We start from the raw sequence: 43,153 nt of genomic DNA on the forward strand, positions 1-43,153 counted from the left end.
GACGAACGCCGGCCCGAGCAGGTACCAGCTCGTTTTGAGCGAGGCCTGCGTGCTTTGCGCCAACGTATCGACCCTCGTCCACCACGCCTTCCTGGCGGACCTCGGCGATGCTGACCTCGCGCTTGCCGAATTCCGCCGCCACCGCGGACAGCACGCCCGGCTTGTCGGCGACGTTCATGCTGACGTAGTAGCGGGTCGAGATGAATCCCATTGGTGCGATGGGCAGTTGGGCGTAGCGGGACTCCCTCGGCCCTCGGCTGCCCAGCACCCGGTTGCGGGCGGCCATCACCAGGTCGCCAGTCACCGCCGATGCGGTGGGCGCGCCGCCGGCCCCCTGGCCGTAAAACATCAGCCGGCCCGAGGCCGCGGCCTCGACGACCACCGCGTTGAACGCCCCGCTGACCGTCGCCAGCGGATGGGACAACGGCACCAGCGCCGGATAGACGCGGGCCGAAACCCGTTGCTGGCCATCGTCTCCCGTGATGCGCTCGCAGATGGACAGCAGCTTGATGGTGCAGCCCAGGGCGCGCGCGGAGGCGAAGTCGGCGGGGGTGACCTTGGTGATGCCTTCGCGGTAGACGTCGTCGGCGTGCACCCGGGTGTGGAAGGCGATGGACGCCAGGATCGCGGCCTTGGCCGCGGCGTCGTAGCCCTCGACGTCGGCGGTGGGATCGGCCTCGGCGTAGCCCAGGACGCTGGCGTCGGCCAGGGCGCTGTCGTAGTCGGCGCCGGTGCTGTCCATCGCGGACAGGATGTAGTTGGTGGTGCCGTTGACGATGCCGGCCACCCGCAGCACCGTGTCCCCGGCCAGCGACTGGGTGAGCGGGCGGATGACCGGGATGGCGCCCGCGACCGCCGCCTCGAAATACAGGTCCACGTGGGCATTTTCGGCCGCCTGGGCCAGCTCCCCGGTGGACGTGGACAGCAGGGCCTTGTTGGCCGTGACGACGGACTTGCCGTGCTCGAGCGCGGACAGGATCGCCTTGCGGGCCGGCTCGACCGGTCCCATCAACTCGACGACGATGTCGACGTCCTCTCGTGAAACGAGCTCGTCGATGTCGTTGGTGAGCAGGTCGATCGGGACGCCGCGGTCGTCGGCCACGCGGCGCACGCCGATGCCGCGCAGCACCAACGGGGCGCCGACGCGAGCGGCCAGGTCATCGGCGCTGTCCTCGATGATGCGGACGACTTCACTGCCGACGTTGCCAAACCCGAGTACTGCTACGCCGACGGGCTTTTCGTCACCGGACACGGGTCACCTCACTTCCAGACTCAGCAGGTCGTCGACCGTCTCGCGGCGCAGGATCAGGCGGGCGCGACCGGCGCGCACGGCGATCACGGCGGGGCGGCCGATCATGTTGTATCGGCTCGACAGCGAATAACAGTAGGCGCCGGTGGCGGCGACCCCGAGCAGGTCGCCGGGCCGCAGGTCGCCCGGCACCCAGGTGTCGCGAACGACGATGTCGCCTGTTTCGCAGTGTTTTCCGACGATGCGGGCCAGCTCCGCGGGGGCGTCGCTGATCCGCGACACCAAGCGGGCGTCGTACTGCGCGTCATACAGCGCGGTGCGGATGTTGTCGCTCATGCCGCCGTCGACGCTGACGTAACGCCGGTGGGCCATGGTGCTGACGTCGACGTCCTTGACGGTGCCCACCTCATACAGCGTGACGGTGCCCGGTCCGGCGATTGCGCGACCGGGTTCGACCACCAGGTCGGGGGTGGGCAGCCCGACCGCCGCCGACTCGTTGCGCACGATGGCACCCAGCTTGTCGGCCAGCTCGGCCACCGGCGGCGGATCGTCGGACGCCAGGTACGAGATGCCCAGGCCGCCACCCAGATCGACGGTGGAGAGCTGGGCCGTCTTTTCGGCGCCGAACTCGGCGACGATGTCGTGCAGCAGGCCGATGACGCGGTGCGCGGCGATTTCGAAGCCGGCGACGTCGAAGATCTGCGAGCCGATGTGGCTGTGCAGCCCGACCAGCCGCAGGTGATCGGTGGCGAAGACCCGGCGGACCGCCGCCAGCGCCGCGCCGCTGGCCACCGACAGGCCGAACTTCTGGTCCTCGTGTGCGGTGGAGATGAACTCGTGGGTGTGCGCCTCGACGCCGACGGTGAGGCGCACCAGCACGTCCTGGACGATGCCGGCCTCGCCGGCGATGGCGTCGAGGCGCTCGATCTCGATCATCGAGTCCAGGACGACGTGGCCCACCCCGGCCTTCACGGCGGCGGTCAGCTCGGCGACGGATTTGTTGTTGCCGTGGAAGGTGATTCGCTCGGGAGGGAAGTCGGCGTGCAGCGCTACGGCCAGTTCCCCACCGGTGCAGACGTCGAGGGAAAGGCCTTCTTCGTTGATCCAGCGCGCGATTTCGGTGCACAGGAACGCCTTGGCGGCGTAGTGCACGTTGTGGCCGCCGCCGAAGGCGGAGGCCATGTCTTGGCAGCGGGAGCGGAAGTCGTCCTCGTCGATGACGAACAGCGGGGTCCCGTACTCCTGCGCGAGCTCGGTCACCGGGACTCCCCCGATGACCGCCGCCCCCGCTTCGTCGCGGGTTGTGCTGCGCGGCCAGACGTTCGGCGCCAGCCGCAGCAGCTCCTCGGGGGATTGCGGGCGCAACGGGCTGTCGGTGTGCCGGGTTTCGTCGGCGTGCCGGGGGCCGGCGGGATGGACGTTCACATTCGCTCCGGGGCGGTGACGCCGAGGATCGTCAGACCGTTGGCGATGACCTGGCGGGTGGCCTGGCACAGCGCCAGGCGCGCGGTGTGCAGGTCGGTGGGCTGCTCGTCGCCCTGCGGCAATACCCGGCACGAGTCGTAGAACCGGTGGTAGTCGCCGGCGAGGTCTTCTAGGTAGCGGCACACCCGGTGCGGTTCACGAAGGGACGCCGCGGTTTCCAGCACCCGGGGGAATTCGCCGATGGTGCGAAGCAGCGTGCCCTCCTTGTCGTGCGTGAGAAGTTCGAGGTGTCCGGTGTCGGGGATCAGGCCGAGCTCGGCGGCGTTGCGGGCCAGCGCGGAAAGCCTCGCGTGCGCGTATTGCACGTAGTAGACCGGGTTTTCGCTGGACGCCGAGGACCACAGCGCCAGGTCGATGTCGATGGCGGTGTCCACCGACGAGCGGATCAGGCTGTAGCGCGCCGCGTCGACGCCGATGGCGTCGACCAGGTCGTCGAGCGTGAGCACGGTTCCGGCGCGCTTGCTCATCCGAACCGGCTGGCCGTCGCGTACCAGGTTGACCATCTGGCCGATGAGCACCTCGACGGTGGCCGGGTCCTCGCCGAAAGCGGCGGCCACGGCCTTGAGCCGGGCGATGTAACCGTGGTGGTCGGCGCCGAGCATGTAGATGCACAGGTCGAAGCCGCGTTGCCGCTTGTCCAGGTAGTAGGCGATGTCGGCGGCGATGTAGGCCGGCTTGCCGTCGCTCTTGATCACGACGCGGTCCTTGTCGTCGCCAAAGGCGCTGGTGCGCAACCAGGTTGCGCCGTCCTTCTCGTAGACGTTGCCCGTCCCCCGCAGCCGGGCGAGGGCCTGGTCGACCCGCCCGCTGGTGTGCATCGAGTCTTCGTGGGTGTAGACGTCGAAGTCGGTGCCGAACTCGTGCAGCGACTCCTTGATGTGGGTGAACATCAGGTCGACGCCGATCGCGCGGAAGGTTTCGTGCATCTCGGCGTCGGGCAGGCTCAGCGCGTCAGGCGCCTTCTGCAGCACCTGCGCGGCGATGTCGTTGATGTAGGCGCCCGCGTAGCCGTCTTCTGGGGTCGGTTCGCCTTTGGCCGCGGCGATCAACGAGCTGGCGAACCGGTCGATCTGGGCGCCGTGGTCGTTGAAATAGTATTCGCGCACCACGTCGGCGCCCTGCGTGGCCAGCAGCCGGCCGAGCGCGTCGCCGACGGCGGCCCAGCGGGTGCCCCCGATGTGGATCGGTCCGGTCGGATTGGCCGAGACGAACTCCAGGTTGACCTTGTGCCCCGCCATGTCCTCCGACTGACCGAACTCGTCGCCGGCGTCGATCACGTTGTTGACGACCACGGCCTGCGCCGACGCCTCAAGGCGCATGTTGATGAAGCCGGGTCCGGCCACTTCCGCTTCGGCGATGCCGTCGGCGTTGGCCAGCTTTTCGGCGAGCCATCCGGCCAGCTCGCACGGGTTGGCGCCGACCTTCTTGCCCAGCTGCAGTGCCAAGTTGCTGGCGTAGTCGCCGTGCTCGGGGTTGCGCGGCCGCTCCACGGTGACCGTCGCCGGCAAGGCGGCAGCGTCCAGCCCGCGCTCGGCAAGCACCGCGGCAGCGGTGGCTTTGAGCAGCTCAGCCAGGTCAGCGGGGGTCACGAGCGTCCATCCTATTGGCTCGGGTGCTCTCCCCCCGAATCGTCGCAGTGACGAAGCGGCCACCAGGATGCGCTAGTCTGGCGGGGCCCAGTTGGCGCAACTTCTATATCGTGCGCCCCCGTAGCTCAGGGGATAGAGCGTCTGCCTCCGGAGCAGAAGGCCGCAGGTTCGAATCCTGCCGGGGGCACAGCATATGTATGCAGCTCAGAGGCCGTTTTTGATAGTTGGACGAGGCACGGCGTGCGATTAGCGTGCGATCCGCAACCATCACCTGCCAGCATTCACCGGCACTAAACGGGTGCCCGTGAATGACGACGATCGACAAGCGATCGAGCGATTGCTTACGGAGTCCGACCCCGCGGCGGGTGTCGTGTTTCTACCGGAATCCTTCGATGAGGACGGCAAGGGCATCTACGACGATGCCTTAATACTTCTATCCAAGCTGTTGCGGTCCGAAGGCATCGCCGTCTCGTGGGCGCAAGAAGCGAGTGAGCGTACCTACATTGCCAGAAGATCAGCTGCCGAAGTCATCTGGAACGCTGGTCTTAGTCTCCCTATCGCCGTCGGCGCAGGCCTCGCCGTCGCCAAACTGTCACAGTGGCTGGGGCTGAGCCCTCAGCGCGAGGGTAAGGTCCGGTTTTTCCTTGCCCGCGCGAAGGGGCCCGATGGCATTTCCTGGGAGTGGCAAGAAATCGAGGGCACCGGCGCTGAGGTTGCGGAGCTGATGAAAGGGCTGGCACCACCCGTACCAGACCTACCGACGGCACCTACTTCGAACCCCCCAGCGCTACCCCCTACTGAGCCACCGCTGGTACCACCGTCTTAAGACCGGATGAGCGAACAAGACGCCGTCTGCACGGGAGGACCAGGCGAGCCCGCTGAGGGAGCGGACGCTGGGCCCGCCGACGAGTACCGGAAAGAAATGCTCATGGCACACAGACAGTCGCTCCACCAGCGTGCGAGTGAGCTGCTCCATGCCGCACGCCACACCGTTGCTGCCTCACGGCATGAGGCGGAAAAGCTTGCGCGAGAAGCTTTGACGGAGGCAGCGCACGCATATTGGTACGCGGAAGAAACCGAGGCAGCAGGCCCCGAGCATAAATTTCTGCACCAAATCGGCCGCTGGACGCGTGAAACCTTCGGTTGCGCATTCGACTGGAACGGAACAAGCTACATTAGTTCATGCCCGGTTCTGCTGGCAGATAAGCGATTTGGCGCTTCGCCCACCCTCGTGGCGACCCAAATATTGTGCTCTGTTTGTGATCAAGATCTTTCGGAATGCGCGCACAGCCGTGAACGCTTGTACATCGTGAGGGGCGACCGTACAACGTCTGGTAGCTGTCGCGTTTGCAACACGCGAGACGATTGCGAGCATGACCCGAACAAGCTATACGCCGCTCCTGTGTATCGAATCCGTAAGGGAATGAAGCTGATCGAAGCCAGCTTTGTCGATGTACCCGCCGACCCAACTGCACGCCCGACAGAGCTACGGAAATATACCGATGACCTCATGCGCGCTGTCCGAAGGGCCTTCCCCAACGTTCCGAAGTTTTGCGATCACTGCCGGGAGCCTTATCACGGACTGCCGCGGCCTTTAGACCTTAACGATTCAGAAGCGTTGTTTTGGATTAGTTGAGTCCAGTGCGGGCGGGGTTCTAAGTTACGCTCTGGACATGCATCTTGCCGCCACCGAACTGCCGTCCGGTTTCTGGAGCTACGTTCATAAGGACAATGACGCAGAACACGGCCGAATCCTCCGCCTCTGCGACGCGCTTAAAGATGAATTCGGTTTATTAACGGCCCGCAACCTCGATCTCTTTACCGACCGTAGCGGGATAGCCTGGGGCCATAAATGGCGCGAGACAATCGATAATGCACTAAACGAGACGACCTTCTTTATCGCTGTCGTCACTCCCAGATATATCCTCAGTGAAGAATGCCGTCGGGAGCTGCTGATCTTTAGTCAGAATGTCCGTGCCCAAGGTGTTCCAGAATTGTTGTGTCCAATACTCTATGCGGATGTCGACGGCCTAGATGAGAACTCCGACGATGAGGTGAAAGCCGCAATCGCCAAGGCGCAATATGAACCATTCATCGACCTGCGCCTGGTTGACGAACAAAGCAGCGAGTACCGACAGGCGGTAAACGGCCTAGCTGTGCGGCTCATAGATATCGCAAACGGTATCGCTGCCAAGGAAACGGAGGTTCCTGCGCCTGTGGCTGCGCTCGACGAAAACCGCCCATCTGGTGGTGAAGATGTAGCCGATGAGCCGGGGTTAATCGACGCAGCCACGGCGATGGCGCGCCTATTCCCAGAATGGCAACAAACCGTAGAGCATTTGGTTGGCTTGATTAATGAAACCGGTGAAATTGCTACTGACACTTCGCCGAAGATTACAGCAGCCGGCGCGGATGGACCTATAGCTGTTAGTGAGATATTGCATGAATACGCATCTAAAATGGGGCCTATCGCTAAAGAATTCCGCGACACCGGCACTCTGTATGCGACGCAGTCGGTTACTATGAACGCCAATATACTGCCCATTCTGAACCAGCTTAAAAAGACGCCAGCCAGCGAGCTAATCGACCCGGTGATATACGACTTTCTTGAAAGCATAATTTCACTGGCCGACGCTGGCGAAGAAGCGGAAACTTCAGTCCGGGAATTTCAGCAAAGCGCGCAAAGCATATATGGATTGAGTCGTGTTGTCCGGCCACCGCTCGAATTGTTAAGCGAAGGAGCCCAACGATTCCTAGACGGGCAAGCGCTGCTCGATGAGTGGAAACGCCGAGCCGAAGAAATCCTTGCTGAGCATCCGCGCCGGGACGGGGCCGGCACCTAAAAAACCCCCGGACCCGTACGGCTCAAAATGAGCTGTCCTGGCCGGTGCGCGCCGCCTACAGGGGGAAGGGGTTTTCCCAGCCCGGCCAACAGCTCGACGGGGAGGTCGAAGGAGCCGGGCCCGACGGGGCAGTCAGGCCAGGCGTGCGCGCTTCGGGAAGAGAGCGCGTTGGCAAACTGGCGCGCCGCCTAGCGTCGCGGGCATACGATGCGGTCCAGGGCCACGGCGATGGAGGGATCCCGCGATGTCACTGCCCGCGTTGGTTCTGGTGCACGGAGGCGGGCTCGCCGCCGATTCGTGGGAGCTGACTGTCGAAGAGATTCACCGGTTGGCACCCGAGTTAACCGTGCTTGCCCTCGACATGCCGGGACGACGGGACAAGCCGGGAGACCTGCGGGCAATGGCCATCGCCGACTATGTGGGCTCGCTCGTCGGCGACATCGAGAGCGCCGAGTTGAAGGACATCGTCATCGTCGCTCACTCGATGGGGGCTCTGCCGCTGCCTGGAGTGGTCACCAAGCTTGGAGCGGCGCGGGTACGTGAAATGATCTTCGCCGCCGCGTTCCTCCCGCCGGAAGGTACGTCGATCGTGGAAAGCTCACCGTGGGTGATCAGGACGATCGCCCGGCGCAGAGCAAAGAAAAACGTGCCAACGCCAACGCCAAAGTCCTATGCGCGGTTCGTGTTCTTGAACGGCGTTCCTTCGCATCGCCGCCGATTCATGTCCGGCAAGCTCTATGCAGAGTCACTGCGCATGCTCACAGAGAAGGTGTCTCGACAGGGGATGCCCGACGACATTCCCCGCACCTGGATCCTCACTCGGCGGGATCGTGCCCTCGCGCCGAAACTGCAGCGCAAATACATTGACGCACTTGGTGGTGTGCAGACCCTCATCGAAGTCGACACTTGTCACATGGTTATGGTCAGTGAGCCGGAACGACTGGCCCAGATAATTGTGGAGCGGTGTCGGCTTTACGCCTAAGAGATCGGGCTAGGTGTTTCGTTACGACAGCGCACCAACCACTTTCACGATGGACGCCGCATGCGGGAAGCCATAGCCGACCCGCATGACGCCGCGCACGGCAATGCTGTCGCTGGTGAAGTAGGGCCAAGGGCTGGTCACCAACTCGATGTCTTCGCGGATCACCACGAACACCTTCGAACGGTCGACGGCCCACACGACACCATCGGGGATGACACCTTCCAGCGTCCAATAGAGCGGCGTGCCGTTGATGCTGTACTTCGGTAGACCTGCATTCGGGTCCACGGCAGCGGGATTCAGCGTCAATAGCGGCTCGTTGCTGTTCAGGTCCGTACCGGCGAAGCGCTTCAAGCTGGCCAAGTACTTGACGGTTGCTGCTGACGCCACGAACGCCGTTGCAGTGCTGCCAACTTGATTCATTAGCGACTCCGCTTCGATGAACGCGGTCCAAGTTCGTGAACGCGCCACCAGCGCCGCGCATGCCATGCCACCGGGAACGGTGACCGTCTGGAGACCAGTCACGCCTGCAATACCGGCAGGCCCGTTGACGGTTGCCGCCGCGCCCAAGCAAGATTCACTCTGACTTTCGAACCGCACGTCGTGTCTGTCTTGCATGCATTCGGTAGCCGCCGTCAGTTTGCGGCCTTCAGTTCTGGCGACTCTGGCGTCGAACTTCCGACGGGGCAGCGGCCGCTCACCCCGCGCGGCACTTCAAGTAACTGCAAGGCGCTTCACGCAGCTGACAGGCCCCGCGCAGCCCGCTAATCTCGCTTGCAGTCGCCCCACAGAGTTCCGTGGGCAAATCCCTAGATGGGGCAGCGTCGACAGCGCCAACGGATCACCTGAGCAGCACCAGATGCCAGGCTTCCCCTACGGGCTGTAAATGGTTCCCGCTGTTGTGTCCAACCGCAATGCCGGCGTAGCAATCTCGCAGCGTCATCTGATCTCCATCACAAGGCCGCAGACCGGCTCAACGTGTGTCCCCCCGGCACGCCATCCGCACCTACATCGCGACGGCAGGCTCAGGGCTACAAGATCGGCAGATTGATAAAGTGCGATATCAAAGAGGTACACGCGCTAATCATTACCAACGACAACGCCTGACGCCTGTTCGTCTGGGTGTCAGGCTCAAAGGTGGCGACGAAATGCAGTACGTGCGTCGATGTTGCCCCAAGACCGCCCTGTCGGTGCCGGCGCTGTTCAATGTGCAGCGGTGCGTCAAGAAGTAATTCCCGGCCATGGCCGGAGTTGCCGCAGCGGATGCGGAATGGAAAGGCTCCCGCCGCTGGACTCGACAAAGCACTGAGTGGCTTCGCGCGCTATAAAAAAATGAACATGAGCTAGTCGTCCATCCCGACATCATGCTTGGCGGCTGAGACAAACTTCTTTACTAAGTCTCCGCTATTGAGATTCTCGCCTAGTTCCTGAACCTGGATTTGCACAGTTGACACATCACCTCTTTCGGCGGCGATGAGTAACTTTGCGAAGCGATTATGCAAGTCATTGTGCTTCGTCGCAAGTGCCGCGTGGGCGTCGACAACGCCTTTAGACCGCACCAGCGCAACGGTCGAAGAATAAAGGTTGTTCTTCTTAAAGTCGTCTTCGTAAGGATCGAACTCAGAATGTATAGACTTTACGTCGGCTTGAGGAAACTGAGCAAATGCTTGAGCAAGACGAAACTCGTCATTACTGAGGTTAGTGACTGAATCATTGTAATTGGCATAGGCAGTTAAACGTTGTTGTTTGTTAAACTGAAGCGCCGACTGCTCAGCCGTAGCCTGTATCTGCCTACTCGATGTTTGGTAGGTAATTAAACTGCCAAGCGCGCCGCCCACAAGGGTTGCCGCTATGCCCGTAATGGCCAACCAAAACTCGTTTGAGCGCCGCCGCTTCGACTTTGATGGGCTGCCGTTCGCGAGCGGGTTCGGCGGACTCTGATACGCCGCCACGGGTACCGGCTCGGACGTGGTTGCCGTGTCCGCAGTCCCTTGGTTCTGTTCGGGCTTCGGCTGTGTTTCGTCTGGTTCGCCCATGCGCTGTGACGATACAACTCTAAAGGTGGCGTTGAAGCCTTTCCGACAGTGTGCGACGAACCCCGACCGCTGCCCGTTCTACTCGATTCTGAAGATGCCAGATCAACCGCATCGTTCTGCTCGACGGCAGCTGCCAGCTCGGCACCCGTTGGCGCTTAGATTAGCGGCAACGATAGCGTCCCTACCGTCTTGGCTGTGCTGATTGCGCAGTGCGGCGTCGACGGTCCTATGTCCTAGACATGCCATGTTCTCTGTCAGGGTTGCTACCTGAGCGTTCTGCTGCCGGCAAACCTCCGAAGTGATTTTGTGTTCCAGATGTACTAGATATTCTCATGCCCTCATGCTCCAAATCCGTTGTGCCACTTCATTTTAGCAGCTCAAACGGTGTGTTTTCTCAACAGGCGTCCGCAGGTTCGAATCCTGCCGGAGGCACCGGCTCGACAGCAGGTCAGAGGCTATTTCTCAGCCGCGACGGGAGACCCGACGCTAACATCCCATGTTGGAATCGGTGGGGGCCCGCCAGTGATCAGCCGGCGCCTCAACCGGTGCGCGACTTCGGCACCGCCGCGGAAGACGTTAAACCGGTTGCGGCGGTTGCACCGGCTGGCTGAAATCGAACCGGACATTTCGCGGGTCGGCGGAATCGACCTTCACCGCGACCGTCATGCCTTTGCAAAGACGAGTGTCCCGGCCACCCCACTGCTTCGGGACACGGTCGGTAATCGTCACGTCGTACGGGTCGCGGCCGGCGACTTCCACCCTCAGCGCGGTCCGCGCCACGTAGTACCCGCCGGTGGGCGTCAGCCACCATCTCCCCGACATGACCTCGGGTCGCGCCGACAAAACTCGCGCGGTCCCTCGAAGTACCTGACCTTTGAAGTTGGGTAGCCCTCTGATGTAGGACACGACCATAAACACAATGAAAATCAACCACAGGCCCACGCCCAGCAAAGGCCCGATAATGCCGGCGCTCATCTGCGCACGCTAGCACCGACCTCGCGGTGTTACTACGGCAACGGCATATAAGACGCTGCTTACGATTTCGGCAATTGCGTGCCCGGCAAGCCGAACCTACTCAGGTGGGCGCGAGTAGCGAGCGCAGGCGTTGCCAGCTCGTTGCGAAGCCAGGGTGCAGCCGCAGGTCGGCCACGTCGCGTTCGGCAACCCAGCGCAGCTCGGCGCTTTCAACACACGCCACGGTCGCCAGCAGCTCGTCGGCGTCGGCGATGACGGTGGTATAGGTCCAAGAGGTGCCATCCGGCGCGGCCGTGATCAGAGCCGCCCGCACGGTGATCTGGCCGGGCCGCACCCCGGTCTCTTCGGATGCTTCGCGGATCGCGGCCTGTTCGGCGGTCTCATGGCTATCCCTTGCCCCACCGGGCAGGCCCCACGTCCCGCCATGGTGGCTCCATATCGCGCGGCGCTGCAACAGGACCGCCGGTTCACCGTCGGGCTGTCGCGCGCGCAGCAGCAGACCGGCGGCGCCGTGCCGTCCCCAGTAGCGAATCCCGTTGGCCGACAACACCCATCCGTCGCCATCACCGCGCACGAGCCCAAGGTATGGCCGCAAGCGGCTTACGGCCGGCAGGCGCGCGGGCAAGTTCAGCCGGCTAGCAGAAATTCACCCGTCAGTATGCGGAAATTCACGCGCAATAGCTCGAAAAGCGCTGTCCTGCTGGGGATTCACACCGGCTATGGATGAAAGGGGTGTAACCCCACGACGCCGGCGCAGGTGAACCCGAACTCCACGATGTGTGCGGCGGTGAAATGCTCCCCAACCGCTTGCAGAACCCGTCGCACATCGCGTGGTTGTCGGCGGAAGACCCGTGCGGTTGCAGTGATCGCCGATCCGCACCACGGCATTAAAGCCCGTAGCCGGGGCTGAGATATAAAACTGCGCCCCTCCACGAATTAGGGTCCGCTGCCTTTGCGGTGCTGGTCCGCGGGCCGTCAGTGCTCAAAACTCGCGGTTTAAAAAGCCGCGTGAGTGGGCACACCGCGGAATGATTGCGCGTGAGATCCCCCGTTTTCTCGCTCCTGCGGTAGTCGCGGCGTCGGGCCTCAGCGCTTCCGTCGTTGCCTCTGCAATCCCTTTCGCCTCAGCCGAACCGTGTCCGGACGTCCAGGTGGTCTTCGCCCGCGGCACCGACGACCCCCCTGGACTCGGCCCGACCGGACAGGCATTTGTCGACTCCCTGCGTCCCCGCATTGGCGCAACATCGCTCGACGTATATGCGGTCAACTACCCCGCTACCCATGACTGGACGAGCGCGGGCGAGGCCGGCATCAGCGACGCCGGCGCGCATGTCGTTTCAATGGCGCACGACTGCCCCAACACCAAGATGGTGCTGGGCGGCTATTCCCAGGGCGCGGCCGTGATGGGCTTCGTCACGTCGGCGGCCGTACCGCCTGGGATCGATCCGGCCACCGTGCCCAAGCCGATGGACCCCGAGGTGGCCAACCACGTCTCCTCCGTCGTGCTCTACGCATTGCCGAGCGATCGGGCGATGAGCTTCTTCGGCGCACCGCCGGTCGTCATTGGCCCGCTTTATCAGGCCAAGACCATCAAGGTATGCGCCGTCGAGGACCCGATTTGCGCCGACGGGATGAATTTCGGCGTTCATATGTCGTATCCGAGCAACGGCGCAGTTATCGACCAGGGCGCGGCCTTTGCGGCCGGCCTTCTCGGCAGAGGTTCCGGCGGGCCAACTGGTGCGGGTCCCGGCGCGCCGACGACCATCGCCGGGTCTCCTTCTCCGGTCGGAGTGGCAGTCATTCCCTGACGATGGCGTTGTTGCCCATCAGGATTCACGCCGGCTTCGTGCTGTCGACCTGATCGGAGTCGTATTCGATGACGGGCGGCGAATCGCCATAGACGTCGAGGGTATGGATGAAGCGGTGCAACCCCATGACGCCGGCGCAGGTGAACCCGAGCTCGATGATCTGTGCGGCGGTGAAATGCTCCGCCAAGCGCTTGTAGAACTCGTCGTCCATGGCGTGGTGGTCGGCGGAAAGAAGATCGAGGAACTCGATCGCCATCTGCTCCTGCGGGGTGAGCGCGCCGTGGCCCGGGGCGAGCAGGCACGCGACATCCTCGTCGGTGATCGAGTCGTGCTTGCGCGACTGGCTACAGGGTTCGCACTCGCCGAGCTGGGCGCTGCGGATGCGCAGTAACTCCAGGATCCGGCCGCCGAGCAGGGTGCCGGCACCGAGCTGGTTTCGGGCCATGTTGACCTGCTCGAGCTGCGCGCTGCGATACGCGAAGATCTGCAACGGCACCGGCGTCGCGTAGAGGCCGGCGGCAACGCCCGCCTCCACGATTTCGCGGGAGTGCGAGCTCAGCTCTTCCATCGGGATTGGCGCAATGCGCGGCATCAAATGAGGCTAACTTTTTTGTGCGCCACCTAAAAGGGAGAACTCATGTCCAGACTTGCCGGAAAGGTCGCGATAGTTACCGGCGGCGCGGGCGGAATTGGTGCGGCAACGGCGCACGAATTGGCCCGCGCAGGCGCCGCCGTCGCGGTCGTCGACGTCAACGGGGCGAAGGCCGCAGAGGTCGCCGACGAGATCCGCCGAACGGGGGCGCGGGCGATCGCGCTCGGCGGCGACCTGGCCGAGGAGGACACCGCGCGGCAGGTGGTGCGATCCACGGTGGCGGAGTTCGGCCGAATCGACGTCCTGCACAACAATGCCGCGCTGACTGCCAGCGACTTCCTGTCCCGGGACACCACGGTGAGCGAGATGCCGCTGGACGTGTGGCGGCGGTCCCTGGACGTCAACCTCGGAAGCCAGCTGCTGATGTGCAAACACGCGGTCCCCGAAATGCGCAAGAACGGCGGCGGCTCGATCATCAACATGTCATCGGGGGCAGCACTATCCGGTGACAAGACCCGCCTGGCCTACGGCGTGTCGAAGTCAGGGGTGCACGCCCTGACGATGTACGTGGCGACCAGCGAGGGAAGGCACGGCGTGCGGGCCAACACCATCGTCCCGGGCTTGATCCTCACCGACGCCGTGCGCGCGCACCTGTCCGAGGTCGCCATCGACCGCCTCGGCCGCGCCACCTTGACGCCGTACCTCGGACAACCGAAAGACGTTGCGGATCTAGTCGTTTTCCTTGCTTCGGAGCAGTCCCGCTACATCACCGGCCAGATGATTTCGATCGACGGCGGGATGTCCGCGCACGCCGGCCTGGACACCGGCGCCTAGCCGCTCGTCGGCCCGAGCGCGTACGCACCGGTCTCCGGGTGGTGATACCAGCCGCTCGCGGCGTGCGTGCCGCCGTCGACGTGGATCGTTTGGCCGGTGATGTAGCTCGACATGTCGGACGCGAGAAAGACTGCCGCACCTGCCATTTCGTCGACGTGGCCAGCGCGGCCCATCGGGACGGTGAGGCCGAAGCGCTCCTCGGAACCGGGCGGCGCGATCTGCTTGATGCCCTCGGTCAGGGTGATGTCGGGCGCCAGCGCGTTCACCCGGATGCCATGCGGAGCGAGCTCGAGCGCCGCGGTCTTGGTGTAGTTGATGACGCCGGCCTTGGCCGCCGCGTAGGTCGCGTAACCGGGCGCCGCGCGGACCCCCTCGATCGAGGTGACGCTGATGACGCTGCCCGGCAGCTTCTGCTCGACGAGGACTCGGGCCACCCGCTGGGTGCACAGGTAAACGTGGCGCAGGTTCGACTTATACAGTGCGTCCCAACCGTTTTCGCTGGTGTCGAGGATCCCCGACCAGAAGACCCCGCCGGCGTTGTTGACCAGAATCGTGACCGTCCCGAGGTCGGCGGAGGTCTGCGCCAGCGCGGCATCCACCGCGGCGCTGTCCCGGACGTCGACGGTGATCCCCAGCGCGCCGATCTGCTCGGCGGCCGACGCACACGAATCGGGGTTGCGTTCCCAGATCGCCACCCGCGCGCCGAACGCCTTCAGCCCGGCCGCGATGCCGCGGCCGATGCCCGCGCCGCCGCCGGTGACCACCGCGACGCGGTCGGTCAGAAGAACGCTCGAGGGATCCAGTGCCATGACGCTGAATATAGGACAATGCCTCTTCGAGGTTTACAGTCGTCACTAAATCTGTTCGATATGTAACGCGTCAAGGGGGCCGCCATGCCCAGCACGATCTTCGTCACCGGCGCGACCGGGCAGACCGGCGGCAACGTGTGCCAGCAGTTGATCGAGCGGGGCGACCGCGTCCGCGCCCTGGTTCGCAATCCCGACGAAGCCGCGGCGCTGGCCGACATCGGCGTCGAACTGGTCAAGGGCGACATCAGGGACGCCGACGACGTGCTCGAAGCGGCGAAGGGCGCCGAGGCGGCTATCCACTGCGCGGCACTGCTGGGCGGCGCCAGCCAGGACTTGGAGGACTTCAAGGCCGTCAACATGGCGGGCACCGCGAACGTCCTGGACGCGACCAAAGCCCACGGCATGCGCCGGGTGGTAGCCCTGAGCACCGCCACGTTCCTCGATCTGAGCACCGGCGTCGACTTCGAGGAGGCGCCCGTTCTGCAGCACCCCCCAGGCGACCCCTACACCGTCACCAAGCTCGCCGCCTTTCTCGACGCCCACCGCCGCGCCGCCGCGGGCGACGACGTGCTGACCTGCCACCCCGGCGCGATCTTTGGGCCCGGCCTGGTGGTCGAACGCGCCTTGCACCGCACCAGCTTCAACCGGGTGTTGCTGGCAGGCATGCGTGGAAAGATCAAGCGCTATCTGGCTTTTCCGGTGACCTGGGTGGCGGGAGCCGATGTCGCGAAGGGCTCGATCGCCGCCCTCGACAGGGGGGTGGCCGGTGAGCGGTACCTGTTGGTCGGCCGGCCCGAGGACACGTTCAGCACCGCCGGCGGCATCAACCGCGCCTGCGAGATCGCCGGAATCGACCATCGCGTCGAGGATCTCGACTACCGCACCGATCCCGAGGCGTTGACCGCCGAATTCGGGCCGACGTTGATGGCCATCGCGGAGGCCGCGGCAAAGAGCGAGCGCAAGCCCCGGGCAACCGACAACCTGACCACTCGGCGCCTCGACTACCGGCCTATGTCCTTCGACGACGGGCTGCGGCTGCTGATCTCGTGGCTGCGCAAGCTCGGCAAGCTGTAGGGGCCGCCGTCTTGTCGACCGCCGAATCTCGCCAATCAGGTTCGGATCGCGGGGATTTGAGCGATCGCATCCTCGACGCGGCCCAGCGGCTCGTGTTCCGGACGGGCGCCCGCAAGCTGTCGCTGTCGGACGTGGCGACACTGGCCCGGGTGTCTCGGCCCACCATCTACCGCTACTTCGCATCCAAGGAAGAGCTCATCGATGCGCTGGGTAAGCGCGAGCGCCGGCGATTCGACGCCGCGTTGGACAACGCGATGTCCGGGGTCGTCGGCGTCGCACGACTGGAAGCCGCGGTCGACGTCATCGCGACGTTCGTCGAGGCTCAGCCGCCCCGTTGGCTGCTCGACCTCGAGCCGGGCTTCGCGCACGAGCAGATGGCGCAGGCGTTGCCCATGCTCGCCGAGGGGTTGACGGGGGTGTTGCGGCGCTGCGCTCGCGAGGGCGCCTTCGCAGCAGCGGTGGACCCTCGTGACCTCGCCGGCGCCATCGCGCGAACGGCGTTGAGCCACTACATATTTCCCGACGCAGACCGCGCAGCGGCGCGCCGGGAGATCCGTGCCGCCGCGGGCCTCGTCGGTGGGACGTGACGGCCTGGCTCGCGGCCTACGCCGAGGCGAAGTCAAACTCCCATAGCTGTCATGTGCAAAGCGTCGGGGCGTCGCACACATTACCGGGGCAATAGGTCGAGTGTGCGGCGTTGACCATGGTCCCGACGTCTAATAACGTCACGCCCCTCGCGTCCAAGTGGGCGTGAACGTCGTCGGCAATCTGTTGTGGCGTCCAACCCCAAGTGAGGTCATAGCAGATCAGGTGCGCCTCCCCGATGAGGGCCTCTTCCGTCTTCGGCGGCCACGTGAGGCCGACGGCGCTTAGTTTTGCGAGGTATGCGTCATCGGCGGGAGTGGCGGTCGCAATTGCAGCGCTACTAACCAAGGCAGCGCCAGCCATCATGGGGATGGTAAGTGTGGCCAGCCAGCGATATGAGGGCATTCGATTCCCTTCCGTTCTTCAAGGCGTTAGCAAGGCCGCCAGCAGTGTGCGGGTCCAAGGCAGCGCAACTAGGAACAATAGCCAAAGCTTGGAAAGAAGGCTCCTGGCAATTCAGGGGGCTGACGGGTGCGCGCTCGACAGCGCGTCGAAAGCTGGCTGGCAAAGTGCGTCGTTTTGCGCTGGTTTTGCCGGTGCCAAGACTTAGCCTGGGACCATGGCCGCCGACAGATCCGACACCCAGTTGGAGGCGCACATCCGAGCATTGCTGGGTGCGCTGAACGAGCGTCAGAACCGGGACGAAATAATCCGGGATCGCATGGCCGCACTCGAGCAACCGGGCCAGGACGACGCGGCGGCTCTGCAGCGTTACGTCGATGAACTCACCGCGATCTACGCGGAAAGCCTGGGAGGCTTGTACGACCGGATCGCGGCACACGGCCAAGCCATCGGCAGGCTGACCGACGAAACGGAGATCACCGAACGAGTCAACAAGATGATGGCGCTGGCGGCGGTCGAGAGCCGCGACATCGTCAAATTACTCAACAGCGTTGTGAACGCTGCGAATAGGAAGAACCCACTCACCGTTGCGGCCGTGTTGGTCGCGGGATTTACCACCGGCCTCCGCAGCGTGCCCCGGCAAAGCCAGCTCGACCAGTTGACGCTCGACCTCTCGGCGTATTGCCTCACGAGATTCCCGCCACCCGACTTCGGCTAGGTCAGCTCCGGCTCAGGATGAACGCCTCGATGTGGCGGTTGCCAGCCCGCGTTTCGTACTTCCGCCAGCCGGGGTAGATCTCGAGGCCCTTCGCCCAGATCTCCTCGCGCTCGCTGGGAGTGGCGAGCCGGGCGGTGGCATGCCAGGTATCGCGGCCGACGGCGACCTCGGCTTCCGGGTGGGCCTTGAGGTTGTAATACCAGGCGGGGTGCTTCGGGCTTCCAAAGTTGGATGCGATCAATGCCAGGCCCTCGGGGTGCGGGATCCCGTATAGCGCGACGGTGCGGGGTTCCCCCGATTTGGCGCCCCTGGTGGTGAGCATGACCGCGGGGGCGCCGGAGACAATCTCGGCGAAGCTGATTCTGCCCCCGGTGACCTTGGTCAGGGCTTTGTCTAGATGGTGTGCCGACGGGCGGAGAAGCGCGACGCCCACCTTCGTGGCAGCGACGGTGCGCATCATCCGATGGAACGCGTTGGCATCTTCGAAAGACCGGCCGGGCATGGTGTCATTGTCGCCCAAGCCGAGCGGACTCACGCCCTGATTCGCGGGGCCGCCTCAACCCAACTGAAACTTCGTGGCGCCGAACGGCTCCGAGGTGCCCAACGCGAACACCGTCGAAGGCTGGACGCGATAGACATGCCACGGCGCCGGACCGGCCGACGGCGCACTGTACTCCGCCGTGACCGCGTCACCAGCGACCTCGCAAGGCCAGCCGTTACGCGCGAAAAGCTCTGCAACGGACGATAATTCGCCAGGATCTGTAATCCGCTCAGCGTTGCCTTCGACGACGAGGTCGAACGGCTCCGTGGCGACGCTGACCGCGCATCGGGGATCGCGGGCCAGGTTGCGGGACTTGCGAGTCGCCGGGCCGGAGGTGAAGTACCAACTGCCGTTCTGGCTCATCACCCCGACCGCCATCACGTGCGGGCTGCCGTCGGGGTTGATCGTGGTCAGCCACACCGTGTGGCGTTGCGGGCCGCCGGTGCCGGGCGCCTGCGTCAGCTGACTGTCCAGCACCGCCTGGACTCGGTCCCATTCGATGGGCGGCGTTCCGTATCCGTCGAGATTGCGCTGTGTGATGGTCATGCAGGGATTGACCGATGCCGGCCCCGGAATTCATCGCTCCCACAGCAGGAACAGTCCGTAGGCGGCGATCGACTGCGCGTCCGCGATCACCCCCGAGCGCATCATCTCCTCGACGACCTCTCGCGAGAACCACTCGCTGCGCATGTCCTGCTCCTCGTGCTCGCGGTCCGCCTCGCCCTCGATGATCCCGGTAGCCAGAAACACCCAGCCCCGCTGACTGCTCATCCCTGCTGCGACGTCGAGCTGCCCGAGCGCCTCGAACGACAGGGCGCGCAATCCGGTTTCCTCGCGCAGTTCGCGCGCGGCAAGCTCCGACGGTTCGGCCTCCGCCAGGTCGGGAGCACTGCCCTGCGGGAACTCCCAGCGCCGCGCGCCGAGGGGGTAGCGGAACTGCTCGACCAACCGGAACCGATGCCCGTCATACGGCATCACCAGCGCGTACGTCGGCTTGTCCACCACGGCGTAGATGCCGGGGCTGCCGTCGGGGCGGCGGATGTCGTCCTCCCGGAGCACCAGCCACTTGTTCCGATAGATCTCGCGGGAAGCGACGCGTTCGATGGAATGCACACCGTCAGTATCGCCGTCGGTCGAACCGCTGTAGCGTCCGAAGGCATGTCGTCCCCGGAAGCCATCACGCAGACCGTCAGCCGCTACCTCGAACTCCTCGCCGCCGGCGCCACCGACGAGATCCTGGCCCTGTACGCCTCCGATGCCACGGTCGAGGATCCGATCGGATCGGACCTCCGGCGTGGGAACGACTCCATCCGCGAGTTCTACGCCGGATTCCAGGACCTCAAGAAGGAGACCGAGCTGGCCGAAGTGCGGGTCGGTGGCAGCGAGGCTGCGTTTCTGTGGCACCTCACGCTGGATGCCGGTGAGAGCCGCACGCGCATCTCGCCCATCTCGGTGATGACCTTTGACGAGGACGCGAAGATCACGTCGATGCGCGCGTTCTGGTCACCTTCGGACGTCAAGGTCATCTAGCCGACGTAGCCGCGTGAGCCGAAAGCCGTCCGCAGCTGTCGTATTCGTAGTCGCGCTGACCGCGGTCGCCGCGTTGGCCACTTCATGCCTGGCGCAACCGCCGGACACACAAGCCGATCTGGACCGGATCGTCGGGGCGGGCACCGTGCGGGTGTGCAGCACCGGCGATTACCAGCCCTTCACGTACCGCGACCCCCAGGGACGCTGGAGCGGAATGGACGTCGATCTGGCCGGCGACCTGGCCCACCGGCTCGGCGTCACGCTGCTGCTCGTGCCGACCACCTGGTCAACGATGCTCAACGACCTTGACGACCGGTGCGACCTGGCAATGGGCGGCATCACCATAACTCTCGATCGGGCCCGCAAGGCGCTGTATTCGGCACCGTACCTCCGCGATGGCAAGGCCGCCGTCGTGCGTTGCGCCGACCTCTCGAAATACCAGTCTCTCTCCGATATCGACCGGCCCGGGGTACGAGTGATCGTCAATCCCGACGGCACCAACGCGGAATTCGACAAAGCGAACCTGCACAACGCGACGGTCGTCGACTATCAAGGCAACACCACCATTTTCGGCCAGATCATTTCCGGAAGAGCCGACGCGATGATCACGGATGCCACCGAAATCCGTTGGCAGACTGGTCGACATCCCGAGTTGTGCGGGGTGGACGTGGACCGACCATTCAACTTCGCGCAAAAGGCATACCTGATCCGCCGGTCCGCGACCACAACGCAGCAGTGGGTCAACCAGTGGCTCAACATCATTGCCAACGACGGCACCTACGCGCCGATAAGCCAGCGGTGGTTGGGCCGCGTTGTCGGACCCTGAACTTCATGCGAGGCTGGTGAGCTCGGCGGCCGCTTGATGCGCCGCACCGTCTCATCGATGCGTCAAGTATGGGGCGTTGCGCTGGCACAAATGGGCGTGGTGTCCGATAGTCATAGCAACCAGCGAACGCCAGTGTCACCGGAGGTGGGATCATGCCGGACGACCGGAAGCGGGCGTAACCATGCGCGGCCACATCATTGTCAGCGGTGACGACGCGCTGGCGAGGACGATCGTCGAGGAGCTCAACAACGCCGGTGTGCACATCGTCAAGCTCGCCACCGCCGCCGAGCTCGCCGCCGCCGGGGTCGCCCACGCTCAAGCAGTGATCTGCGTCGGGGACGACGACGCGACCAACCTCGAAATCGCACTGCTGGCAAGGAAAGCCAACCCCGATGTGCGCGTGGTGGCCCGGCTGGCCAATGACGTATTGCGGACGGCGATGACGGCCGACCGGCGCCCCGGCGCGATTCTGGACGTTGCGGACCTGGCGGCGCCGTCGGTCGTCGAGGCATGCCTGGCGCACACCGTGCACCCGTTCGAGGCGGCGGGCATCGAATTCGTCGTCTCGGGCGTCGAGGCACCCCGGGACGCCACGCTGCGCGAGATCTTCGGCGATCTGGCGCCGGTGGCGGTGATTCACGGCGAGAACTGCGCGACCCCGGGCAAGGTGGAGACATGCCCGGGCCGCGACCTGCCGGTGCACGCCGGTGACTGGACCGCCATGATCGGCACCGCCGGGGAGTTGGCCGCGCGCGGGATCAAGGTCCCGCGGCCGACCCCGATGCGGTCACGCCGGACGCGGACACGGCGAGCGCTCGACACCGTCCGCGGCCTGCGTGACGACGTCAATCCGATGTTCCCGCGGGCGTTGTTTGCCGCGGCGTGCCTGCTGATCGGGTCGACGGTCGCCTTGCGCTTCACCTATCAGGGCTACCAGCCTCATCCGAGGATGACGTGGCTCGACGCGTTGTACTTCAGCGCCGAGACGATCACGACGGTGGGCTACGGCGACTTCAGCTTCGTCCACCAGCCGACCTGGCTACGCCTGTTCGGCATCGGCCTGATGTTCGCCGGCGTGACCACCACCGCGCTGCTGGTCGCGTTCATCGCCGACCTGCTGCTGTCGCAACGCTTCGCCCACTCGGCCGGACGGCGGCGGGTGCACCACCTGCGCAACCACATCATCGTCGTGGGGCTGGGTTCGTTCGGCAGCCGTGTCGTCGCCGATCTGACCGCCGCCGGATACGAGCTCGCGGTCGTCGAACGCGACGAGAACAACCGCTTCCTGTCGTCGGCGGCCGACCTCGACGTGCCGGTGATCTTCGGCGACGCGACGCTGCGCCAGACCCTGGAATCAGCGGGCGTCGCCCGGGCCCGGGCGGTGGCGGTGCTGACGCAGGACGACATGGTGAACATCGAGGCCGGCATCGTGCTGCGGGAGATGCTGGGGCCGCGGGTGATGCCCGGGGTCATCCGGCCCGACGTCCCGCTGGTGCTGCGTGTGTACGACCGCGCGCTGGGCGCCGCGGTGGCCCAGCGGTTCGGATTCGAAAACGTCCGCTCCACAGTCGAATTGGCGGCGCCATGGTTCATCGGCGCCGCCATGGGACTGCAAGTGCTCGGGACGTTCTCGGTCGGGCAGCGCTCCTTCATGGTCGGCGCAATGCATGTGGCCCCGGGCAGCGAACTCGACGGGCTCAAGATGTTCGAACTGTCCACCCAAACCCGCGTCATAGCGATCACCCGTCAGGACGCGCCCGTCGCGTTGCATCCGCGCCGCGACGCCTGGCTTCGCGGCGGGGACACCGTCTACCTCGTCGGCCCCTATCGCGAACTGTTGGCGACGCTGCGCAAGGGGCAGCCGCCCCGCGAGCCCGCCGCCGACGACGAGCGCGCCACAGCCTAGACCTGCCCCGCCACGTCGGCCGCGCGTCGCAGCTGGTCGAGGTCCGAACTGGTCGGGATGAGCTGTACCTCGTCGGTGCCGATCCCCTCGAACTTGCGCAGCACTGCGAGCAGCTCGTCCTCGCTGCCGGCCCAGCCCGTCATCGGGGCCATCGCGTCGACGTACTCGGCCGGTATCCAGTTCAGGTAGCGGCGCAGATGACGATGCACCTGGGCGCGCGCCCGCTCGGGTGAGCCGAACGCGAACCAGAACGAGGTCGCCAGGTGGGGTTTCGGCTTGCCGGCCTGCGCCCACGCCTCGCGCGCCACCTCGAACAGCTCGTTCTGCTTGGCGACGTCGAGGTCCAGCGTGGTGCCGGCCATCCCGTCGGCCCACGCCGCGGCGCTGCGGACGCTCTTCGGCCCCATGCCGCCGACGAACAGCGGCGGGCCCCCGGCCTGCACCGGGGGCGGCCCGACCGGCAGCGTGGACTCGGTGATCTTTTCGCCGGCCCACACCCGCTTCATGATTTCCACGCGTTCGGCCATCCCGCGGATCGTCTGGGTCGCCGGGTCGGCGCCCACGGCGTGGTAGTCCTCGTGCCGGCCGCCCAGCCCCACGCCCACGGTCAGCCGCCCGCCACACAGCAGGTCGCCCGTGGCCAGCGCCTTGGCCAGCATCACCGGATGGTGCAGCTGCGGCACGATCACCGTCGTCACCAGCCGCACCCGGTCGGTCCAGGCGGCCAGCGCACCGAGCAGCGTCAGGTTGTCGGGATTTTCGAACGCGATGCGCTCGCCCCAACACAGCGACGAGAACGGACCCTCGTCGATGGCGCGCGCCCAGTTCTCCAGCACCGTCGCATCCAGGTCCGGCTCCATCACCGGCATCGTCATCGCTATCCGCACGACGGCGATTTTGGCATGGGAAGCAGCATCGGGTCCGTTCAGTGGCAGCATGGGGCAGATGGGTTTGGGCAGCACCTCCATCGCACACGTGCGGCTGACCGTCACCGACATTGAGCGATCGCGGCAGTTCTATGAGACCGTGTTCGGTTGGCCGGTGTTGCTGGAGGTGCCCGAGAATGCCGACGAGGCCACCCGCAGCCAGTTCGGCTTCCTGTTCGGCGGCGTCATCTACGACCTCGGCGGCACGCTGCTCGGTTTGCGGCCGGTCGCCACGGACCGCTTCGACGAGGACCGCGTCGGTCTGGACCACCTCGCGTTCCGGCTCGGCAGCAAGGCCGAATTGGACGCGGCGGCAGCGCATCTCGACGAAGTAGGCGTGCAGCACGAGCCGGTCAAAGACATTGGGCCGTCATACATTCTGGAGTTTCGCGACCCCGACAACATCGCACTGGAGCTCACGGCGCCGAAGTAGCGCTTCGCGCGTTGTCGCGCCGCGCCCAGAGTGGTTGACTGGAAAGAGTCATGACCATCAGTTTCAACCACACCATCGTCGCCTCGCGCGACAAGCGCGAGTCCGCGGAATTCCTCACCGAACTGTTCGGCCTGCCCAGCCCGAAACCAGCCGGCCATTTCATGGCCGTGGCGCTCGAGCACGGCGTCAACCTGGACTACGCCGATGTTCCCGAGGGCGAGGAAGTCCGTCGCCAGCACTATGCCTTTTTGGTTTCCGACCAGGACTTCGACGCCATCTACGGCAAGATCACGTCGCGTGGCCTGCAGCACTGGGCGGACCCTCGTCGGCAACGGCCCAACGAGATCAACCACAACCACGGCGGCCGCGGGGTGTACTTCCTCGATCCCTCCGGGCACGCCATGGAGATTCTGACCCGGCCCTACGGCTCGGACAATTGAGTGCCTCGATCTAGAACGGCTCGGCGGCGAGACCCAGGGCGCGCACCGTGCCCGCGAGATGGGTCCGGACGGTTTCCAGCGCCTTCTCCCGATCGCCGTCACGCAGCGCTTCAGCGATAGCAAGATGCTCGTCCATGATCGTCGTGATGCGGGCCGGATCGCGGACCATCGATTCGCCGGTCATGCGCATCTGACGATCATGTAACGACGAGTAGAAATTCGACAGGAGCGCGTTGCCCGACTCGTCGACGGTGACGCGGTGAAACGCGCGGTCGGCGGCAACGAACTCCTTCCAGTCCGGCACGGCGGCCGCGTCGTGCTGCCGCTGCAGCTCCTCGCAGAGCCGCTCGAATACCCCCGCACCCGCGGCCGGCCCCCGTCGCACCAGCTTGCCGACCGCGAACTGCTCGAGGACCAGCCTGGCCTCCATGACGGCGCGGACCTCGTCGGCAGAAACCGGCACCACGAAGGCACCGCGCTGTGGGTACAGCCGCAGCAGCCCCTCGGCCTCCAGTCGCAGGAAGGCCTCCCGCACCGGAGTGCGCGACATCCCCAGCGCGGCGGCGACATCGCCCTCGCTGATCAGTTCCCCGCCCGGAAAAGCCCCGCTGAGCACCTGATTCTTCACGTACTCGAGCGCGCGGTCCTTGGCCGTCGTCGCCTTCGTCGCCACGACGCCTCCTTGCAGATCACTCGTATCCAAATGGTGTGCATACCGTACACGCGCGGCCGTCGCGTCACAGCTGATACTCAGATACAAGTGTAATACTACTTAGGCACAAGCCGTCGAAGCGCTGAAAGGAGGCCGGAATGTCGATCGCAGACTCAGGACAGCCCGCTCTTGGATCGCCGGATCCGGACCCGCCGTCTCCCGCGCCCACGACCCGTCCGCACCGCCGAGTGATCGCGACGCTGGTCGGCGCCGCTATCGGCCTGGGCTCCAGCGTCCTGGGAGCGGCGCCGGCCAACGCCGCCCCACACCCGGACGGCAGCGGCCCCAACCCGTTCGGCACCCTCAGCTGCGGTTGCCCGGACGCGGCCCCCGGCGGCGGCCAGGCCGATCGGCAGGCGATAACTCGGGGAATCCGGGAAGGCCTCTCCGGGTCGGCGCCGGCACTGCCCGCGGCCGCGGCGGCAAGTAAACTTCTGCCGTGATGGCTGATTCGCCTGTCCTACAACGAGTGCGGTAATCCATGCGGTTAGGTCCGGCCACCCGGTGCTGATTCCAAACGAGCCCCCGTTGGGCGTCTTGCGCCGCTGGGCGCACGAGATGCTCGCGCATCACCACGGCGACGGTGTGTACCAGACGTCGACGATGGGCGCGCTGCTCGACGGTGTCTACGACGGGGATGTCACGGTCCGGGAATTGCTGCGGCACGGGGACTTTGGCCTGGGCACGTTCAACGGCCTCGACGGCGAAATGCTCGTGCTCGACGGGATCTGCCATCAGCTGCGCGGCGACGGCAGCGCACGCGTCGCCGGGCTCGACCAGCTCACCCCGTTCGCGGTGGTGACCTGGTTCCACCCCGACCGCAGCATCGAAGTGTCCGAGCCGCATGACCGCGCCGCGGTCAAGGCACTCATCGACGCGTCGTTGGAGAGCACGAACCTGATCGTCGCCGTCCGGGTCACCGGTGACTTCAGCATCATTCGCACCCGCACAGTCACCGAGCAGCACAGGCCGTACCGACCGTTTACCGAGGCCACGCAAGACCAGCAGGAGATCGCCTTCAGCGACGTCAGCGGCATTCTGGGCGGATTTCGCATGCCCGACTACGAGCAGGGCATCTCCGTTGCCGGCTACCACTCCCACTTCATCGATCGGGAGGGCAAGCACGGCGGGCACGCGCTCGACTACCGACTGACCCGGGGCACGATCGAGATCAGCGTCCGCACCGACCTGCATCTGAGCCTGCCGCGCACGCAGCAGTTCCTGGCCGCGGACCTGAACAAGGCCGACTTCGACAGCCAGATACGCCAGACCGAGGAAGGTTGACGCGGGCGGTCGACTCGCTAGTCGCCGCGCCGCGGTGCGCCGTGCCGCTCGGTCTCCTGGTCGCGATAGTCATCGGCGAGCTGCGCGACGTGATTGGGCAGGGCACCACTCGCGACGTCGGCCAGCGTCGTGCATTCCAGCACCGAACGCATGCTGGCCCGCAACGCCCGCCACACGTCGGCCAGGGGCGCGGTCGGCCCGGAATAAGGCAGGTCACCCAGCCCGATGTCGCGCACGCTGGCCAGCGGTCCGTCGATGCAGCGCAATACGTCCGCGATGCTGATTTCGTTTCCCGGACGGGCCAGTTCGTAGCCGCCCTCGCGACCGCGATGGCTGCGCACCAGCCGGTCGGTGCGCAGGTTGGTGAGGATGTCGACGAGGAATTGCGGCGGGATGCCCTGAGCCTGGGCCAGGTCTTCGGTCTTGACCAGCGTGCCGCTGTTCACCGTGGCGAGCTGGACCATCGCCCGAACCGCGTATTCCGCCTTGGCTGACATCCGCACGCTGTGGATTGTGCCACCCGGCGCGGCGACTTACACGAGCGCGCTAGTGCCGTGACTCCATCAGGTCGATGATGCTCTGCGCCTGCTCCTCCAGTGAGCTCTCCGGGGTGAGCCGCAAGTCCGGGTTCTTCGGCCGCTGATACGGGCTGTCGACGCCGGTGAAGTGGGTGATCTCGCCCGCGCGCGCTTTGGCGTAGAGCCCCTTGGGATCACGCTTCTCGCAGTCTGCGAGCGGGGTGTCGCAGAACACCTCGACGAAGTCGACGCCGGCCTCGGCGTGCACGTTGCGGGCCATCTCCCGGTGCTCGGCCAGCGGGCTGATCGCCGGCACCAGCACGGTTTGGCCGGAGTCGGCCAGCAGCGTGGCCACGTGCGCCAGCCGGCGTAGGTTCTCGGCCCGGTCGGCCATGGAAAAGCCCAGGTCGGCGTTCAGGCCGTGCCGCAGGTTGTCGCCGTCGAGAACGTAAGCGGGAAGGCCCTTTTCGAGCAGTTTTTGCTCGACGAGCATGGCCACCGACGACTTGCCGGCCCCCGACAGGCCGGTGAGCCACACCGTGCTGCCCCGGCTCGCCCTGTCCGTGGCGGTAACCAGCGACTTGTGCCGCACGGTGTTTGGGCTCGCCGCCTGCGCCGAGACGTCCCGCAACACCATGCCCGCGGCCACGGTGCCGTTGGTGTCGGGATCGATGAGGATGAACGAGCCGGTGCTGGCGTTGCGGGTGTACTCGTCGAGCAGCAGCGGCACCCGAGTGCGCAGCGAGATCCGGCCAAGTTCGTTGAGCTTCAACGCCGTTGCGGTCTTGTCGCGATGCAGCGTGTTGACGTCGAGCCGGTAGTCCAGCGCGGTGACCCGCGCGCGCGTGGTCCGGGTGGTGTGCTTGATGACGTAGTCGCGGCCGGGCTCCAGCGCCGAAGTGTCGGCCATCCAGCAGACCGTCGCATCGAAGTCCTGCGCGACCCTGGGCTGGTTGTTGGTGCGCGCGATCAGGTCGCCGCGGGAGATGTCGAGGTCGTCGGCGAGGCTGATCGACACGGCCATCGGCGGAAACGCTTCGGCCACTGGCCCGTTCGGCCCGTCGATCGTGGTGATGCGGGTCGTCTTGCCGACCGGCAGCACCACCACCTCGTCGCCGGGACGCATCACCCCGCTGGCCACGGTTCCGGCGTAGCTGCGGTGGTCTTGGTGCTCGTGGGTCTGTGGCCGGATGACGTACTGGACCGGGAAGCGCACATCGACCAGGTTGCGGTCACCGGCGATGTAGACCTCCTCGAGGTGCGACAGCAGCGCCGGCCCCTCGTACCACGGCGCCTTGTCGGACTTGGTCACCACGTTGTCGCCGTGCAGCGCCGACATCGGGATGGTGGCGACGTCCTGCACGTCCAGTCGGGCGGCGAAGGCGTAGAACTCGTCGCGGATCGCCTCGAATTTCTCCCTGTCCCAATCGATCAGGTCCATCTTGTTGACCGCGAGCACGATGTGCTGGATGCCCAGCAGCGACGCCAGGAAGGCATGCCGGCGCGACTGCTCGAGCAGACCGTGCCGTGCGTCGACGAGCACGATGACCAGCTGGGCGGTCGAGGCGCCGGTCACCATGTTGCGGGTGTACTGGATGTGCCCCGGCGTGTCGGCGATGATGAATTTCCGTTTGGGCGTGGCGAAGTAGCGGTAGGCGACGTCGATGGTGATGCCCTGTTCGCGCTCGGCCCGCAGGCCGTCGGTGACCAGCGCCAGGTCGGTGTAGTCGTGGCCGCGCTCCTTGGACGTGCGCTCCACCGACGCCCACTGGTCTTCCATGACGGCCTTGGAGTCATACAGCAAGCGCCCGATCAGTGTGGATTTGCCGTCGTCGACGGAGCCGGCGGTCGCCAGCCTCAAAAGCGTTGTCGGCGCGGCCATCAGAAGTAACCCTGCCGCTTGCGGTCTTCCATCCCGGCCTCCGAGATCCTGTCGTCGGCCCTGGTCGCGCCGCGCTCGGTCAGCCTCGACACGGCGGTCTCGGCGATGACCTCCGACACGGTGGCCGCCTCGGATTCCACACATCCGGTGCAGGTGACGTCTCCGACGGTGCGGAAGCGCACCGTGGCCTCGAACACCGGCTCGTCGGCGCGAGGCTGCATGTGCCGGTCCACCGCCAGCAGCATACCGTCACGGCGAAAGACCTTGCGCCGGTGGGCGAAATAGATCGGCGGCAACTTGATCTTTTCCGCGCCGATGTAGGACCAGATGTCGAACTCGGTCCAGTTGGACAGCGGGAACACCCGGATGTGCTCGCCCTTGTGGTGCCGGCCGTTGTAGACGTTCCACAGCTCGGGCCGCTGCGCCTTGGGGTCCCACTGGCCGAACTCGTCGCGGAAGCTGAACACCCGCTCCTTGGCGCGCGCCTTCTCTTCGTCGCGGCGCGCCCCACCGAAGGCGGCGTCGAACTTGTTCTCCCGGATGGCGCGCAGCAGCGTCACCGTCTGGATCGGGTTGCGCGACGGGATCGTCTCGACGACCCGACCCGCATCGATGTCATCCTGCACCGACGCCACGATCAGGCGCACCCCGGCCTCGGCGACCAGTTCGTCGCGGGTGGCGATCACCTCGTCGAAATTGTGGCCGGTGTCGACGTGCATGACCGGGAACGGCAACCGCCCCGGCCGGAACGCCTTCAGGGCCAGGTGCAGCATGACGATGGAGTCCTTGCCGCCCGAGAACAGCAGCACCGGCCGCTCGAACTCCGCGGCCACCTCCCGGATGATGTGGATGGCCTCGGCCTCCAGCGAGCGCAGATGGCTCAATTCGTACTGGCCGACGGCCGGGGTGGCCTTCACAGCGCTGGTCATGGTTCCCTCGTCGTATTTGGATTCCGGATAAATCTGGTAGGACTGGCCATATTTACGGTTATAACCATTTATGGAACCAGCCGGCCCGGCCTCTGTCAACGACAAACATCGGACGCTTTACGCCACGGCCGGCGTCGGCCCTTTGCCGCGGCAGCCCGGGTGCGAAAGCATGGACGGATGTCGACCACCACTCAGCCGTCCAGCGGCCGCGACGTCATCGCGCGGTTCCTTCCCCAGTCGCCGTTCGTCGCGAAGCTGGGGATCGTGGCCGATCAGCTCAGCGACGACGAGGTCAGGCTGAGACTGCCGTGGGATCCGTCCAACGTCACCGTCGGCGACATGGTCCACGGCGGCGCGATCGCCACCCTGGCCGACCTGACGGTGATGGCGGCCGCGTGGTGCGGCGCCGAAGCGCCCCCGGAACTGCGCGGCGTGACGGTGTCGATGACCCTGGATTTCATGGCACCGGCCCGCGCCACCGACGTGATCGGGGTGGGCCGGGTGCTGCGGCGCGGACGGTCGCTGACCAACTGCGAGGCCGAGATCGTCGACCCGGAGGGCAGGCTGCTCGCCAAAGCCCTCGCCACCTACAAGGTGGGCTGACTACTGGGCCGAGCGCTAGAGAGTGACTTCCTCGAGCCTGCCGGTGGCGACGTTGAAGATGAAGCCCCGCAACGACACGTGCTTGGTCACGAACGGGCTGTTGTCGATCCGGCGCAGCGATTGCCGGACATCATCGGCGAGGTCCGGGAACGCCTCGGCCGCCCACGGCGGTTTTACCCCGGTCTCGTCCTGGATGGCGCGCTTGAAGTCGTCGTCGGTGAAGGTGAGCATCCCGCAGTCGGTGTGGTGGATCAGGATGATCTCCTGCGTCCCCAGCAGCCGCTGGCTGATGGCCAGCGAGCGGATGACGTCGTCGGTGACCACGCCGCCGGCGTTGCGGATGACGTGGGCCTCCCCCTCGTTGAGGCCGAGGGCGCGGTACACGTCGAGCCGGGCATCCATGCACGCGACGACCGCGACGTGTTTGCTCGGAGGCATCGGCAGCGGGCCCGTGAAGGCGCTGGCGTATTCGGCGTTGTTGGCCAGGTAGTCATCGGTAACGGCCACGGAAGCCTCCTGGATCGGTCGGTGCGCAGTGGATCGTAACAACCGTCCATCGGGAGTTCACGGGTAAAAATCAGGGGCCCTTTCGGGTCCCTGATTTTCCATTCGTCCCATTTGTCACTCGAGCAACCGCGGGGGCCGGATGTGTTTTTTTGTTCACCTCCGAGCGGCAATCGGCGGTGATCCGCAGAGACTCTGCCGACGTCGCTGCGAGGGCGGAAACATCGGTGTTCAGCGAATAAGGACGATGGGCAGCCGGCACGCACGGCGACACGACATGACCCCAGGCGATCCTGCCGGGCCGTCGTTGGCTCGTTAACCTGTCCCAATGCGGCACGGGCGGCTCGGTCGGGCATGATTCGCTTCCTGGCGCGCCGGTTGCTGAACTATGTCGTGCTGCTGGCGCTGGCGTCGTTTTTGACCTACTGCCTGACCTCGGTGGCCTTCTCGCCGCTGGACAGCCTGCTACAGCGCAACCCGCGCCCCCCGCAGGCCGTCATCGACGCCAAGGCGCACACGCTGGGCTTGGACAAGCCGATCCCGATCCGCTACACGCACTGGGCCTCGCAGGTGGTGCGCGGCGACTTCGGCACCACGATCACCGGCCAGCCGGTCGCCACCACGCTGTGGCGGCGCGTCGGGGTCAGCCTGCGGCTGCTGGTCATCGGCTCCGTGGTGGGCACCGTGCTGGGTGTCGTGGCCGGGGCGTGGGGCGCCATCCGCCAGTACCGACTCAGTGACCGGGTCGTCACCATGTTCGCGCTGCTCGCGCTGAGCACCCCGACTTTCGTCATCGCCAACCTGTTGATCCTGGGCGCGCTGCGGGTGAACTGGGCCTTCGGTGTCCAGCTCTTTGACTACACCGGGGAGACGTCACCGGGCGTGGCCCACGGCGTCTGGCCACAGTTGATCGACCGGTTGCGGCATTTGATCCTGCCCACGCTGACGCTGGCGGTGGTCGCCGCCGCGGGATACAGCCGCTATCAGCGCAACGCGATGCTCGACGTGCTCGGCCAGGACTTCATTCGCACCGCCCGCGCCAAGGGGCTCACCCGTCGGCGTGCGCTGCTCAAACACGGGCTGCGCACCGCGCTGATACCGCTGGCCACGTTGTTCGCGTATGGGGTGGCCGGGCTGGTCACCGGGGCGGTGTTCGTCGAGAAGATCTTCGGGTGGCACGGCATGGGCGAGTGGCTGGTGCAAGGCATTTCGACTCAGGACACCAACATCATCGCCGCGATCACGCTGTTCTCCGGAACGGTCGTGTTGCTGGCCGGCCTGCTCTCCGACGTCATCTACGCCGCGCTCGATCCAAGGGTCCGGGTGTCATGACGCGCACCGACCCCGAAACCGAAGTGGCCCAGGGGATATCGCCTTCCGTCGAGGGTTTCACCTCGCGCCGCACCCTGGTGCTGCGCCGGTTCGCGCGGAACCGGCTCGCGGTGGCGTCGCTGGCGCTCCTGGTGTTGCTGTTCGTCGGCTGCTACACGCTGCCGGGGCTGCTGCCCTACTCCTACGACGACCTCGACTTCAACGCACTGCTGCAGCCGCCGAACGCCCGTCATTGGCTGGGCACCAACGCGCTGGGCCAGGACCTGTTGGCGCAAATCCTGCGGGGAATGCAGAAGTCGATGCTGATCGGCGTCTGCGTGGCGTTCATCTCCACCGGTATCGCCGCCACCGTCGGGTCCATCTCGGGCTATTTCGGGGGCTGGCGAGATCGGGTGCTGATGTGGGTGGTGGACCTGCTGTTGGTGGTGCCGAGCTTCATCCTGATCGCCATCCTCACGCCGCGAGTCAAGAAGTCGTCGAGCATCCTGCTGCTGGTGCTGCTGCTGGCCTGCTTCGGCTGGATGATCAGCTCCCGCATGGTGCGCGGCATGACCATGAGCCTGCGCGAACGCGAATTCATCCGAGCCGCACGGTATATGGGCGTGTCAAGCCGCCGGATCATCCTGCGACACGTGGTCCCCAACGTGGCTTCGATCCTGATCATCGACGCCGCGCTCAACGTCGCCTCAGCGATCCTGGCCGAAACCGGTCTGAGCTTCCTCGGTTTCGGCATCCAGCCGCCCGACGTGTCGCTGGGCACCCTGATCGCCAATGGCACCCAGTCCGCGACCACCTTCCCGTGGGTGTTCTTGTTTCCGGCCGGGGTCTTGGTGTTGATCCTGGTGTGCGCCAACCTGACCGGCGATGGTCTGCGCGACGCGCTCGACCCCGGCAGCGGGATGCTGCGCGGCGGTGCGCGGTGAGCCCGCTGCTGGAAGTGACCGACCTGGAGGTCGCCTTTCCCACCGACGGCCAACCGGTGACGGCGGTGCGTGGCATCAGCTACCACATCAATCCCGGGGAAGTCGTGGCGATGGTCGGCGAATCGGGCTCGGGCAAGTCGGTGTCGGCGATGGCGGTGGTGGGCCTGCTGCCCGAGTATGCCCGCGTGCGGGGCTCGGTCCGGTTGCGCGACACCGAGCTACTGGGCCTGGGTGACGACGCGATGTCGCGGTTCCGCGGCAAGGCGGTCGGCATGGTGTTCCAGGATCCGATGTCGGCGCTGACGCCGGTCTACACCGTGGGCGACCAGATCGCCGAGGCGATCTCGGTACACCAGCCACGGGTCGGCAGGAAGGACGCCCGCCGGCGCGCGGTGGAACTGCTTGAGCTGGTTGGTATCTCACAGCCAGAGCGACGCGCGCGGGCGTTTCCGCACGAGCTGTCCGGCGGTGAACGGCAGCGGGTGGTCATCGCGATCGCGATCGCCAACGATCCCGACCTGTTGATCTGCGACGAGCCGACCACCGCGTTGGATGTGACCGTGCAGGCGCAGATCCTCGAGGTGCTCAAGACCGCGCGCGATGTCACCGGCGCCGGGGTGCTCGTCATCACCCACGACCTCGGGGTGGTCGCCGAGTTCGCCGACCGGGCGCTGGTGATGTACGCCGGCCGGGTCGTCGAGTTCGCCAGCGTGACCGACCTTTACCGGGCTCGCCAGATGCCGTATACCGTCGGCCTGTTGGGTTCGGTTCCCCGGTTGGACGCCGCGCAGGGCACCCGGCTGGTGCCCATCCCCGGCGCTCCTCCGTCGCTGGTCGCCCTCGAGCCGGGATGCCCGTTCGCGCCGCGCTGCCCGCTGGTCATCGACGAGTGCCGCGCCGCCGAACCGGAATTGATCGAGGTCGGCGCGGATCATCGGGCGGCCTGCATCCGCACCGACCAGGTCGGCGAGCGCAGCGCCGCGGAGATCTACGGGATCGACACGGAAACCCATGCGGCGGTTGACGGCGACTCGTCGGTGGTGGTGCGGGTGCGGGATCTGGTCAAGACCTACCGGCTGACGAAGGGCGTGGTGCTGCGCCGCGCCGTCGGCGAGGTGCGCGCCGTCGACGGCATCAGCTTCGAGTTGCGGCAGGGGCGCACCCTGGGCATCGTCGGCGAGTCCGGTTCGGGCAAGTCAACCACCCTGCACGAGGTCCTGGAACTCATTGCGCCGCAATCGGGTTCGATCGAGGTGCTGGGCATCGATGTCGCCACGCTGAGACCGGCGGCCCGCCGATCGCTGCGCCGCGACATCCAGGTCGTCTTCCAGGACCCGGTCGCGTCGTTGGACCCGCGGCTACCTGTCTTCGAGCTGCTCGCCGAGCCGTTGTGGGCCAACGGGTTCGAGAAGAACGAGACGAACTCGCGAGTCGCCGAGCTGCTCGAGATCGTGGGATTGCGCCGCGCCGACGCGGCCCGCTACCCCGCCGAGTTCTCCGGTGGGCAGAAGCAGCGCATCGGCATCGCGCGGGCGCTGGCCTTGCAGCCGAAGATACTGGCCCTCGACGAGCCGGTGTCCGCGCTCGATGTCTCGATCCAGGCCGGGATCATCAACCTGCTGCTCGACCTGCAGGAGCGGTTTGGTTTGTCCTATCTATTTGTGTCGCATGATCTATCGGTGGTCAAACACCTCGCCCACCACGTGGCGGTGATGTACGCCGGCGCCGTCGTGGAGCAGGGGGACAGCGAGCAGGTCTTCGCCAACCCGCAGCACGATTACACCCGCCGGCTGCTGAGCGCGGTGCCGCAACCGGATCCGGGGAAATATGCCTAGGGCGCGAACTCGGGCGGGAAACGTGCCGATCCGCGTGAGAGCGCTGCTCCTGGTGGCCGGTCTGGCGCTCACCGGCTGCTCACCGGCCATCGACCTGGCGCCGCCGGCCGGCAACAGGGCTTCGGTCGGCACCACCAGCGACATCAACCCGCAGGATCCGGCCACGCTGCAGGACGGCGGAAACCTGCGGCTGGCGCTCAGCGACCTGCCGCCCAACTTCAACATCCTGCACATCGACGGCAATTCGGCCGAGGTCGCGTCGATGATGAAGGCCACGCTGCCGCGGGCTTTCATCATCGGGCCGGACGGCTCTACCGCCGTCGACACCGACTACTTCACCAGCGTCGAACTCACCGGCACCAATCCTCAGGTGGTCACCTACACCATCAACCCGAAGGCGGTGTGGTCCGACGGGACACCGATCACCTGGCGCGACATCGCCAGCCAAACCCACGCCCTGAGCGGCGTCGACAAGAACTTCGCGATCGCCGGGCCCGCCGGCGCCGACCGGGTCGCGTCTGTCACCCGCGGGGTCGACGACCGGCAGGCCGTCATGACCTTCGCCAAGCCGTACGCCGAGTGGCGGGGCATGTTCGCCGGCAACGGCATGCTGCTGCCCGCCAGCATGACCGCCACGCCCGAGGCGTTCAACACCGGCCAGCTCGACGGGCCGGGCCCGTCGGCCGGGCCGTTCATCATTTCCTCGCTCGACCGGACCACGCAACGAATCACGTTGACCCGCAACCCGAAATGGTGGGGCAAGCGGCCGCGCCTGGACAGCATCACCTATCTGGTGCTCGATGACGCGGCGCGGCTACCGGCGCTGCAGAACAACACGATCGACGCCACCGGGATCGGTACGGTGGACCAGCTGACCATCGCGCAGCGCACCAAGGGGATCTCGATCCGGCGCGCGCCCGCCCCGAGCTGGTCGCACTTCACTTTCAACGGCGCGCACGGGGCGATCCTGGAGGACCCGGCGCTGCGGGTCGCGGTTGCCAAGGGCATCGACCGCGAGACCATCGCCAGGGTCGTGCAGTACGGGCTGACCAGCAACCCGGTAGCGCTGAACAACCACGTCTATGTCGCCGGGCAGGAGGGCTACCAGGACAACAGCGCGGTCCTCCCCTACGACCCGGCCGCGGCGCGACGGGAGCTCGACGCCCTGGGCTGGAAGCTCAACGGCCAGTTCCGCGAGAAGGACGGCCGCCAGCTGGTCGTTCGCGATTTGTTCTACGACGCGCAGGGCAGCAAGGTGTTCGCCCAGATCGCCCAGCACAGTCTGGCCCAGATCGGGGTCAAGCTGGAACTCGTGGCGCGGGCCGGCAGCGGCTTTTTCACCAACTACATCAACGTCGGGGCCTTCGATATCGCGCAGTTCGGCTGGATTGGCGACGCGTTCCCGCTCTCGGCACTGACCCAGATCTACAAGTCCGACGGTGAAAGCAATTTCGGCAAGATCGGCAGCCCCGAGATCGACGCCGCCATCGAGCGCACCCTCCAGGAACTCGATCCGGAAAAGGCGCGGGCATTGGCCAACGACGTCGACAAGCTGATCTGGGCCGAGGGATTCAGCCTGCCGCTGACCCAGTCCCCGGGCGACGCTGCGGTGCGCAGCACGCTGGCCAACTTCGGTGCCGTCGGCCTCGCCGACCTGAACTACACCGCGATCGGATTCATGCGCACCTGATCCGCCGCCGCAGCGGCCCCGGGGCCGGCACGGCACCTTCGACGATGGCGGCCAACTCGACCGCCTTCCACAGCAGGCGGACCTCGGGCCTGGGCGGAAGCTGGTCAAGTGCCGGCGCTTGGGCGGCCAGTCCCTCGAACTCGCCGCGGAATGCGGCTTTGGCGACGGCCAGGGCGGCGGGTTCGCGAAAGTCCAGCGCACTGTGCGCCATGGTCGGCATCTTCAACAGCTCCGCCCGAGGCAGCAGCGACGCCACGCGCTGAGCCACCGCCGGTGGGGTGATCAGATCTCGGCCACCGGAGATCACCGCGGTTGGCCAACCGAAGTTCGGCATCTCGGCCGGCAGGTTGTACGGTTCGTCTTCGAAAGTTGCCGTCTGCGTGCGGAATTCGCGTTCAGCCACCGCGGGGTCAAGCGGCAGTCCGTCGGGTTCGGCGGCGTAGTCGAGTTCCCGGAACGCGATGCGGCTCACCAGGTCTTCCTCGTAGCGGTACGGCAGGTTGCCCAGGGTTGCGAAGTGAGATAGAGCCCACCACAACACGTTTCGGCCGTCGAGCAATAGGTCGAGTTCCCGATCCAGCAGCGTGGCGCCGCCGTGGCCGTAGATCGTCGCGACGATCTGGGTTGCCGACGCAGTCATCACCCCCGCATCGACGAGCTTGCGGACCTTGGGCGCCAGGGGGGCCGTCTCGGGGCTGTCGCCCCTGAGCAGCAGCCGCCGGATTGCGCGGCGCACGATCACGATGTCGTGGCGCGACAGCAGCGGCGAATCGAGGACCATCGACCGAACCCGGCTCGGATGGCGCACGCCGACCCCGGCCGCGATGTAGGTGCCGTACGAGCTGCCATAGATGACGGCCGAGTCGACCTTGGCGTCGTCGAGCACCGCGGCCACGTCGTCGACGACCTGATTGACGGTGAGCGCCTCCGGCGGCAGGTCGGCGCCATCGTCGTCGTGTCGCGACATCCCGATGCCGCGGTGCTCGATCATGATGACGTCGAGGCCGGCGGCGGCCGCTCGGCGCCTAAGCCCCCTGTACATCTGCACCGACGCCACGCCGGGGCCGCCCGGGATGATCACCAGCGGGTGGGCGGACTTGCGGCCGGCGCGCACGTAGTAGAGGTCGAACTCGTCGGGGCGGTCGGGCGAAACCGGCCGGCGTACCGGCCGGACGCCGGGCAGCGCCGCCAGCTTTTCCTGCTGACGGCGCCGTTTCGCAGTCATCGTCATCGGTGGTGCCCCGCCATGGTTCCATTCTGCCGAGAAGGCCGTTTGCCCTAGATACCCGCAGCGGCACACGGCAACGCGCCGCGAGGGCTTAGGCGCTGAGATCGATGCGGTGGGCGCCCTTGACGCCGTCGTATCGGTCGGGGCTGCAGGTGAGGACGATGACCTGTCCGTGGGCGCCGACGTTGTCGAACACCTCCCCCATCTTGGCCAGCCGGTCCGGGTCGGTGAACCCTAGCGCATCGTCGACCACCACGGGAACGGTGTCCTCCTTGGCCACCAGGGCGGCGCCGGCCAGCCGCGCCAGGATGCCGAGTTGCTCCTTAGCGCCACCGGACAACGATTCGTAAGGCACCGTGACGCCGTCCAGGGTGCGGCTGCGGATGCACAGATCGCTGTCGACGTCGACCTCGAAGGTGGGCCCGAACACCGGGCGGCCCAGCCGCTGCAGTTCGGCGCGGTAGGGCTCGACGTAGCGCTGCCTGGTGGTGTCGCGATGGCGCGTCATCACCGAACGCAGCAGCTGTGCGGCCCGCGCCCGGCCGCCCACCCGGTCGTGCTCGCTGGCGGCGTGCTCACGCTCGGTCTGCGCGGCATCGAGCTTGCCTTGGCGGCCCTCGCTGCCGAAAACCGACAGTTCGATGCTGATCTCGCGCAGCGCGCGGGCCGCATCTTCGTAGCGATCGCGCAGTGACTCGGCTTCCTTTGTGGCGTCCGCCAATTCGGTGGCAACCACCTCCGGTTCGGCGGCCGCGAGCTCGTCGGTCAGCTGGCCGACACGCCGCTCGGCGTCTTGTGTCGCTGTCAGCGCGGCGGCCGCCGCCGCCGCGAGGTCCTCGTCGCTGACCGACGCCCGCTCCTCGGCCAGCCGGTCGGCGGCCGCGTCCAGCTCGGCGCGTTGCGTTTCCAGCTTATTCAGTGAAACCGTTGCGTGCGTGGCTATTTCGGTCAGCTTTGCGTTGGCCGCGGCCGCGACGCGGCGCCGTTCCTCGCAGGCGGCGGTCGCGGCCGCGTGGGCGGCCTCCGCGGCATCGAGTTCGGCGCGGGCGGCGGTGATGTCGGTTTCGGGCTCGGTTGGTTGACCGTCGCGCAACCGCGCCAGCCGCTCGCGCAGCTCATCGATGTGCTCGTCGCCGCACAGACCGGCCAGGGTGGCCGTTAACTGGTCGCGGCCGCCCTCCAGTTCGCGGCGACGCTGGTCGGCGGCTCGCGCGGACGCGAGGTCGGCGACGCCGCCGGCTGTCAGCGCGGCGGTCAGATCCGCCTGTGCCGCAGCGTATTTGGCTTGGATGTCGAGCGTGGTCGCGCCAGGAGTGACCCGCGCGGTGAGCACACCGGGGACTTCGACCGTGGTGGCGCCGGTCGCGGTGATGGACCAGGTTTGGCCCGCCGACAGCGAGACTCGTTGGTCGCCGGCGGCGAGCTCGAGGTCGGCGACGGCGGTGAATTCCAGCTCCGCGGACGTCAACGCCAACTGACCGCCGATGCGATCGACGGCGGCCGCGGCGTTTTCGATTCGCCGCAGCACCTCCTCGGTGACGGCGACCAGTGGAGGCTCCGACAGCTGCGCGCAGACTCGGTCGCGGTCGCGCTGGATAGTCGCGATCTTGGCCAGCCGGGCGCTCAACCGGTCGACCTCCTCGCGGCCGGCCAGCCGCTCGACGGTGCGCCGCGCGGATTCGGTGCGGCGTTGCACGTCGGCCAGGGCTTCGGTGGCGTCCTCGACGGCGGCGGTCGCGGCGTGGGCCTCGTCGCGGGCGGCCGCCAGGGCCCCCGCGGCGTGCTCGACCTCGGCCTCCGCGGCGGCGACCGTCGCTGTGCGCGTTTCGATTTCGGCCAGCAGCCGCGCGCGGCCGCTATGGGCGGCGGTCGCGGCGGCGCTGGTGGCCGCCGCCGCCCCGGCGACCAGCTTGGCCTCGCGTGCCTGGTTGGTGAGCTCGGCGATCCGGTCGGCGGCGGCCCGAGCCGCGGACAGCCGGGGAGCGGCGGCGATCCGCTGCTGGGACAGCTCGGCGACGTGCTCGGTCAGGGCGGCGTGGCGACTCACCCGGTCGTCCACTTCGGCCACCGCCGCCTCGCATTCGGCGGCCGCCGCCTCGGCGTCGGCCAGCCTCGAGATGGCGGCGGCCCACTCGCCGGTGGGACGTCCCGTTGGGGTGAAATAACGTCCGTACTCGGCGTCGATCCGCTCGATCAGCAGCGGCTCGGTGCCGGACAGCGCCGCGGCGTCGCCCGCCGCGACGTCCAGCGCGCGCGACAGCGCGTCGCACCCCGACAGGTCCACCACGGCGGTCGAGGTGGCCTGCAGCACCCGCTGCGCGTGCCACAGATCGTTGTCCACCGTCTCGGCCAGCATCGCCCGAACCCGTTCGTGGGCCTCGTCGCCGGTCAGCTGTTCGCGACGCGGTGTCAGCACCGTCAACTCCGTCTCGCATTTCTTGTGGAACCGCTTGCGGTATACGAAACGGTAAGGGCCGCAGCTGATCTCGGCGCTGACTTCGGAGCCGACGTCGCTGTTGGTCGGCTTGACCTGCTTGACTTCCTTCTTGGTGGAGCGGTCCCGGCATTCGAGCAGCAGGTCCAGGGCCTCGATCATCGACGACTTGCCGATCTCGTTGGCGCCGCAGACCACCACCACGCCCTGGTCGGGGAACTCGATCTCGCGGTGCGCGACGCCGCGGTAATTGGCGAGCACCAGCCGGTGCAGCTTCATGCGGCGCCCCGATCGGTCAGCCGTAGCAACAGCGCCAGCGCGGCCTGCGCGTCGACCGCGGACTCGGCGTCCGGATCGCGTGCCGTTGACACCAGCTCCTCGACGGCCGCGGCGGCGAACCCGCCGATGCCGAGGTCGGTGAACTCGCCGTCGGCGGGGATGACGGCCAGGTCGGTGTGGCTGTCCCAGGTGCGCAAGTGGGCGAACAGCCGTGCATAGCGGTCCAGACAGGCATCCAGCGCGGCGCGGTCGGTGACCGTCAGCGAACCCGTCAGCGCCAAGCGCACCACGGTTCGGTCCTTTTCGGTCATCAGGTCCAGGTTCAGGTCGAGGTCGGCGATGTCACGGCTGTCGTCGACCTGGCGATGCAGGGTGACGAACCGCCAGCGGCCGACGCGCCGGGGCTCGACGGCGACGGTGCGCGCGGAGTCGGATTCGTCGATGTCGACGACCAGGACGTGACCGGGGTCCGATTCGACGTCGTCGAAGTTGGTGACTTCCGGGGAGCCCGAGTACCAGACGCGGCCCGCGCCACCGACCTTGGTGAGCGAATGCTTGTCCCCCAGCGCGACATAGTGCACCGCCCCGCGGGCCAGCGCGCCGTTGATGTTGGCGAGCCGGATCAGCGAGGGCTTGTCTCGATCGGGGTCGAGCGTGTCGACGCCGCCGTGAGCGACGAGGATCCGGGTGACCGGTTCTGCTTCCGGGGGCAGGCCTTCGAGCACCTCGGCGACCAGGTCGGTGGTCGGGGACTTGGACCGCCACGGGGCGGCGACGATCTCGAGCCCGGGCCGGATTTCGTGGATGCCGGGGTGGTCGAGCACTGTGACATTGTCGGGACGCTCGGCGCTGAACAGGGCGCTGGTGTAGACCGACGACGCGTCGAGCGGATCGTGGTTGCCCGGGAGCAGGTAGACCGGAATTCCGATGGCGCGCATGGCTTCCAGGGACTGCCCGATCACCTGCGGGGCGAGCTGATTGTGCTCGAAGACGTCGCCGGAGACCACGACGAACTCCGCGCCTACCTCCGCCGCGAGCGCGCCCAGCCCCGCCACCGCGTCGCGGCGCGCGGCCGAATAGCGCGGCTGGGCGTCGCCGGCTAGGAAGTGCCGGGTCATGCCCAACTGCCAGTCGGCGGTGTGCAGGAATCGCATGCTCGCGAGGTCCTTTCGAGTTGCGTCTGTCAGGGCATCGCGAAGTCTATGGCGGTCTACCGACAGGACGCGGGACCTCGGTCGGCAGGTCTCCGGGCGTCGTGCTGCTGGCCTCCGGAGACCTCGGCCAGCACAACGGTCTGCCTACGTCGATCATCATGACCACCACACAGAAGGAACTCGAGGCCGTCGCCAGCATGGGGCTGACGGGCGGGGGCACCATGCTGTCGATGAGCGATGTGATCCGCCAGGCGCGCCACGGCCACCCCTACGTCGCCATCTTCGACAAGGGCAAGTCCCTAGCCCTCTACCACACCAAGCGGCTTGTCTCCCCGTACAACGAATTGTGTTGTATGCCACCGATCGCAGCTGTTCGGTTTTCGCATTGAAATCGACGCCAGCGTGACGCCCACTCGCAAAAGTTCGCGCTAACGTCCATCTCGCGGAACAGTTAGGAGGACAAGCCCATGGGAAAGCCCACTCCGTATCACGCGTCGGTCGTCGTTCCACTCCCGGACGAAGACGAGATTGCCCGATCCTTCGGCGACGGGTATGACCCCGCCACCGCTCTTAACGTCGTGAAGATGATGAGCGGCACCGGAGACTTGTTTCCTGCGCTGATCGGCATGGTGGAGGCCGTCTTCGGTGAGCGCGACATCGACGCCAAGCACCGCGAGGTCATCATTTTGCGTGCGGCGTCGCTACTCAACTGCCCTTACGAGTGGCAAGCGAACGAACGGATGGCCCATAACGCCGGCCTCACGACGCCGGAGATCGATACGATCGCCGGCGACGGCCCTCTGGACAACCTCGACGGTGACTATCAGCTGTTGATCGCTGCCACCGATGAGCTCCTCAGGTCCGGCACTCTCAGCGACGGCAGCCTTCAATCCCTGCTCGACGCGTTTGGGACGACAACGACCCGCAAATACATTGTCACGATCGGGTGGTTCAGCCTGTTGAGTCTGTTTCTCAATGGCACCAGGGTGCCCATGGAAACAAACGACAAGATCGGCCAACGCACCTCGCCTCTGGAATGACCGGTTGGTAAGTAGACGGCTCCGGGTACACAACCAGAACATGCACGCCAAGGATCGCGGCTGCGGCCGAGTAGTGTGAGCGAAATTCTTTATGCCCCAAGGTGTTTGAGCGTAACCGAGCTCAGTTGTTTGTCGGTGGTGGTGGGGGCTGGTAGGGGTCATACCACCACCATTGGGCGCGTTCGCCGGTCGGTCCCGGACACGGCGCCACCGCGGGCCGGGCTGG

42 protein-coding genes, 1 tRNA gene and 3 pseudogenes are annotated in these 43,153 nt (G+C 66.2%); 23 read left to right on the forward strand and 23 right to left on the reverse strand.

Going from position 1 to position 43,153, the window contains the following annotated elements; all coding sequences use genetic code 11:
- From A5764_RS11255 to argS, 3 genes are all read right to left on the reverse strand, one after another.
- A partial coding sequence (locus A5764_RS11255; RefSeq protein ID WP_067113150.1) for a homoserine dehydrogenase occupies window positions 1-1,252 on the reverse strand: 1,252 nt, incomplete at its 3' end.
- A 3-nt stretch (window positions 1,253-1,255) separates the two neighbouring features.
- Complete coding sequence (gene lysA / locus A5764_RS11260; RefSeq protein ID WP_231989681.1) at window positions 1,256-2,614, reverse strand: diaminopimelate decarboxylase; 1,359 nt, start codon at window positions 2,612-2,614, stop codon at window positions 1,256-1,258.
- A 56-nt stretch (window positions 2,615-2,670) separates the two neighbouring features.
- Complete coding sequence (gene argS / locus A5764_RS11265; RefSeq protein WP_067113155.1) at window positions 2,671-4,323, reverse strand: arginine--tRNA ligase; 1,653 nt, start codon at window positions 4,321-4,323, stop codon at window positions 2,671-2,673.
- A 114-nt stretch (window positions 4,324-4,437) separates the two neighbouring features.
- On the opposite strand from argS, the gene A5764_RS11270 reads away from it, so the two are divergent.
- The 4 genes from A5764_RS11270 (at window position 4,438) to A5764_RS11275 (ending at window position 8,148) form a co-directional block, all read left to right on the forward strand.
- Window positions 4,438-4,510 (forward strand) — tRNA-Arg (locus A5764_RS11270).
- 117 nt (window positions 4,511-4,627) lie between these two features.
- Window positions 4,628-5,149 carry a hypothetical protein gene (locus A5764_RS28230; RefSeq protein ID WP_156664622.1) on the forward strand — a complete coding sequence of 174 codons (522 nt, stop codon included), beginning with the start codon at window positions 4,628-4,630 and terminating at the stop codon, window positions 5,147-5,149.
- A gap of 847 nt (window positions 5,150-5,996) precedes the next feature.
- Complete coding sequence (locus A5764_RS27430) at window positions 5,997-7,166, forward strand: toll/interleukin-1 receptor domain-containing protein (protein WP_082951648.1); 1,170 nt, start codon at window positions 5,997-5,999, stop codon at window positions 7,164-7,166.
- 244 nt (window positions 7,167-7,410) lie between these two features.
- On the forward strand, window positions 7,411-8,148 hold the full coding sequence (locus A5764_RS11275) for an alpha/beta fold hydrolase (RefSeq protein WP_067113157.1): 738 nt from the start codon (window positions 7,411-7,413) through the stop codon (window positions 8,146-8,148).
- A gap of 21 nt (window positions 8,149-8,169) precedes the next feature.
- Here the strand turns inward: A5764_RS11275 and A5764_RS11280 are convergent, their stop codons facing one another.
- The 4 genes and pseudogenes from A5764_RS11280 to A5764_RS11290 all read right to left on the reverse strand — a co-directional run.
- Window positions 8,170-8,745 carry a phage major capsid protein gene (locus A5764_RS11280; protein ID WP_197501326.1) on the reverse strand — a complete coding sequence of 192 codons (576 nt, stop codon included), beginning with the start codon at window positions 8,743-8,745 and terminating at the stop codon, window positions 8,170-8,172.
- 743 nt (window positions 8,746-9,488) lie between these two features.
- Window positions 9,489-10,181: a hypothetical protein gene (locus A5764_RS28235; RefSeq protein ID WP_156664623.1), complete on the reverse strand. Its 693-nt coding sequence runs from the start codon at window positions 10,179-10,181 to the stop codon at window positions 9,489-9,491.
- A gap of 576 nt (window positions 10,182-10,757) precedes the next feature.
- Entirely contained in the window at window positions 10,758-11,156 is a 399-nt protein-coding gene (locus A5764_RS11285; RefSeq protein WP_067113162.1) for a hypothetical protein, read from the reverse strand.
- 118 nt (window positions 11,157-11,274) lie between these two features.
- Window positions 11,275-11,730 (reverse strand): annotated as a pseudogene (locus tag A5764_RS11290) (NUDIX domain-containing protein); the annotation flags it as partial.
- 454 nt (window positions 11,731-12,184) lie between these two features.
- On the opposite strand from A5764_RS11290, the gene A5764_RS11295 reads away from it, so the two are divergent.
- Window positions 12,185-12,964 carry a cutinase family protein gene (locus tag A5764_RS11295; RefSeq protein ID WP_067113167.1) on the forward strand — a complete coding sequence of 260 codons (780 nt, stop codon included), beginning with the start codon at window positions 12,185-12,187 and terminating at the stop codon, window positions 12,962-12,964.
- Between the two features lie 25 nt (window positions 12,965-12,989).
- On the opposite strand, the gene A5764_RS11300 is transcribed toward A5764_RS11295, so the two are convergent.
- Window positions 12,990-13,556, reverse strand: coding sequence for a carboxymuconolactone decarboxylase family protein (locus A5764_RS11300; protein ID WP_067113169.1), 567 nt, complete (start codon window positions 13,554-13,556; stop codon window positions 12,990-12,992).
- A gap of 45 nt (window positions 13,557-13,601) precedes the next feature.
- Between A5764_RS11300 and A5764_RS11305 the strand changes: the two genes are divergently transcribed.
- Entirely contained in the window at window positions 13,602-14,390 is a 789-nt protein-coding gene (locus A5764_RS11305) for an SDR family NAD(P)-dependent oxidoreductase (RefSeq protein WP_067113171.1), read from the forward strand.
- Here the strand turns inward: A5764_RS11305 and A5764_RS11310 are convergent.
- Complete coding sequence (locus tag A5764_RS11310; RefSeq protein WP_067113173.1) at window positions 14,387-15,199, reverse strand: SDR family NAD(P)-dependent oxidoreductase; 813 nt, start codon at window positions 15,197-15,199, stop codon at window positions 14,387-14,389. The two genes, A5764_RS11305 and A5764_RS11310, sit on opposite strands and share 4 nt — an antisense overlap.
- Before the next feature lie 84 nt (window positions 15,200-15,283).
- On the opposite strand from A5764_RS11310, the gene A5764_RS11315 reads away from it, so the two are divergent.
- Together A5764_RS11315 and A5764_RS11320 are read left to right on the forward strand one after the other, a co-directional pair.
- Entirely contained in the window at window positions 15,284-16,273 is a 990-nt protein-coding gene (locus A5764_RS11315) for an NAD-dependent epimerase/dehydratase family protein (RefSeq protein WP_067113175.1), read from the forward strand.
- Between the two features lie 56 nt (window positions 16,274-16,329).
- Entirely contained in the window at window positions 16,330-16,860 is a 531-nt protein-coding gene (locus tag A5764_RS11320; RefSeq protein WP_231989680.1) for a TetR/AcrR family transcriptional regulator, read from the forward strand.
- Between the two features lie 49 nt (window positions 16,861-16,909).
- On the opposite strand, the gene A5764_RS11325 is transcribed toward A5764_RS11320, so the two are convergent.
- Entirely contained in the window at window positions 16,910-17,221 is a 312-nt protein-coding gene (locus A5764_RS11325) for a DUF732 domain-containing protein (RefSeq protein ID WP_082951650.1), read from the reverse strand.
- A 256-nt stretch (window positions 17,222-17,477) separates the two neighbouring features.
- Here A5764_RS11325 and A5764_RS11330 point away from each other — a divergent pair, with 256 nt between their 5' ends.
- Entirely contained in the window at window positions 17,478-17,978 is a 501-nt protein-coding gene (locus A5764_RS11330) for a hypothetical protein (RefSeq protein ID WP_067113180.1), read from the forward strand.
- Between the two features lies 1 nt (window position 17,979).
- On the opposite strand, the gene A5764_RS11335 is transcribed toward A5764_RS11330, so the two are convergent.
- Genes A5764_RS11335 through A5764_RS11345 form a run of 3 tightly spaced genes read right to left on the reverse strand, consistent with a single transcriptional unit; the run spans window position 17,980 to window position 19,632 of the window.
- Window positions 17,980-18,480, reverse strand: coding sequence for a nitroreductase family deazaflavin-dependent oxidoreductase (locus A5764_RS11335; protein ID WP_067113240.1), 501 nt, complete (start codon window positions 18,478-18,480; stop codon window positions 17,980-17,982).
- Between the two features lie 54 nt (window positions 18,481-18,534).
- The gene (locus tag A5764_RS11340) at window positions 18,535-19,065 is read right to left on the reverse strand and encodes a pyridoxamine 5'-phosphate oxidase family protein (protein ID WP_067113182.1); all 531 of its coding nucleotides are present in this window, start codon (window positions 19,063-19,065) and stop codon (window positions 18,535-18,537) included.
- Window positions 19,066-19,095: 30 nt separating this feature from the next.
- On the reverse strand, window positions 19,096-19,632 hold the full coding sequence (locus A5764_RS11345; protein ID WP_067113184.1) for an NUDIX hydrolase: 537 nt from the start codon (window positions 19,630-19,632) through the stop codon (window positions 19,096-19,098).
- Between the two features lie 45 nt (window positions 19,633-19,677).
- Between A5764_RS11345 and A5764_RS11350 the strand changes: the two genes are divergently transcribed.
- From A5764_RS11350 to A5764_RS11360, 3 genes are all read left to right on the forward strand, one after another.
- The gene (locus tag A5764_RS11350) at window positions 19,678-20,049 is read left to right on the forward strand and encodes a nuclear transport factor 2 family protein (protein WP_067113243.1); all 372 of its coding nucleotides are present in this window, start codon (window positions 19,678-19,680) and stop codon (window positions 20,047-20,049) included.
- A 13-nt stretch (window positions 20,050-20,062) separates the two neighbouring features.
- Window positions 20,063-20,875: a transporter substrate-binding domain-containing protein gene (locus tag A5764_RS11355; RefSeq protein ID WP_067113186.1), complete on the forward strand. Its 813-nt coding sequence runs from the start codon at window positions 20,063-20,065 to the stop codon at window positions 20,873-20,875.
- Window positions 20,876-21,056: 181 nt separating this feature from the next.
- On the forward strand, window positions 21,057-22,781 hold the full coding sequence (locus tag A5764_RS11360; RefSeq protein WP_067113190.1) for an NAD-binding protein: 1,725 nt from the start codon (window positions 21,057-21,059) through the stop codon (window positions 22,779-22,781).
- Here the strand turns inward: A5764_RS11360 and A5764_RS11365 are convergent.
- Window positions 22,778-23,656: an LLM class flavin-dependent oxidoreductase gene (locus A5764_RS11365; protein ID WP_067113246.1), complete on the reverse strand. Its 879-nt coding sequence runs from the start codon at window positions 23,654-23,656 to the stop codon at window positions 22,778-22,780. The two genes, A5764_RS11360 and A5764_RS11365, sit on opposite strands and share 4 nt — an antisense overlap.
- Window positions 23,657-23,726: 70 nt before the next feature.
- On the opposite strand from A5764_RS11365, the gene A5764_RS11370 reads away from it, so the two are divergent.
- Both A5764_RS11370 and A5764_RS11375 read left to right on the forward strand, forming a co-directional pair.
- A complete protein-coding gene (locus tag A5764_RS11370) occupies window positions 23,727-24,140 on the forward strand; it encodes a VOC family protein (protein WP_067113249.1) in 414 nt (137 codons plus the stop codon).
- A gap of 50 nt (window positions 24,141-24,190) precedes the next feature.
- The gene (locus A5764_RS11375; RefSeq protein WP_067113193.1) at window positions 24,191-24,580 is read left to right on the forward strand and encodes a VOC family protein; all 390 of its coding nucleotides are present in this window, start codon (window positions 24,191-24,193) and stop codon (window positions 24,578-24,580) included.
- 10 nt (window positions 24,581-24,590) lie between these two features.
- Here the strand turns inward: A5764_RS11375 and A5764_RS11380 are convergent, their stop codons facing one another.
- A complete protein-coding gene (locus A5764_RS11380) occupies window positions 24,591-25,253 on the reverse strand; it encodes a GntR family transcriptional regulator (protein WP_067113196.1) in 663 nt (220 codons plus the stop codon).
- Between the two features lie 137 nt (window positions 25,254-25,390).
- Here A5764_RS11380 and A5764_RS11385 point away from each other — a divergent pair, with 137 nt between their 5' ends.
- Complete coding sequence (locus A5764_RS11385) at window positions 25,391-25,735, forward strand: hypothetical protein (protein WP_156664624.1); 345 nt, start codon at window positions 25,391-25,393, stop codon at window positions 25,733-25,735.
- A 115-nt stretch (window positions 25,736-25,850) separates the two neighbouring features.
- A complete protein-coding gene (budA, locus tag A5764_RS11390; RefSeq protein ID WP_067113251.1) occupies window positions 25,851-26,576 on the forward strand; it encodes an acetolactate decarboxylase in 726 nt (241 codons plus the stop codon).
- A 17-nt stretch (window positions 26,577-26,593) separates the two neighbouring features.
- On the opposite strand, the gene A5764_RS11395 is transcribed toward budA, so the two are convergent.
- The 3 genes and pseudogenes from A5764_RS11395 to cysD form a co-directional block, all read right to left on the reverse strand.
- Window positions 26,594-27,079, reverse strand: a complete 486-nt coding sequence (locus tag A5764_RS11395; protein WP_067113202.1) for an RrF2 family transcriptional regulator — start codon at window positions 27,077-27,079, stop codon at window positions 26,594-26,596.
- Between the two features lie 43 nt (window positions 27,080-27,122).
- Window positions 27,123-28,976, reverse strand: coding sequence for an adenylyl-sulfate kinase (cysC, locus tag A5764_RS11400; protein WP_067113205.1), 1,854 nt, complete (start codon window positions 28,974-28,976; stop codon window positions 27,123-27,125).
- A pseudogene (gene cysD, locus A5764_RS11405) lies at window positions 28,976-29,973 on the reverse strand (sulfate adenylyltransferase subunit CysD). The gene cysC and the pseudogene cysD overlap by 1 nt, the downstream one beginning before the upstream one ends.
- A 109-nt stretch (window positions 29,974-30,082) precedes the next feature.
- On the opposite strand from cysD, the gene A5764_RS11410 reads away from it, so the two are divergent.
- Entirely contained in the window at window positions 30,083-30,508 is a 426-nt protein-coding gene (locus tag A5764_RS11410; protein WP_067113212.1) for a PaaI family thioesterase, read from the forward strand.
- A gap of 15 nt (window positions 30,509-30,523) precedes the next feature.
- Here A5764_RS11410 and A5764_RS11415 read toward each other — a convergent pair whose 3' ends face one another.
- Window positions 30,524-31,015, reverse strand: coding sequence for a carbonic anhydrase (locus A5764_RS11415; protein WP_067113215.1), 492 nt, complete (start codon window positions 31,013-31,015; stop codon window positions 30,524-30,526).
- 351 nt (window positions 31,016-31,366) lie between these two features.
- On the opposite strand from A5764_RS11415, the gene A5764_RS11420 reads away from it, so the two are divergent.
- From A5764_RS11420 to A5764_RS11435, 4 genes are read left to right on the forward strand one after another with little or no spacing between them, the layout of a single operon-like run.
- Window positions 31,367-32,344 (forward strand): ABC transporter permease, encoded by a 978-nt coding sequence (locus A5764_RS11420; protein ID WP_067113218.1) that lies wholly within the window; start codon window positions 31,367-31,369, stop codon window positions 32,342-32,344.
- A complete protein-coding gene (locus A5764_RS11425; protein ID WP_067113221.1) occupies window positions 32,341-33,267 on the forward strand; it encodes an ABC transporter permease in 927 nt (308 codons plus the stop codon). Before A5764_RS11420 ends, A5764_RS11425 begins: the two co-directional genes overlap by 4 nt.
- Complete coding sequence (locus A5764_RS11430) at window positions 33,264-35,102, forward strand: ABC transporter ATP-binding protein (protein ID WP_067113224.1); 1,839 nt, start codon at window positions 33,264-33,266, stop codon at window positions 35,100-35,102. Before A5764_RS11425 ends, A5764_RS11430 begins: the two co-directional genes overlap by 4 nt.
- Window positions 35,095-36,792, forward strand: a complete 1,698-nt coding sequence (locus A5764_RS11435) for an ABC transporter family substrate-binding protein (RefSeq protein WP_067113227.1) — start codon at window positions 35,095-35,097, stop codon at window positions 36,790-36,792. Before A5764_RS11430 ends, A5764_RS11435 begins: the two co-directional genes overlap by 8 nt.
- Here the strand turns inward: A5764_RS11435 and A5764_RS11440 are convergent.
- The 3 genes from A5764_RS11440 to A5764_RS11450 all read right to left on the reverse strand — a co-directional run bounded on the left by A5764_RS11440 (window position 36,779) and on the right by A5764_RS11450 (window position 41,887).
- Entirely contained in the window at window positions 36,779-38,023 is a 1,245-nt protein-coding gene (locus A5764_RS11440) for an alpha/beta hydrolase (protein WP_067113228.1), read from the reverse strand. The genes A5764_RS11435 and A5764_RS11440 overlap by 14 nt on opposite strands.
- Window positions 38,024-38,111: 88 nt before the next feature.
- On the reverse strand, window positions 38,112-40,733 hold the full coding sequence (locus A5764_RS11445) for an ATP-binding protein (protein ID WP_067113230.1): 2,622 nt from the start codon (window positions 40,731-40,733) through the stop codon (window positions 38,112-38,114).
- Entirely contained in the window at window positions 40,730-41,887 is a 1,158-nt protein-coding gene (locus A5764_RS11450) for an exonuclease SbcCD subunit D (RefSeq protein WP_067113232.1), read from the reverse strand. The genes A5764_RS11445 and A5764_RS11450 overlap by 4 nt, the downstream gene beginning before the upstream one ends.
- 104 nt (window positions 41,888-41,991) lie before the next feature.
- Between A5764_RS11450 and A5764_RS11455 the strand changes: the two are divergent.
- A pseudogene (locus A5764_RS11455) lies at window positions 41,992-42,263 on the forward strand (DUF222 domain-containing protein); the annotation flags it as partial.
- A 91-nt stretch (window positions 42,264-42,354) separates the two neighbouring features.
- Window positions 42,355-42,927, forward strand: coding sequence for a carboxymuconolactone decarboxylase family protein (locus tag A5764_RS11460; protein WP_067113237.1), 573 nt, complete (start codon window positions 42,355-42,357; stop codon window positions 42,925-42,927).
- Between the two features lie 121 nt (window positions 42,928-43,048).
- On the opposite strand, the gene A5764_RS29360 is transcribed toward A5764_RS11460, so the two are convergent.
- The coding region (locus A5764_RS29360; protein ID WP_231989682.1) for a hypothetical protein at window positions 43,049-43,153 on the reverse strand (105 nt) is incomplete at its 5' end.

This window comes from Mycobacterium sp. 852002-51057_SCH5723018, assembly GCF_001667035.1.
Classification (GTDB): Bacteria; Actinomycetota; Actinomycetes; order Mycobacteriales; family Mycobacteriaceae; genus Mycobacterium.

Bases quoted from the DNA above. Each gene is read 5' to 3' on its own strand.
- A5764_RS27430 (WP_082951648.1), top strand. From the start codon at position 5,997: ATGCATCTTGCCGCCACCGAACTGCCGTCCGGTTTCTGGAGCTACGTT.
- A5764_RS11275 (WP_067113157.1), top strand. From the start codon at position 7,411: ATGTCACTGCCCGCGTTGGTTCTGGTGCACGGAGGCGGGCTCGCCGCC.
- A5764_RS11365 (WP_067113246.1), bottom strand. From the start codon at position 23,656: ATGACGATGCCGGTGATGGAGCCGGACCTGGATGCGACGGTGCTGGAG.
- A5764_RS11305 (WP_067113171.1), top strand. From the start codon at position 13,602: ATGTCCAGACTTGCCGGAAAGGTCGCGATAGTTACCGGCGGCGCGGGC.
- A5764_RS11360 (WP_067113190.1), top strand. From the start codon at position 21,057: ATGCGCGGCCACATCATTGTCAGCGGTGACGACGCGCTGGCGAGGACG.
- A5764_RS11440 (WP_067113228.1), bottom strand. From the start codon at position 38,023: ATGACGATGACTGCGAAACGGCGCCGTCAGCAGGAAAAGCTGGCGGCG.
- A5764_RS11315 (WP_067113175.1), top strand. From the start codon at position 15,284: ATGCCCAGCACGATCTTCGTCACCGGCGCGACCGGGCAGACCGGCGGC.
- A5764_RS11410 (WP_067113212.1), top strand. From the start codon at position 30,083: ATGTCGACCACCACTCAGCCGTCCAGCGGCCGCGACGTCATCGCGCGG.
- A5764_RS11300 (WP_067113169.1), bottom strand. From the start codon at position 13,556: ATGCCGCGCATTGCGCCAATCCCGATGGAAGAGCTGAGCTCGCACTCC.
- A5764_RS11330 (WP_067113180.1), top strand. From the start codon at position 17,478: ATGGCCGCCGACAGATCCGACACCCAGTTGGAGGCGCACATCCGAGCA.
- A5764_RS11450 (WP_067113232.1), bottom strand. From the start codon at position 41,887: ATGCGATTCCTGCACACCGCCGACTGGCAGTTGGGCATGACCCGGCAC.
- A5764_RS11385 (WP_156664624.1), top strand. From the start codon at position 25,391: ATGTCGATCGCAGACTCAGGACAGCCCGCTCTTGGATCGCCGGATCCG.
- A5764_RS11310 (WP_067113173.1), bottom strand. From the start codon at position 15,199: ATGGCACTGGATCCCTCGAGCGTTCTTCTGACCGACCGCGTCGCGGTG.
- cysC (WP_067113205.1), bottom strand. From the start codon at position 28,976: ATGGCCGCGCCGACAACGCTTTTGAGGCTGGCGACCGCCGGCTCCGTC.
- A5764_RS11370 (WP_067113249.1), top strand. From the start codon at position 23,727: ATGGGTTTGGGCAGCACCTCCATCGCACACGTGCGGCTGACCGTCACC.
- A5764_RS11340 (WP_067113182.1), bottom strand. From the start codon at position 19,065: ATGACCATCACACAGCGCAATCTCGACGGATACGGAACGCCGCCCATC.
- A5764_RS11445 (WP_067113230.1), bottom strand. From the start codon at position 40,733: ATGAAGCTGCACCGGCTGGTGCTCGCCAATTACCGCGGCGTCGCGCAC.
- A5764_RS11295 (WP_067113167.1), top strand. From the start codon at position 12,185: ATGATTGCGCGTGAGATCCCCCGTTTTCTCGCTCCTGCGGTAGTCGCG.
- A5764_RS11425 (WP_067113221.1), top strand. From the start codon at position 32,341: ATGACGCGCACCGACCCCGAAACCGAAGTGGCCCAGGGGATATCGCCT.
- A5764_RS11325 (WP_082951650.1), bottom strand. From the start codon at position 17,221: ATGGCTGGCGCTGCCTTGGTTAGTAGCGCTGCAATTGCGACCGCCACT.
- A5764_RS11460 (WP_067113237.1), top strand. From the start codon at position 42,355: ATGGGAAAGCCCACTCCGTATCACGCGTCGGTCGTCGTTCCACTCCCG.
- budA (WP_067113251.1), top strand. From the start codon at position 25,851: ATGCTCGCGCATCACCACGGCGACGGTGTGTACCAGACGTCGACGATG.
- A5764_RS11420 (WP_067113218.1), top strand. From the start codon at position 31,367: ATGATTCGCTTCCTGGCGCGCCGGTTGCTGAACTATGTCGTGCTGCTG.
- A5764_RS11375 (WP_067113193.1), top strand. From the start codon at position 24,191: ATGACCATCAGTTTCAACCACACCATCGTCGCCTCGCGCGACAAGCGC.
- A5764_RS11335 (WP_067113240.1), bottom strand. From the start codon at position 18,480: ATGCCCGGCCGGTCTTTCGAAGATGCCAACGCGTTCCATCGGATGATG.
- A5764_RS11350 (WP_067113243.1), top strand. From the start codon at position 19,678: ATGTCGTCCCCGGAAGCCATCACGCAGACCGTCAGCCGCTACCTCGAA.
- A5764_RS11285 (WP_067113162.1), bottom strand. From the start codon at position 11,156: ATGAGCGCCGGCATTATCGGGCCTTTGCTGGGCGTGGGCCTGTGGTTG.
- A5764_RS28235 (WP_156664623.1), bottom strand. From the start codon at position 10,181: ATGGGCGAACCAGACGAAACACAGCCGAAGCCCGAACAGAACCAAGGG.
- A5764_RS11435 (WP_067113227.1), top strand. From the start codon at position 35,095: ATGCCTAGGGCGCGAACTCGGGCGGGAAACGTGCCGATCCGCGTGAGA.